The following is a 55,888-nucleotide window of genomic DNA, read 5'->3' as shown; positions in this document are numbered from 1 at the left end:
CTCGAAATCCTCACGCTCGCCGGCTCGGTCGCGCCGGACGGCGCGCATCTGCACATGTCGGTATCCGATGCGCAAGGCCGCGTGTCCGGCGGCCATGTCGCGAACGGCTGCGTCGTGCGGACGACCGCCGAGATCCTGCTCGTGCTGTTGCCCGCGCATCGCTTCTCGCGCGAGCCGGACGCGGGCACCGGCTTCAACGAACTGGTGATCCGCCCGGCCACGGATTGACGTGTGCGGGCCGCTCGCGACGCACGACCGGCGTGTTCATCGCAATAGCGAGCGACCAACGGCGACGATTCAGCGAACCGTCTTGCCGTGCGTGTTGCGTTGCGTCGACCATCTGCGCGGCGTGCGCTTGGCCGGCCGCCCGAGCGAGATGGCGCGGCTTCGACAGCACCGGCCTCCGACAGCCGCGCGGCTTCCCGCTTCAGCCGAGCCGGCGATGCGATGCCGCCGCGCGCCCGCCCGCGCTCAACCCGGCACGAACACGCCCATCGCGGCGATTGCCATCGCGGCCGTCGCGATCCAGCCGCCCCAAGCCAGGATGCCCTTGACGGCGAACTCGCCCATGATGCGTGTGCTTCCGGCCATCAGCATCATCACGACCATGATCGGCACGGCCGTCAGGCCGTTGATGACTGCGCTCCAGTAGAGCGCGCGGATCGGGTCGAAATGCATGAACGTGATTGCCACGCCGCCGACGATCGCGAGCGCGATGACCGCATAGAACTCGGGCGCGACGCCGAGCCGCAGCGCGAGACTGTTGCGCCAGCGGAACGTGCCCGCGGCCGCGTAGGCCGCTGATCCCGCGAGCACCGGCAACGCGAGCAGGCCGGTGCCGACGATCCCGAGCGCGAACAGCACGTACGCAAAATGCCCGGCGACGGGTTCGAGCGCGCGCGCGGCATCCGCCGACGTTTTCACGTCGATGTGATGCCGGTTGAGCGTGGCCGCCGCCGTCAGCGTGATGAAGAACGCAATCACGTTCGAGACACCCATGCCGACCCACGTGTCGAAATTGATCCGCTGCAATTGCGCGGGCGCCTGATGCGGCATGCGCCGCAGCGGCTGCTGATTTGGCGCCGCGCGCAGTTCCTCGACTTCCTGCGACGCCTGCCAGAAGAACAGGTAAGGGCTGATCGTCGTGCCGAGCACGGCGACGATCGTGGTCAGGTAAGCGGCGCTCGGTTGCGCATGCGGCAGCACGATCGCGCGGCCGACGTCGCCCCAATCGACCGGCACGACGAGCGCCACCGCGACATAGGCGAGCAGGGCCAGCGCCGTCCATTTGAGCAGGCGGGCGTAGCGTTCGTACGGCACGAAAATCTGCAGCACGGCCGATATCCCGCCCAGGGCCACGACGTAGAGCTGCTGCGGACCGTGCAGCAGCAGGTTGACCGCTGCGCCCATCGCCGACAGGTCGGCCGCGATGTTGATCACGTTCGCGACAATCAGCAGCACGACGGTGACGTAGAGCAGCCACGGTGGATAGTGCGTGCGCATGTTGGACGCGAGGCCCTTGCCGGTCACGCGGCCGATGCGCGCGCTGACCAGCTGGATCGCCGTCATCAGCGGATAGGTCAGCAGCAGCGACCACAGCAGTTCGAGCCCGAATTGGGCGCCCGCCTGCGAGTACGTGCCGATTCCGGACGGGTCGTCGTCGGCGGCCCCGGTGATCAGGCCCGGCCCCAGGCGCCGGAGCCACGCTGCAGCGCGCGGCCGAGCCGGCGCGGGATCGAGAGACTCGTCGTCGTTCATGATCGCGGCTCGTAGGGGGGAGCAATCGAGCCGCAATTCGCGTGCCCGGGCCGTCGCGCGTGGCGGAGAGCCGTTGATGGCGGGCTGCCGACCGGTGTTCGGAGCGGTGCGGAAGTCGCGCAGTGCCGAAGCGCGGGAACCCGACGATTCCCGGCGGCGCGCGACGGCCGCTTCGGAAAAGGGCGTGCCGGGACGGGAGCGGCGATGGAGGCTGCCGGACGATCGAGGCCGGCTGCTACCGCGACGACGTACCGAATACGCCGCAGCGGCTGGTCATCGCTTTCGCCGCGTGCCGGATCGAGCGCGCATGCGCGTTACCCGCAACGCCAGCGCCGACGGCGCAGCGCGCAGAAGCGGGATGCGCCGATTGCGCCCGCTGTCGGCAGAGCGGTGCGGCGTCCGGGCAACATGCGCGGGCCGTCCGACGATCAACGTGCCGCCATCGCGACGTCCGGGGTGCCGCGTCCGGTCACGAGACAGCCTGACATGAACGCTTCGCCTTGGCTGTCGGCGGCCGCGCTGCCGAAACCTCGGCTGAGCGCGTCGTATTTCACCTGTTCGGCGGCCTGCGAACACGCGCTTGCGCTCGCGTCTCGGCCTTGCGCATGCAGCAGCGCGCGATCGCCGATCAGGTAGGCCAGCAACGCGAAAAAAGCGATGTGTACGGCTCGTCTCATGATTCGTCTCCTCGTCGCTCGAGCGTAACGCGGAGTCGTTCGTCGAATCACTTGGGGCTTCCCCCGGTAAACGTCTGCTGAATGGCGACGGCGCGGGCTGATCGCGTCCTGTTTTGTCGGTGCGAAGGGGCGCAGGCGTGGGGGGCGGTCGCCGATCGCGGCGCAATTGGATCGATGCGAGTTTGACGAATGTCAGGATGCGCGCAGGGCGGGACGGTCGCTCGGCCGGTCAAGGCGATAGCATGAATGCACGTTTCGACGGAACGGTTGTGCGGCAGGCGATGCGCGCAGCGGTTCCGAATGCAGCAGATACGTGTTGAACATCGCTATCGAATTAATGAGGAATCCAGATGCTTGACGTCTCTTCCGTGCTGATCAGCATGGCGCCGTTGTGGGTGATTTTGCTGGGCGCGTCGTCGCTGGCGACTTACCTCGTGTTCTGGCGCAAGGTCATCAAGTAAGCGCTGCATCTCGCGCAACCATCGCGTGTCTCCGGGAAGGACACGCGTCGACACCGCAGCGCTCCCATGCCGACGGGATCGGGCACGCGCGCATCGCCGGTCGCGCAGCGATCGAGCGTAACGCGCGCCGCAGGCGACCTTGCCAATGGCAAGACAGGCGCGGCGCTTATTGCACCGCCGTCACCGGCACGTTGGAAATACGCAGGAGCCGGCTCATCACGCTGCGCCGGAACATCGACAGCACCCCATGCAACGCGCCGTGTCTCGGCCCGACGACGACGATTTCGTCGCAGCCCGTCTCCGCCGCGACGGCCGCGATCGTGTCGGCCACCGGCCCGACCTTCTTCACGACGCTGTACCGCACACCGGCTTCCCGCAGAATTCGTTCGGCCATCGCCAGATCGGCGCACGCGAACTTGTCCTCGATCGCGCGCAACCGCGACAGCGGATGAAATGCCTCGAGCCGCGTCGCCTCGAGCGGCACCTGTACGTTGACCAGCACGACCTCCGACACGCAGCGCTCGCTGTACAGGAACGTCACATGACGGACCGCCTGAAGTGAGCGCGGCGAATGGCCGACCGGCACCAGCAGCTTGAGCATCGATAACACCCCGGAGTCGAGATGGTTTCAGCGTAGCGCTCCGCGGGACCGCGCGAGCTAAAGAGATCGGGCGAGCGCGTAAAAATGTCGTCAACGACAATCGTCTTGCCGCGCTTGTTGGAAATATAAGAAATTTAAGTTTATGCGCATAAACGTTTTCGCCGACGGCCGACGCGGGCGCGCAAGCCGGTGCCGCGCGACGCCGATTTAGTCGGTTCCTCAATGAATCGCGGCGGAAAATATCGGAGGTCGGCGGTCCGGCGTCGCGTAGAGTAGAGCATCGGCCGCGGCGCGGCCCCGCCCAGCGGCCCCGCCGGCCGCCGCGGACGGCTCGCCGCCATCACGCGGCCCGCCATTCCATACCGATTCCAGGAGACTCCGCATGCCGCACGGCGCCCCGCAGCTTCTCGCTCCCGCTTCCATCACCGTCGACCCGATCGTGCGCCTGTCGGCCGGCGAACTCGCGTCGGCGATCCGCGGCAAGGCGGTGTCGTGCGTCGAGACGATGCGCGCGTATCTCGATCACATCGAGCGCGTGAACGGCGCGGTGAACGCGATCATCTCGCTGCGCGATCGCGACACGCTGCTCGCCGAAGCCGCTGAAAAGGACGCCGCGCTCGCCCGCGGCGAGTATCACGGCTGGCTGCACGGGGTGCCGCAGGCGCCGAAGGATCTGGCGATGACGAAAGGGTTGCGGACTACGTACGGCTCGCCGATCTTCCGCGATAACGTGCCGCAGGCCGATTCGGTCGGCGCGGCGCGGATGCGGGCGGCGGGCGCGATCTTCATCGGCAAGACGAATACGCCCGAGTTCGGCCTGGGCTCGCACACGTTCAACGAACTGCATGGCGCGACGCGCAATCCGTACGATCTGACGAAGAGCGCGGGCGGCAGCAGCGGCGGCACGGCCGCGGCGCTCGCATCGCGGATGCTGCCTGTGGCCGACGGCAGCGACTTCGGCGGCTCGCTGCGCAATCCGGCGGCGTTCTGCAACATCTTCGGCTTCCGCCCGTCGCAGGGGCGCGTGCCGCGCTGGCCGGGCGTCGACGTGTACATGCAGCAGCTCGGCACCGAAGGGCCGATGGGCCGCACGGTCGGCGACGTCGCGCAGCTGCTCGCGATCCAGGCCGGCTACGACCCGAACGATCCGCTGTCGCTCGCCGAAGATCCGGCCGTGTTCGCGAACTCGCTCGACAAGGATCTGCGCGGCGAGCGCATCGCGTGGGTGGGCGACTGGAACGGCTATCTGGCGATCGAGCCGGGCGTGCTCGCGCAGTGCGAAAACGGCCTCGCGACGCTGCGCGAGATCGGCTGCGACGTCGATGCGGCGCTGCCGGCGTTCGCGCCCGAGCGGATCTGGCGGCTGTGGCTCGCGCACCGGCATCTGCTGTCGGGCGGCGGGCTGCTCGCGCATTATCGCGACCCGGCGCGGCGCGCGCTGCTGAAGCCGGAGGCGATCTACGAGGTCGAAGGGCTGCTCGCGATGCAGGCGGCCGACGCGTTCGACGCGAGCATCGAGCGCACCGCGTGGCATCAGGCGGTGCTGAGCTTCTTCGATCGCTACGACTTCATCGCGGCCCCGACCGCGCAGGTGTTCCCGTTCGACGTCGAGCAGCGCTGGCCGAAGACGATCGCGGGCCGCGCGATGGACACGTACCACCGCTGGATGGAAACGGTCGTCCCGTGGACGCTGGCCGGCTGCCCGGTAATCAGCGTGCCGGTCGGCTTCAACGATGCGGGGCTGCCGATGGGGATGCAGCTGATCGGACGGCCGCGCGCGGATCTCGCGGTGCTGCAACTCGCGCGCGGCTACGAGCAGGCGGCCGACTGGGTCGGGCGGCGGCTGCCGGACTGGATGGCGGCCTGACGCGCTACGACGGCGTTCCCGAAACCGGAAGGAACGATATTCACGCGCAACGCGAACGAATGTCGGCGCGTGCCTGATATCGCCCGGCAAACACGGAGGAATGCGCGCGGCCGCATGACGCGCAGGCGGAATTGCAAGCGGCCGCCGCACGCGATTTCGTTTCGATGTGTTTCAGTCGTTGCGGCGGCGCGCGACGCGCTTCGACAATATCGGCCTCGACATTTCAGGCACGAGGGAACACAGATGAAGCACATTCGCGCCACGGGCAAGCACTTCGCATCCGCGGGCATCGCATTCGGCATCCTGCTCGGCGTGAACGGCGCCGCGTATGCACAGCTCGACCTGCAGTCGATCGGATCGGCGCTGCTCGGCGGCGGCCAGCAACAGGCCGCGCCGTCGCAGGGCGGCGTCGCGCAACTGCTGCAGGCGTACGTCGGCGCGAACCAGCAGGTGCTGGCCGGCCAGTCGTCGCTCGCGTCGGCGATGGGGCTCACCGGCGCGGCCGGTCAGGCGCAGCAGGCCGCAAGCCTGCTCGGCGGCGGCAACGCGCTGACGCCGGCCGCGCTGTCGCAGATGGGCGGCGCGCAGCAGTCGGTGTCGCAGGCGCTCGGCCAGGCGTTCGCGAGCGGCGCCGCGACGCACGGCCCGATCGACAAGCAGGCGTTCAGCAACGGGCTCGCGTCGCTCGGACAGGGCCTCACGCAGTACTCGCAGCTGCAATCGGGCCTCGGCAGCCTCGGTTCGACGAGCGCCGCGTCGCTGCTGCAGGCCGGGCTGAATCCGCAGAGCATGCAGGCCGCGTCGTATATCGCGCAAAGCGCGCCGGGCCAGCTGCAGTCGCTGGCGTCGACGCTCAGCCAGGCCGTGCAGTTCGCGACGAGCCAGGGTATTGCGGTGCCGTCGGTCGCGTCGTCCGCGCTGAAGCTGCTGCCGTAACGCTGGCCAACCCGCGCGCGTTTGCGGTGCCGGCGGCGCGCGCGGCGTTCCGGGAGGGTCAGCAGGCGTCCAGCGCACGCCCGTTATCCGCACGTACAGACCCCAGGCAACATGGGGATTTCGCTCGATGCTATCGTGGCGTGTTTCCATCCCCGGTGCCGGTTCATGACTGATTCGCTCGACCTCCCGCGCTACTTCGCCCGCATCGGCTACGACGGCCCGGCCGAGCCGACGCTCGACGTGCTGCGCCGGCTGCATCTGCTGCACCCGCAGGCGATCCCGTTCGAAAACCTCACTCCGCTGACCGGCGCGCGCGTCGCGCTCGACCTGCCCGCGATCGTCGACAAGGTGATCGCGCACCGCCGCGGCGGCTACTGCTTCGAACTGAACAAGCTCTTCTACACCGCACTGACCACGATCGGCTTTCGCGTGACGCCGCTGATCGCACGCGTGCGCTGGATGCGCCCGCCCGAGGTCGTCACCGCGCAGACGCACATGCTGCTGCGCATCGACCTCGACGGCGCGGCGTGGCTCGCGGACATCGGCTTCGGCAGCGCGACGCTCACCGCGCCGCTGCGCTTCGTGCCGGGCGAGCGGCAACTGACGCCGCATGGCGCGTTTCGCGTCGTCGACGCGCCGGTCGACGGCGAGTTCGACATGCAGTTCGAGATCCCCGACGGCTGGCAGACGACTTACCGGTTTTCGCTGAAACCGGCCGAATGGATCGATTACGAAGCGGCGAACTGGTTCACGTCGACGTATCCGGAATCGATCTTCGTGAACGACCTGATCGCATGCCGCGTGCTGCCGGAAGGCCGCGCGGCGCTGTTCAACACCGTGCTGACGCTGCGCGATGCGGCGGGCGCCGGGCGCACCGTCGCGTTCGACGACGCGGCCGCGTGGGGCGCGTGCCTGCGCGACACGATCGGCATCGACACGACCGGCTTCGATCTCGACGCGCTGTTCGCACGGGTGGCCGCGCGGGCGAACACGATGTGACTGCGCGGTAAGCGGTGGTATGGCGGTGCGGCGCATGAACCGGCACCGCACGCCGCATGGCCGCTTCCGGTTCCTCAGTTGACTTTTACTATTTTGCTAGCATACTAGCCTCCATGACCGATGAAGAAGTGAAACAGTTCAACGTGTACCTGCCGCTGAGCCTGATCCGGCAGGTCAAGCATCGCGCGATCGAGACGGAGCAGTCGCTGTCCGCGCTCGTGGCCGACGCATTGCGCGCGTATCTGGCCGCTCCGCCACCCGCGGCCGGCCCGTCCACCAAGGAGGATTGACATGTCATCCGAGCGAATCGAAGCCGTGTACCTGACGACGCACAACTGGGGCAAGTCGGCGAAGTTCTTCCAGGCGCTGGGTTTCACGCTGGAATTCGAAACCGGTCACAACTCGGGCCAGTTGCGCAACGGCGACGGTCCGTTCCTGTTCATCGCCGAAGTGCCGGCGAGCGAGACGCCCGACATGCAGGTCGTGCTGAAGGTGCCCGACGAGCATGCGGTGCGGCCGCAGCCGATCGTCGACGTCGTCACGCCGTTCGAGGATACGCACTGGGGCACGCGCGACATGACCGTGCGCGATCCCGACGGCCGCGTGTGGCGCCTGCAGGCGCCGGGCAGGCCAGCCGCGTGAGGGCACGGCGATGACCGGCCAGCATCAGGATCAGGACGCGCCGGACAGCACCGCCGCGCGCGTCGCGCTGTGGCGCGCGCTGCACGTCGAACGCGATGCGCCGCCGCACGTGCTCGCCGACGAGGTCGGCCTGCGCCTGCTCGCGCCGGCACCCGGCTGGCAGCAGCGCGGCGACATGGATCCGCAGTTCACGCGGCCGTTTCGCGCGTCGATCGTCGCGCGGGGGCGCTTCATCGAGGATCTCGTCGTCGAGCAGGCCGCGCGCGGCGTGAGCCAGTACGTGATCCTCGGCGCGGGTCTCGACAGCTTCGTGCAGCGCCGGCCGGAGATGGCGTCGCGCGTGACCGTCTTCGAGGTCGACCAGCCGGCGCCGCAGGCGTGGAAACGCCGCCGGCTGACCGAACTCGGCTTCGGCGTGCCGGACTGGCTGCGGTTCGTGCCGGTCGATTTCGAAGCGAAGCAGTCGTGGCGCGATGCGCTCGTGCGCGCGGGCTTCGATGCGGGCAAGCCGGCAGTCGTCGTGTCGACCGGCGTCAGCATGTACCTGACGCGCGAAGCGAACGCGGCCACCTTGCGCGAAGTCGCGTCGCTCGCGCCGGGCTCGACGTTCGCGATGACGTTCCTGCTGCCGCTCGACCAGGCGGATCCGGACGTGCGCCCAGGGCTCGACATGGCCGCGAAGGGCGCGCGCGCGAGCGGCACGCCGTTCATCAGCTTCTTCATGCCGGCCGAGATCCGCGCGCTCGCGACGGAAGCGGGCTTCGCGCGGGCCGAGCACGTGTCGGCCGCGGATCTCACGCGCCGCTACTTCGCCGGCCGGACCGACGGCCTGCGGCCGCCGAACAATGCGGAAGAGCTGCTGGTCGCGACGGTGTGACGCCGCAGGCTGCCTGCACGCCCGTTGCGCCCGCCGCGACCGTTGACGTCGATCACGCGCGTTCGAGCACGGCCATTTCGCGTACGACGACGAGCAGCACCGCGAGGCTCGCGCCACCCGACGCGCGCAGATCCGCGAGCAGGTGCTCGTAACGTTGCAACGCCGCGTCGCGGCGCTCGCGCCACGCACCGACGATCGCATCGGGCGACGTCGAACCGGCCGATTCCGCAAGCGCGCTGGTCGCGAGCGTGCGCTTGAGCCGCGCGACTTCCGCGAGCGCGGCCGCGCGCGCCAGCATGTCCCAGTGCGTCGGCGTCGGCAGTGACGCCGCGCGTTCGCCGATCCAGCCGTAGTTCAGCAGCGTGCCGAGCGAGAAGTAGACGCCCGCGACCAGTTCGAGACTGCGGTCGCAGGTCGCCGCCACTTCCGCGATGTCGAGCAGCGCGGCCGAGATGTCGCCGCTCGCGACGCGCGCCGCGAGCGCGCCGTCGACGCCGGCGTCGGTCAGCACGCGCTGCCGCTCGGACAATGCGTCGAGATCGCTCGCCGGCAGCAGCGACGGCAATTGCGGCGCGATGCGCTCGACCGCGTCGCGGCAGCGCGCGATCAGGCCGGCGACGCCGCCGTCGGCTACCGCGCCCGACTGCAGATGACGCAGGAACCACAGCGCCGCGCGCTCCAGCAGCCGCGCGACGTCGACGAACATGCGCGCCTGCACGTCGTCGGCGACACGGTTGTCGAGCGCGTCGATGTCGCGCCACACCGCATCGAGATCGAACACGTCGCGCGCCATGATGCATGCGCGCACGATGTCGCCCGGTTTCGCGTCGGTTTCCTCCATCAGCCGGTGCACGAAAGCGCAGCCGACCCGGTTCACGAGCGCATTGGTCAGATGCGTCGCGAGAATCTCGCGGCGCAGCGGGTGGCGCTGCATCGGTTCGCTGAAGCGCTGTTGCAGCGGCTTCGGGAAATAGTCGACCAGCATCGCGGCGACGAGCGGATCCTCGGGGACGTCGGATTCGAGCAGCGCGTCGTACAGCCACATCTTGCTGTACGCGAGCAGCACCGCGCGTTCCGGCGACGTGAGGCCCTGTTTCGCGGCTTGCCGTTCGGCGATCTCGTCATCGGTCGGCAGGAACTCGATCACGCGGTTCAGCCGGCCCGCGCGTTCGAGCCAGCGCATCAGGCGCGCCTCCGCGTCGAGCAGCTCGACGCTGTAGCGGCCCGCGATCGACAGCGCCTGCGTCTGGTAGTAGTTGTCGCGCAGCACGAGCAGCCCGACTTCGTCGGTCATTTCCGCGAGCAGTGCATTGCGCTGCTTCTCGGTCATCTCGCCGTCGCCGACGACGAGCCCGAGCAGGATCTTGATGTTGACTTCGTGATCCGAACAATCGACGCCCGCCGAGTTGTCGATCGCATCGGTGTTGATGCGCCCGCCGCGCTGCGCGAACTCGATGCGGCCGAATTGCGTGCAGCCGAGGTTGCCGCCTTCGCCGACGACCTTGCAACGCAGGTCCGCGCCGTTCACGCGTACCGCGTCGTTCGCGCGGTCGCCGACTTGCTGGTGGGTTTCGTGCGTCGCTTTCACGTAGGTGCCGATCCCGCCGTTGTACAGCAGGTCGACCGGCGCCTGCAGGATCGCGCGGATCAGCTCGGTCGGCGGCAGCGCATGCGCGTCGATGCCGAGTGCGGCCTGCACGGCCGGCGACAGCGGGATCGTTTTCGCGGTGCGCGGGTAGACGCCGCCGCCTGCCGAGATCACCGACGTATCGTAGTCGGCCCAGCTCGAGCGTTCGAGCGCGAACATCCGCTGGCGCTCCGCGAAGCTCGCCGCCGGGTCGGGGTTCGGATCGAGGAACACGTGCCGGTGATCGAACGCGGCGACGAGCCGGATATGCGGCGACAGCAGCATCCCGTTGCCGAACACGTCGCCCGACATGTCGCCGATGCCGACCACGGTGAAGTCGGTCGTCTGCGTATCGACGCCCATCTCGCGGAAGTGCCGCTTCACCGATTCCCATGCGCCGCGCGCGGTGATCGCCATCTTCTTGTGGTCGTAGCCGACCGAGCCGCCGGACGCGAACGCGTCGTCGAGCCAGAAGCCGTATTCGTGCGAGATCGCGTTCGCGTAGTCGGAGAAGGTGGCCGTGCCCTTGTCGGCCGCGACGACGAGATACGGATCGTCGGCGTCGTGCCGTACCACGTCCGGCGGCGGCACGATCGCGTTGCCGGCGAGATTGTCGGTCAGGTCGAGCAGCCCGCGCAGGAACGTCTGGTAGCACGCGACGCCTTCGCGCATCCACGCTTCGCGATCGCTCGGCGGCGGTGGGTTCTTCACGACGAAGCCGCCTTTCGAGCCGACGGGCACGATCACGACGTTCTTCACCATCTGCGCCTTCATCAGCCCGAGCACCTCGGTGCGGAAATCCTCGCGGCGGTCGGACCAGCGCAGCCCGCCGCGCGCGACGCGTCCGCCGCGCAAATGCACGCCCTCGACGCGCGGCGAGTACACCCAGATCTCGAACATCGGTTTCGGTTCGGGCAGGCCGGGCACCTTCGCCGGATTGAACTTGAACGACAGGTACGGCTTCGATTCGCCGCTCGCATCGTGCAGGAAGTAGTTGGTGCGCACGGTCGCGTTGATCACGCCGAGGAACTGGCGCAGGATCCGGTCCTCGTCGAGATTCGGCACCTGGTCGAGCGCCGTCTCGATCGCCTTCAGCAGGCGTTCGGCCTGCACGTCGCGCGTGCCGCCCGAGCCGCCCGCGGCGGGGTCGAAGCGCAGCAGGAACAGTTCGACGAGCTGCCGCGCGATTGCCGGGTTGCCGGTCAGCGCGCGCTCGATGTACGCGTCGCTGAACGTCGAGCCGACCTGCCGAAGGTATTTCGCATACGCGCGCAGGATCGTCACTTCGCGTGCGCTCAGCTGTGCGCGCAGCACGAGGCGGTTGAAATCGTCGTTCTCGATGCGCCCGCTCCAGATCCGGTCGAACGCATCCTCGAACAGCCCCTTCACGCGCTCGATGTCGAATTCGGCGTCGTCGGCGAGCTCGAGGCCGAAGTCGTGCACCCACGCGGGCAGCGCATCCTGGGTCTGGATCCGGTACGGCCGCTCCTCGTCGACGCGCACGCCGAGATGTTCGAGCATCGGCAAGCTGCGCGACAGCGCGATCGGCTCGCCCGCGCGATACACCTTGAAGCGGAACGCGCGCGGCCCGGCCTCGATCGGGCGGTACAGGTTCATCGCGAGCTGGCCCGACGCCTTCACGCGCTCGATCAGCTCGATGTCGCGCACGGCCGTGCGCGCCGGATAGTCGTCTCGGTAGCCGGCCGGGAAGGAGTCCGCATAGCGCTGCAGCAGGCGGTTGCCTTGCTCTTCGCCGAACGCGTCGAGCAGCGCGTCGGCGAGATCGTCCTGCCAGCGGCGCGTGACCTGCACGAGCCGCGTTTCCAGTTCGCGCGTGTCGACGTCGGGCATCGTGCCCGGTTCCGCATGGACGACGAAATGAATCCGCGCGATCGCCGATTCCGACAGCAGCGGCGTGAATTCGACGTTCACGCCGTTGTACGCATCGACGAGCAGCTTCGCGATGCGGCGGCGCAGGTCGGTGTTGTACTTGTCGCGGGGCACGAACACGAGGCACGACACGAAGCGGTCGAAGCGGTCGCGCCGCACGAACAGGCGCGTGCGCTGGTGTTCCTGCAGGCGCAGGATGCCGAGCGCGATGTCGTAGAGCTGGTCTTCGTCGGCCTGGAACAGTTCGTCGCGCGGATAGGTTTCGAGCACCGTCACGAGCGACTTGCCGAGATGCCCCTTCGGCAGGAAGCCCGCCCGCCGCACAATGTTCGCGCACTTGCGCCGCACGATCGGGATCTCGGCGCTCGACACCATATACGCGGTGGACGTGTAGAGCCCGATGAAGCGGCGCTCGCCGATCACCTTGCCGTCCGCGCCGACGAGCTTCACGCCGACGTAGTCGAGATAGCCCGGCCTATGCACGGTCGCGCGCGAGTTCGCCTTGGTGAGGAAGATCGGCCAGGGGCCGGTGATGATCTCGGCCGCGGCTGGCGGTAGCGGCGTCACGTCCGGCGCGCCGGGCGGGCGCAGCGCTTCGCGCAGCAGCCCGCAGCCGGAGCCTTCGACGCCGCGCAGCGCGAAGCCGGCGCCGTCCGATACCAGCGAGTAGTCGCGCTGGCCGAGGAACGTGAAGTGATCGGCGACCATCCATTCGAGGAACGCGCGCGCCTCGAGGTCTTCCGCGGTCGATTCGCGGGCTTTCATGTCCTTGATCGTCGCGCGTGCGATGTCGACGATCTTCGGCCAGTCCTCGACCGATGCGCGCACGTCGCGCAGCACGCGGGCGATGTCGTCGCGCAGCGTGTCGAGCAGCGCGGCGTCGCCGCAGCGGTCGACTTCGAAATGGATGAACGACGCGAGCTGCGACTGGCCGTCGCCGGGCGTCGCGCCGCCGGCGTCGACGCGTTCGATCCCGCCGTTGCCGCCGCGCCAGATGCGGAACACCGGGTGCAGCGCCGAGTGCAGCGCGAGCCCGAGGCGGTTCACCGCCATCGTCACCGAGTCGACGAGGAACGGCATGTCGTCGTTGACGATCTCGATCACCGTGTGGTCCGAGTGCCAGCCGTGCTGTTCGAGGATCGGGTTGTACACGCGCAGCCGCTCGCTGCCGGGCACGAACTTCTGCGCGGTCTGCCAGTGCGCCATCGCGGCGCCGTACAGATCGGCGATGCTGCGGTTCTGCAGATCGTCGGCGTTGACGAAATCGTAGTAATGATGCAGGAACGGTTCGACGATCCGGAACGTGGCTTCGGGCAGGCGGGCACGTGCGAATTCGACGACATCGGAGAGCAGGTGTGCGACGACTTCCTCGTTCTTCGCTTCCATGGCGGTCTCCTGGGCGGGTGGCCATTGGCTGCTGCGGCGTGTGTCCGGCATTATGCGCCGAATGATGCGCCGATTGCGTAACCGCGCGATGTGCGGGCGCACAACGGCGCGGTGCGAAGCGGAAGCGTGCAACGGGCGTGCGCAACGGGTTTTCCCGGCGTTGTGCGCGGGTCAAGCGAGGTCGGGCGGCCTCAGGTCGGGATGCCGCGCGTAGAGCGGATTCATGAAGTCGAGCAGCATCGTGGTCAGCAGTTGCGACACGAATTCGCGATACGCGAGGAATTCAGAATCGGGACACGATGCTTTGACTGTCGGCAGCGAGCGATCCAATTCGGCTCCCATTTTCAGGATCATGTCGTTCAGCATACTCGCGATTCCGGTGGGCAAAGTCATTGCAGAGCATTTCGCCCGGCACATTGCTCGCCATTGGGCACACGCGGAGGAGCGTCGGGGCTCTGGCCTCGTGTTAAGTGCGCTTGATCTGGCTTCGGAGTCGATAAAAATGAAGTTCGTCTACTGCGGACCATTTTCCCGGACGGATTGCGTTTCGTACCTGATGGCTAGGTCGGTAGGGTTTCGCAACATTTCGGGGTACGTTTTTTACGGCCGGATAGGCCCACTGGTCGTTGACGATGAGCTCCCGAAACTGGCGTTCGAGAGGGAAATCAATGAGAGCAACAGCGCAGCGAAATAAGATTCGAGCGTCATGGTTTTCATGGCGTCCACCTGCAATGACGAGTTGAAGATCGGCATGGACTCGATTGCCGGGAGTCGTTGCTGGCGTTCGCACCACTAGTGGCGATCAGCTGGCTGGATATTTCAAAATCTGATGTAGGGAATTGGGTTGGCCATACAGTTTATGTTCAGAAAAATCCGAATGTTCCTGTGAGTGGAGAAGCTCATCGACGCCAGGTTGATTGGCAGCAGCAATATATCGGGATAGTTGTTCTCATTAGCGAATTCGATTTGCCGCTGCCGATTTTTGAGAGAAAAAGCTGATATCCGGCAGCGTGCGTCCGCCGGCTGAACGCACGCAGAACCCGGGGCGTTCGTCAGCGCGACGCCAGGTTGATTGGCAGCAGCAATATATCGGGATAGTTGTTCTCATTAGCGAATTCGATTTGCCGCTGCCGATTTTTGAGAGAAAAAGCTGATATCCGGCAGCGTGCGTCCGCCGGCTGAACGCACGCAGAACCCGGGGCGTTCGTCAGCGTTCGTCGCTCCACAGCTTGCCGGCCGTCGCCCAGTTCTCCTTCTTCACGTCGGCGAGAATAATGTCGACCGAGCCCGGTTCGCAGCCGAGCGTCTCGCACGTGACACGCGTGATGGCTTCGACGAACGCGCGCTTCTGTTCGACCGTGCGGCCTTCGAACAACTGGATATTGAAAGTCGGCATGACTGGATGCTCCGATGGTTGAGTGACGGAAATTCGTACGGATGTGCGAGCGGCGTCAGTCGCGATACGTCGGATCGATCCGGTCGAGGCGGCGCAGCAGCGCCGGCCATTCCAGTTCGCCCTCGATCGCGCCGCCGTCGCGCAATTGTTCGGCGGTACGGTCTGCAACGGCCGGATCGGGCAGCACGAGCGGCCCGCCGCCTGCTTGCGCGCGCACCTGGATGTCGCACGCCTTGATCAGCGTATCCATCAGCACATACGCTTCGGCGACCGTCCGGCCGACCGTCAGCGTGCCGTGGTTGCGCAGCAGCATCGCCGATCTCGCGCCGAGGCTTGCGGTCAGGCGCGCGCCTTCGGCCGGCGAGAACGCGAGCGCCTCGTAGTCGTGATACGCGAGATCGCCGTGAAACCGCAACGCGTGCTGCGACGCGGGCAGCAGCCCATCGCGCTGGATCGATACGGCGATGCCGGCCGTATTGTGCAGATGCATCACGCAGACGGCGTCCGGCCGCGCGGCATGTACGGCCGCATGCAGCGCGAAGCCGGTCACGTTGACGGCGTGTACGCTGTCGCCGATCCGGTTGCCGGCGAGATCGATCTTCACGAGATTCGATGCACGAACCTCGTCGAACGTGAGGCCGAACGGATTGATCAGGAAATGGCCGGGCTCGCCGGGCACCGTCGCGGACAGATGCGTGTAGATCAGGTCGTCCCAGCCATTCAGCGCGACGAGGCGATAGGCGGCGGCGAGATCGACGCGCAGGCGGCGCTCGGCGTCCGAGATCGGGCCGCCGGGCTTCGCGGTGTCAGGACGGTGTGCGAATGACGACATCGGGTTCTCCGAGGGTGAGGCGGCGCGCGACGGCCACCGTGATCCACGACGCGAGTGCGAATGGCGCGGTGAAGGCGACGATGCCCGCCTCCATCGCGAGCCACTGGATCAGCGCGGCCAGTGCGGCGGCCGCAAGCGCGGCACGCGCGCCGCGCGACATCAGCGCGAGCGCGGCGAGTGCGCCGTTGAAGCCGAGCAGGCCGTTGGCGAATGCGGTGCCGCTCGCGCCGAGCGCGATCAGCAATATGGTCGACACGATCGCGCCGCCGAGCGCGAATGCGGCCGCGCGGCGGGATGAGATCGCGATGCCGGCGACGATCAGCACGCCGGCCCACGCGCCTTGCGCGAAGGCGGTTTGGGCGACGCCCGATAGTAGCGCCGCGGCGAACGTTTCGGCCGAGAACGTTGCGCCCGGCGCGGTGCCATTTGCGTGCTGCATCGCGACAAACGGCAGCCACGATGCGGTGGCTGCGACGCACGGGCTCGAATACGGGCACTGGCGCCATTTTGCGAGCGGGGCGCGCATCGCGCGCTGCACGAGGGCGGCGGCGGTCGCGGCGAGCGGCACCAGCAAGAGCGCGGCCGGCGGGGTGGGGGCAAACAGCACGGCCACCAGCGCGGCGAGCGCGCCGTTGAAACCGTGCAGCCCTTGCTCGACGTCGCGGCGCTGCGCGCCGGTCAGCACCGCGGTCAGGTTGGCGGCGGCCGCGCCGACGAGCGCCGCGCACGCGAGCCGCATGTCCGTCAGCGCGAGAGCCGCCACCAGCATCGCGCCGGTGAACGCGTTCGCCTGCAGCACGATCTGTCCGATGCTGCGCAGCAGGATGCGCAGATCGATCGACGGCGAGGTGGGGCGGGCGTCAGGCATGGCGGTGGCGGAACAGGTTGAGCCGCGAGCATAGGACACTCCGCGATGCACCGGGATAGGGAATTCTGGATAGTCGGAATTTGTGGCGGATGCCCCAACTTGAGGCGCGGAGAGGCCGAATGCGCGTATTCGGGATGTTTTCTTGGCGTTTTCGCGAGGTTTTGGCGATTCGTTGCCCCATTCGCATCGTCGCTATTGTTTTTCGCGTGCCCGCCGCCTGGCCGACGGTGGCATTCCGGATCGTCAGGATTTGTGTGACGATGCCCCGACGTACGGTAAAGGAGACGGGACGATGCACGAACTGCGCTGGACGTCGCTCGAGGGCGACGGAATCGAACATCTGACGTTCGACCGGAGCGAATCCGGCATCGTCGTCGAAAGCGCCGTGGTGGGTCAGCGGTACGGCCGCGCGTACGGACTCGCATACCGGGTCGAGTGCGACCCGCAGTGGCGGGTGAAGTACGCGGTGCTCAAGGTGATGGGCGGCGGCACGCTCGAACTGCACGGCGACCGAGCCGGGCACTGGCGCGACGGCTCAGGCCGCGCACTGCGCGAACTGGACGGCTGCGTCGACATCGACATCGCGGCGACGCCGTTCACGAATTCGCTGCCGATCGGCCGCCTCGGCCTCGCGCGCGGCGAGCGCCGGCCGATCGACGTCGCGTACATCTCGACGCCCGACCTCACCGTCACGCCGGTCAAGCAGGCGTATGCGTGCATCGAGCCCGGCCGCCGCTATCGCTACGAAGGCATCTTCCGGAATTTCACGGCGGAGATGGACATCGACGCGGATGGCCTCGTGATCGACTACGAAACGCTGTTCAAGCGCCTGCCGCCGCTGCGCTGAACGGCCGCTCGCGTTCCCGCGAGCGCCAGCGTCGCAGGAGCCGCCGGCGCGGCTGCGCCCGCGAGCCTTTCATGCGCGGCCGCGAACCGGTCGATCCGCGCCGCGATCAGCTCCGGATTCCGCATCACGACCCAGTGCGCGCCATCGATTTCCTCGCGCACGTGCTCGCCGAGCCAGCGGTCGAGTCCGACCGACATCTCGGGCGTCACGTAGCGATCGCGCACCGGCACCAGGATCTGCACCGGCGCCTGCGCATACCGTTCGCGCGGCTTGCTCGCCCGCGCGATGAAATTCGCGCGGTAAAGCTGCAGCCCGTTCAGCGCGTTCTTCAGCTGTGCGGGGTCGCGCTCGGGCCGCACGCGTTCGGTCAGTTGCAGCCAGCGCGGCCACAGCGCGGCGGCGCCGAGCCGCCAGACCAGCGACGGCACGACCGGCAAATGGAAGAACGCGATGTACCACGACTTCAGGCTCTGCCTGAGCCGCATCTTCGCGCGGAACACGTGATCGAGGCACGGTCCCGAGATCGACGTATACGACGCGATGCGGCCGCGGAATGCGGGATCGGTCACGGCTTCCCAGCACTGGATCGATCCCCAGTCGTGGCCGACCAGATGAAACGGACGGTGGCCGCAGGTGGCGTCGGCGACGGCCTTCAGGTCGCCAGCGAGCCGTTCGAGCGTGTAGTCGGCGCGGCGGCGCGGCGCATCGGACGCGCCGGCGCCGCGCACGTCATACGCGATCACGCGGTAGCGCTTCGCGAGCCGCGCGCGCACCGGCGCCCACACGGCGGCCGAATCGGGATAGCCATGCACGAGAATCAGCGGCGGCGCGCGCCGCGGGCCGCTGACATAAACGGCGAGTTTCACGTCGCCGGAGCGGACGGTCAGCATCTCGTGTGCGCCCGCCATCGCGTCACGCTTGCGCAACCGGATGCAGCGGCACGCGGCGCGGAGCGGCCTGCGCCGCGTAACGCGCGTTGGTCGCGTCGATGTTCGCGAGCAGCGTGTCGAGCCCCTGCAGGTACTGATGGTTGTCGTGGTCCCACGGATGGAAGCCCGGCCGGAAATAGTCGAGCCATTCGCGCGCGATGCTCGGAAACACGCCGGTCCTCGGGCTGTACAGATACTTCACGAGGCGCCACATGCCGCCGAACCGGCCGTGCTTGCGACGGTGCGCCAGCATCAGCCGCACGTGGAAGTCGAACACGATCGTCCAGAACATCGCAGTCGTCAGCAGCATCGTGCCGGTGCGCAACAGGTAGCTGCCGAGGCCGGGCTTCATCACGACGTTCCATACGTCGTACGACACCGCCTTGTGCTCGGTTTCCTCCATCGCATGCCACATCCACATCTGCTGATAGCCTTCGACCGACCCGTCGATCCGGTGCTCGTGGCCCGACAGCAGCTGGTTCGCGAGGATTGCCGTGTAGTGCTCGAGCGCGATCGTGATCGCGAGCTGCATCGAATGCGGCAGCGTCTTCTTGAAGAAGCCCAGGATCGTCCACAGCCGCTTGTCCAGCTTGTGCGCGGGCAGGCCGGCCGATTGCAGCAGGTCGTTGTACTCGATGTGCTCGCGCGTGTGCATCGCTTCCTGGCCGATGAAGCCGAGCACCTGCTTCTTCAGTTCCGGATCCTCGATGCGGTCGCGATAGTTGCGCACCGAATCCATGAAGAAGCGCTCGCCGGCCGGAAACAGCAGCGAAAGCGCGTTCATGAAGTGCGTGACCGGCACGCCCTGCACGTGCCAGTCCTTCGCGCGTTCGGGCGGCAGCGCGAAACGGATGTCGCGCCGCACGGGCATCATGTGCGGTGTCGTCATGATTGTTCTCCCTGATTGCCTGCGTTGTTGTACGTTGCGTGCAGCGGCGCCGCGGCCGGCGCGCCGTGGCGGGCGGCCGCGCGGCGGGCCTTCGCGGCCTCGCGGCGCGTCGCGAGCACGACGAGCGCCTGGTACGCGGCCGGCAGCACGCGCGCCATCCAGTCGAGGGCCTTCGCGTCGCGGCCGATCAGCACGCGGCGCCTGTTCTTGCGCACGCCGGCGAGGATCGTGCGCGCGGCGTCGTCGGCGGTCGTGATGAAGAACTTCTCGAAGCTGTCCTTGCCTTGCTGTTCGCTCTCGCAGATGAAGCCGATCACGTTCTTCGCGACACGGCTCGACTGCGCGATGTTCGTGCGGATGCCGCCCGGATGCACGCAGGTGGCCGATACGCCGCACTTCATCATGTCGAGTTCCTGGCGCAGCGATTCGGTGAAGCCGCGCACCGCGAACTTGGTCGCGTTGTAGCCGCTCATGCCCGGCTGCGCGAAGATCCCGAAGATGCTCGACGTGTTGATCACGTGGCCGTCGCCCGATGCCTTCAGGTGCGGCAGGAACGCCTTCGTCCCGTGCACGACGCCCCAGAAGTTGATGTTCACGATCCACTCGAGATCGTCGTAGTCCATTCCTTCGATCGTGCTCGACAGCGCGACGCCCGCGTTGTTGAAGATCAGGTTGACCTTGCCGTGCTCCGTCGCCGTGTCGTCGGCCCACGCGAACATCGCGTCCCGGTTGCCGACGTCGAGCACGCGCGTCGTGACGCGCACCTTCGGCGCGAGCGCGCGCACGATGCGTTCGGTTTCGGCGAGGCCGACGCCGTTCTTGTCGGCGAGCGACACGTGGCAGCCGGCCTGCGCGAGCTGCACCGCGAGCGAGCGGCCCATGCCCGAGCCTGCGCCCGTGATCGCGGCGACCTTGTTGGCGAAATCTCTCATGTCGATGGCTCCTTGTCTGGCTCAGGCCGCTTCGGCCGAACGCGTCGGGGATGCGGCAGCAGTGGGCGCGGCGACGGGCCGAGCGCTGGCGTCGTGGTGCGGCGCGCGATACGCGTGGTAGTCGACGATCGAGAAGTGCGCGGTGGCCTGGCGGAAGCGCCACGTGAAGCCCGGCCACAGCGTCGTGTTCTTGCCGGTGCGCGGATCGAGATACCAGCTCTTGCAGCCGCCCGTCGACCAGATCGCCTTCTTGAGCTTGCGCTGCAGGTCGTTGTTGTACTGCGCCTCGACGAGCGGGCGCACCTCGATCGCATCCGCGCGTTCGCGGCGCATCGCCTGCAGCGCGCCGAGGATGTATTCGATCTGCGACTCGATCATGAACACCATCGAGTTGTGGCCGAGGCCCGTGTTCGGACCGACGATCATGAAGAAATTCGGGTAGCCGGGCAGCGTCGTGCCGAGATACGCGTGCGCGCCGTCGCGCCACGCATCGACGATGTCGAGCCCGCCGCGGCCGATGATCGCGCCGCGCGGATACGGATCGGCGACCTGGAAGCCCGTGCCGTAGATCACGCAGTCGACTTCGTGGCGGCGGCCGTCGGTCGTCACGACCGCGTCGGCTTCGATATGGTCGATGCCGGCCGTGATCACGTCGACGTTCTTGCGCGACAGCGCCGGGTAGTAGTCGTTCGAGATCAGCACGCGCTTGCAGCCGAGCGTGTAGTTCGGCGTGACGACCTCGCGCAGCGCCGGATCGGGAACCTGCTTGCGGATATGACGCAGTGCGAGCTTCTGCACGTTCTTCATCAGCGACGGGTGGATCGCGAAGCCGAGTACGCGCGATTCGAGCATCCAGTAGATGCCGCTGCGCACCGCTTTCTGCGTGAACGGCAGCGTGCGGAACAGCCATTTCTCGAAGCGCGTGAGGTTGCGGTCGGGCTTCGGCATGATCCACGGCGGCGTGCGCTGGAACAGCGCGAGCGACTTCACGCGCGGCGCGATCTGCGGCACGAACTGGATCGCGCTCGCGCCGGTGCCGATCACCGCGACGCGCTTGCCGTCGAGCGGGTAGTCGTGATCCCACTGCTGCGAATGGAACGCACGGCCCTTGAAGGTCTCGACGCCGGGGATCGCAGGCAACGCGGCGCGCGACAGGCCGCCCATCCCCGACACCAGCACGCGCGCCGACAGCCGCTTGCCGTTCGCGAACGTGAGCCGCCAGCGTTGCGCGGCGTCGTCGTATTCGGCGCGCTGCAGTTCGTGGTTCAGGCGCAGATGCGGCCCGACGCCGAAGCGCTGCACGCAGTCTTCCAGATACGCACGGATTTCCGGTTGCGGCGCGAACATGCGCGTCCAGCGCGGGTTCGGCGCGAACGAGAACGAATAGACGTGCGATTGCACGTCGCATGCACACCCGGGGTAATGGTTGTCGCGCCACGTGCCGCCGACCGACGCGGCCTTCTCGAGGACGACGAAGTCGGTGACGCCGGTCTGCAGCAGGCGGATGGCCATCCCGAGCCCGGCGAAGCCGGTGCCGATGATGGCGATGTCGATGATTTCGTCCGGGCCGTCATCGCCGGGCGGGCCGAAAGGCAACGTGCGAGCATTCATCCGGGTGTCTCCGATTTGGCTCATTTTTGAATGTTACATTGACTGATGTAACGATAGAGGGTGAGCCGGGAAACCGCAAGCGCCTAGAAGCGGTGCTCTAACGGCTGGAAGCCGCGCCGGAAAAGGCTGAGCGGGGTTTGGAACGCCACTCTTTCCGCATTGCGGGATGCGCTGAAACGGCCGCCGGAAGGGCGTGGGACGAAGGCGATCGGTCCGCCGGCGCGCGACGGTCCGTTTGAAACACCATCAACGACCGATGCAGCGGGCCGCCGTCTCATGGAAAACCCCGGCGACGATCGTGACCTGCGCGAGCGCGTAGAGGCTCCAGATCAGATAGTCGATGCCGGGAAAGCCGCCGAGAAAGCGGCCGACGCCGATCAGCGTGTCGGAGCCGACGAAGATCAGGCTGCCGGCGGCGATGAGCGGGCCGCGCGTGCGGGCCGCGAGCGCGAAGCTCGCCATCGCGCATAGCACGAGCATGTAGACGGCGACGGGCACGAGCAACTCGCCGAGGTGCGGAAGGAACGCCGCATAGAACGCCGGTGCGGCGAGCCACAGCCCGATCAGCGCGACGATGCGCCAGCCATGCGGCCGCGAGCGCCAGCGGAAGAAGATCGCGCAATAGCACAGGTGCGTGAGCAGGAATGCACCGAGACCGAGCACGAACGATAGCGGCCAGTCGGGCAGCGCGAGCAGCACGTCGCCGAGCACGGCCGTCGTGAGCGCCGCGCACAGCCACGCGCGTTCGCGCGGCGCCGCGCAAGTGCTGCCGGCCGCGAGCAGCAGAACGCCCATCGCGGCCTTCGCGGCAGCCTGGCCGGGATAGGGCGCGGCGGCGAGCGACAGTCCATACAGCAGCGCGGCGGCGGCGGCGAGCGGCCAGAGCCGGCGGTAGGTGGCGGGAAGCGTGACGGTCAACGCGGGTCTCCGGATCGTTGTTGTCTGCGGTGGACGGTGCGCCGGCGGGGCGCGGCGTGCAGGCCCTTGTCCGGCAGAGCAGGGCGGGAAAAGCGACGTCGCGCGTCCGCCCGCGCGACGCCTGCGCGGCGAAGCTACGCTCAACCGTGCGGGGGGGCGGCCTCGGGATCCATCCACATCACTTCCCAGATGTGTCCGTCCGGATCCTCGAAGCTGCGGCCGTACATGAAGCCGAAGTCCTGTACGGGCGTCGGATCTGCGCGGCCGCCGGCACCGCTCGCGCTGTCGACCAGACTCGATACCTCGTCGCGGCTTTCGGCCGACAGGCACAGCAGCACCTGCGCGCCCGCATGCGCATCGACGATCGGCTTGCTGGTGAACTGACGCCACTTGTCGTGCGTGAGCAGCATCGCGAAGATCGTATCGGAGAACACCATGCACGCCGCGGTGTCATCGCTGAATCCGGGATTGTTGACTGCTCCGACTGCCTCGTAGAACGCCTTCGAACGCTTCAGGTCGGTCACCGGCAGGTTGACGAAGATCTTCTTGCTCATCGTTTTGTCCTTTGCGTGTCGCGGCGGCACGATTGCCGCCACTATCCCTGTCGACGGGCGGGGACCGACGAAATCGACACGCGCCGCAAAAATTTTTCGGCGAGCCGCTCGCAGCGCAAATCAGGCCGCGAGCGTCCGCACGATTTCGTCGAAGCGGCATGCCGCCAGCGTGCGGGGGTTACGTTCCGGCCAAACGCTGCCGGTCCGCTTCACGTTGCCCGTGATCCCCGCAAGAACGCAAAAAGGCCGACGGGGCGCTGCCCGCCGGCCTTGTCGAACGAGTGCGACCGCGCGTTACTTCGCCGCGAGCGCGTTCGCGACACGCTTGTCGATCCACGCGTTCTCGGCCACGTTCAGCTTTCGCGGAATCAGGTTCGCGGTGTAAAACGCATCGGCCACCCGTTGCTGAACCGCGACGATCTGCTCGTCGACCGGCACCGCGCCGAACGGCACGCGCTTGATCCACGTTTCGACGAGCGGCAGCGGCAGACCGACCTTCGGTGCGATCAGCGCGGCCGTTTCGGTCGGATGCCCGTTGACCCACAGGCCCGTCTCGCGCAACTGCTTCACGATCGCGCCGACCACGTCGGCGTGCTGCTCGGCGAACCCGCGGGTCGCCTCGTAGAAATTGTTCGCGGGCGTGAGGCCCGAGTAGTCGGACAGCGTGCGGATCTTCAGCGAATTCTGCGCGGCCGCGTAATACGGATCCCAGACGGCCCACGCGTCGACGTTGCCGCTCTCGAACGCGGCGCGCGCGTCCGCTGGCGGCAGGTAGACGGGGCGGATTTCGTCGTAGCGCACGCCCGCTTTCTTCAGCGCTTCGAGCAGCAGGTAGTTCGCGCTCGAGCCCTTCTGCAGCGCGACCTTCTTGCCGCGCAGGTCGGACAGCGAGCGGATCGGCGAATCGGCCTTCACGAAGATCGCTTCGTTGTGCGGCGACGGCGGTTCCGCGGCGACGTACACGAATCGTACGCCGGCCGCCTGCGCGAAGACCGGCGGCGGCGCGCCCGTGTAGCCGAAGTCGATGCTGTTCGCGTTCAGCGCCTCGAGCAGTTGCGGGCCCGCCGGGAATTCGAACCACTGGACGTCGTAGCCGAGCGGCTTGAGCCGCGCCTCGAGCGCTCCTTGTGTCTTGAGCACCGCCAGCAGGCCGGCTTTCTGGTAGCCGATGCGTACGAGCTTGTCCGGGCTGCTCTGCGCGAAGGCCGAGGTGGCGGCGACGGCGACGAGCGCCGTCGCGGCAACGCGGGTGATCCAGCGGGGAAAACGAATCATCGAACGGACTCCATGCGAAATGTCTTCGGAGAGCGGCCGGCGCCGCTCGGTTGGAAGAATCGTCGCATGGGCGCTCAGGCCCGCAAACGAAGCATTGCCGATATGAATATGACGGCCGCGATCCTATGGTTTGTCGCCGTTGCCCGGTGTATCGGGCGCACCGGTCTGGCGCGCGGCTTCGTCACTGAGTTTCTTGTCGAGGATCGTCGCGACGCGGCCGCCGAGATACGCGCTCGCCGCATTCTCGAGCGCGCGGTTCGTCTCGCCTTCGACGAACACGGCCGCGAGCGGGCGCAGCCGCCAGATCGCATCGACGAGCGCGGGCACGTCGGTAACGGGCGGCAGCGAGCCTTCGTCGTAACGGTCAAGCCGCTTCACGACGAGATCGACGAGCAGCCGCGCGATCGCGTCGAAGTGCGGCCGCGCGAGGCTGATCACGTCGAGCAGTTCGCGCGGCGGAATGCCTTCCTTCGTCATCGCGGCCGCCGCTTCGAGCAGCGCGGGGCTTTTCGCGACGAACGACAGCCCGTGCCGCTCCAGCAGCCCGAGTTCGGTCACGCGCGACAGTTGCGACGCCGTCTGCGGGCCGAACATCTGCGCGAGCGCGGCGAGCGAATAGGTCTTCGGCCGTTCGTGCGACCAGCGGCCGCCGATCGCGGTTTCCAGCCCGAGGATCGAGCGCAGGTCATGGCCTTCGTCGATCGCCTTGATCAAATCCTGGATGTTCGACAGCGTGTAGCCGCGCGCGAGCAGGTGATTGATCAGCTTCAGGCGTGCGACGTGCGTGTCGTCGTAGATGCCGACGCGTCCGCGCTTCTCGGGCGGCGCGAGGAGCCCGCGATCCTGGTATGCGCGGACGTTGCGTACGGTCGTGTCGGACACGCGCGCGAGCTCGTCGACCGTGTACTCGTTGCGGGATTCCGCTGCGGCCTCGTCTGGCATGGTTCGAGTCTGTTTTGACATGCGGGCATTCTAGCGCGACGCGACAGGCGGGGGCGACGCGGGGAGCGTGCGCGCGCCGTCGCCGAGTGCGCGCTGCATCAGCGCGGTATCGATCCAGCGGCCGTGCTTGAAACCGACCGCTTTCAGCACGCCGGCCGGCTCGAATCCGAACGCGGCGTGCAGCGACGTCGACCCGCCGGTGCCGCCGTCGGCGATCACCGCGATCATCTGCCGCCACGGGCCGGCCTCGCACCGTGCGATCAGCGCCGCGAGCAGCGCGCGGCCGATGCCGCGGCCGCGCTGCGCATCGTCGATGTAGATCGAATCCTCGACCGTGTGGCGGTACGCGCTGCGCGTGCGATACGCCGTGGCATACGCGTACCCGGCCACGCGGCCGTCGCACTCGGCGACGAGATACGGGAGTCCGTCGCGCAGCACCGCGGCGCGGCGGGCGCGCAGTTCGTCGACGTCGGGCGGTATCTCCTCGAATGACGCGACGCTGTGGCGCACGTGGTGCGCGTAGATCGCGTGAATGGCGTCGAGGTCGGCATCGGTCGCGTCGCGGACGACGCAGTCGGAAGCGGCAGGCATGGCGGCAGGCATGGCGGCGGAGCGGGCGGATGAAATCGCTACTATGCCGGGCGCGGGGCGGTGCGGTAAAGACATCGGTGGCGCGGTACCGCTACAGATGGCCGTCCGCGTCGCGCACTGCGTCGGCGATCGCATCCGCGACGCGCTGCACGCGCGGCGAGCGGCGCACGTCCGGGTGGACGACGAGCCAGATCTCGCGCTCGACGTCGCAACGCGGCGCGGACGTCAGTTCGACGAGGCCGGTCGACGTGGCTGCCGGCGGACCGGCCGAAGCGGGCGTGTCCGTGTCCGCGGACGTTCCCGGATCGCCGAGGAGAAAGCGCGGCAGCAACGCGATCCCCGCACCGGCGACGCATGCGCGATGCAGCGCGGCGAGATCGTTCGCGATGAACGCGAAGCGGCGCCCGGCCGCGAAGCGCTCGAGCCACTGCTGTTGCGGTATTTGCGCGAGCGCGTCGTCGTAGCCGATGAACGCCCACGTGTCGGGCGGCGCGGCGGCCCAGTCGGGCGACGCGCACAGCGCGAAGCGCATCGTGCCGAGCCGGCGCGCGGCCAGCCCCGGTTCGCTCGGCCGCGACAGCCGCACCGCGAGGTCGGCTTCGCGTGCGTACAGGTTGGCCGCGTGCATCTCGCCCATCAGGTCGATCCGCAGGTTGGGCCACGCGCGTTGCGCGCGGGCGAGCCGCGGCGCGAGGAAGTGGCTCGCGAACACCGGCGACGCCGACACGCGCACGACGCCGTCGAGCGCCGCCGCCCCTTGCGCGGCGCGCGCGAACGCATGCACGTCCGCTTCGACGCGGCCCGCGTGCTCGGCCAGATGCTGCCCTTCGTCGGTCGGCGGCCAGCCGCGCGGCAGCCGGTCGAACAACCGGATGCCGAGCGCGGACTCCAGCGCGTCGATGCGCCGCGCGACCGTCGAATGCTGAACCTGCAGCTCGCGTGCAGCCGCCGACAGGCTGCCGCCGCGCATCACGGCGAGGAAATAGCGGAGGTCGTCCCAGTTCATCGGCAGGCCGGATGCCGGCGTCGGATCGGTCGAATTTTGCACAGTCAGTGCGCGCGTAGCGGGAATTCCGATCGATTATGCACGATGGGATGATCGTGTCACTTCATTCGATTGCGAGGAACCGTGATGACCCAAACCGCCACCGCCGTCCGGATCGGGATCGACCGTTATGGCGATGCCGGCGTGCTGCGCCGTGTCGATGCCCCCGTCGTGCCGCCCGGTGCCGGCGAAGTGCGAATTCGCCAGACCGCCGTCGGCGTGAATTTCGTCGACATCTATTTCCGCACCGGCGCGCATCCGCTGCCGGCGTTGCCCGACGCGCTCGGTGTCGAGGCGGTCGGCGTGGTCGACGCGGTCGGGCCCGGCGTGACGGCGCTCGTGCCCGGCCAGCGCGTCGCGTATGCGGGGCTGCCGACCGGCAGCTACGCGAGCATCCGCACGCTGCCCGCCGAGCGCGCGGTGCCCGTGCCCGACGGTCTCAGCGACGACACGGTCGCCGCTGGGCTGCTCAAAGGGATCACCGTCTACATGCTGATGCACCGCGTGCGGCAGGTCGGCGCCGGCGATACCGTGCTCGTGCATGCGGCGGCCGGCGGCGTTGGGCTGCTGGCGACGCAGTGGGCGCGCGCGCTCGGCGCGCGGGTGATCGGCACGGTCGGCTCCGCCGCGAAGGCCGCGCTGGTGCGGACGCATGGCGCGGAAGCGGTGGTCGATTACCGGGACGCGGATTTCGTCGCGGCGACCCGCGCGTTCGGCGGCGGCGCCGGTGTCGACTATGCGATCGACGGGATCGGCGGCGACGTGCTGACGCGCACGCTGGGCGCGGTCCGGCCGTTCGGGATGGTCGCGAGCATCGGCCAGGTGGCCGCGATCGGCGCGCGGCAGACGATCGATCTCGACGAACTGGGGCCCGCGCGCTCGATCGCGCTGGCGCGGCCGAGCGTGCTCGGCTTCATCGCGCGCGACGTCGGCGGGTATCGGGAAGCGGCGCGCGCGACGCTCGAACGGCTGGCGGGCGGAATGCACGTGGAGATCGGCGCGCGGCTGCCGCTCGAACAGGCGGCCGACGCGCATCGGCTGCTGGAGTCGAGGCAGACGACGGGCGCGGTGGTGCTGGTGCCGTGACGACTAGACGGGTGCCGATGCCGTGCGCATGCAAGCGCGGCGCGCCTGCGGAGGACACGCGGGCGCTGCCGCGCATCGATCTGCGGGAAGCGGTTCGCCGCGCGCGGCGGCCGCAACGCGTGACGGCGGTCGCCGCACAGTACCGAGCGGCGAGCCGCAGGCGGCGGCACGATTCTACCGATGTCGGCCGCCGATCAATGCTGCTTGCGCAGCGGCGTACTCTCGACGAACCACGCGAGCACGAACGCGATTGCGATCACGCCGGCCGCCGCGAGATACACCGCATGCAGCGACCCGGCGAACGCATGCAGATACGCGTCGCGCACCGCCTCCGGTAACAGGTGTACGGCGGCCGGGCCCAGCGCCGGCGGCAGGTCCGTGCCCGCCGGCAGCGCCTGCGCGAGCCGCGACTGCAGCCCGTGCGAGAACAGTGCGCCGAACGCGGCGACGCCGAGCGAGCCGCCGATCGAGCGGAACAGCGTCGCGCCCGACGTCGCGACGCCCATGTGCCGGAATTCGACCGTGTTCTGCACCGCCAGCGTCAGCACCGGCATCACCATGCCGAGCCCGGTCCCGAGCAGCGCCATGCAGGCGTACATCGTACGCAGCGGCGTGTCGACCGACAGTGTCGACAGCAGCGCCATCGCGACGCCGCCGATTGCCGTGCCCGCGATCGGGAACGGCCGATACGTGCCGAGCCGCGAGATCAGCCGGCCGCTCGCGACCGACATCGCGAGCATCCCGCCCATCATCGGCAGCAGTTGCAATCCGGCCTGCGACGGCGTCGAGCCTTTCACGACCTGCAGGTAGAGCGGAATGAACGTGACCGACCCGAACAGTGCGATGCCGACGACGAAGCCGATCAGGCTCATCAGCACGAACGTGCGCTGGCGGAACAGCGCCAGCGGCATGATCGGTTCGGCCGCGAGCCGCTCCTCGTAGACGAAGCCGCCCGCCGCGACCACGCCGAGCACGAGCGTCATCCACAGCTGCGGCGACGACCACGGCAACAGCGAGCCGCCTTCGCTCGTGAACAGGATCACGCAGGTGAGGGCGGTCGCGAGGAACGCGGCGCCCATGTAGTCGATCCGGTGCTTCACGTGCGCGACATGCGGCCGGAACGCGATGCCGATCACCGCGAGCGCGACGAAACCGAGCGGCAGGTTGATCGTGAAGATCCAGCGCCACGACAGGTGTTCGACCAGGAAGCCGCCGAGCAGCGGGCCGACGATCGTCGCGAGGCCGTACACGCCGCCGAACATCCCTTGATAGCGCGCCCGGCGGTCGGGCGGCACGAGGTCGCCGATCGCGGCCATCGTGACGACCATCAGCCCGCCGCCACCGAGCCCTTGCAGCGCGCGCAGCACGATCAGCTGCGTCATGTCCTGCGCGATGCCGCACAGCGCGGAGCCGGCGAGAAACAGCACGATCGCGGCCTGCAGCACGATCTTGCGCCCGTACAGGTCGCCGAGCTTGCCGTATAGCGGCAGCACGACCGTCGACGACAGCAGGTACGCGGTGACGACCCACGACAGCCGGTCGATCCCGCCGAGCTCGCCGACGATCGTCGGCAGCGCCGTCGACACGATCGTCTGGTCGAGCGCGGACAGCAGCATCACGAGGAGCAGCGCGGCGACGATCAGGCCGGTCGGCGCGTCGCGGCGGGCCGCGTCGGCGGCCGGTGGAGCGGCAAGGGTATCGGTTCTCATCGAAATATCTGCCATGGCAGGAAATTGCACGAAATATAGAACCAATTGATTGCCTGGTCAATTTCTGTCTGGCCTTGAATTGTTGCAGCGGTAACGGAAGATTGCCGGCGGGAAAATTTGATCGCGATCAGCCTGAACGCGGGAAAGGCTCAAGTTTTTTGCAGGCAAACCGTAATCCAGAATGCCGCTGATCGATTGCCGCGGCGCTTTTCATCGCTCACGTGCCGTCATGAACCTGAACGCCCTGTTTTCCCGTTTCTCGATCCGTACGCGGATCTTCTCCACGCTCGGTCTCGTCGCCGCATTGCTCGTCGTGTCGGGCCTGATCGGCCTCGCCGGCATGCAGAGCTCGAACCGCGCGCTCGACGAGGCCTATACGCGCCAGCTGGCCGCGAAGACGGCGCTGTCCGCCGCGAGCCTGAACCTGACGATCGTGCGGACGACGCTCGATCGCGCGCTGCTGCATCCGGAGGCGCCGGAGGTGCCGGATCTCGTCAAGAAGGCCGAGGGCTATCTCGCGAAGGCGGACACCGCGTGGCGGACCTACGCGGCGATGCCGCACGATGGCGACGAAGGCCCGCTCGCGACGCGCCTCGACGCGGCGCGTCAGGCGCTGATCGGACAGGCGCTGAAGCCGATGATCGACGCGATCCGCGAGGGCCGCCGCGACGATGCGGACCGATTGCTGATGACGGTCGCGCCGCCGCTGTCGGTCGCGCTCACGCAGGCGACCGACGCACTCGACGCATACCAGGCGGCGCGCGGCAAGGACGTCTACGACACCGCGCAGACGTATTACAGCTGGATGCGCACGGGCGCGATTGCCGGCATCGCGTTCGGACTGGCCGCGTGTCTCGGCTGCGCGGTCGGCCTGCATTTCGCGATCACGCAGCCGGTGAACCGGCTGCTGTCGCATTTTCGCCGGCTGTCGGACGGCGACCTGACGTCGGAAGTGCACTGGTCATCGCGCGACGAGATGGCCGAACTGGTCAAGGGCGTGACCGGCATGCAGCGCAGCCTCGCCGATACGGTGCGCCAGGTCAGCCACGGCTCCGAAGCGATTTCGACCGCGACGCACCAGATCGCGGCCGGCAACACGGACCTGTCGCAGCGCACCGAGGAGCAGGCGGCCGCGTTGCAGCAGACCGCCGCGAGCATGGAGCAGTTGACGGCGACCGTGAAGCAGAACGCCGATCACGCGGTCGAGGCGCAGGCGTGCGCGGACACCGCGAGCGAGATCGCGACGCGCGGCGCGACGGTCGTCGGCGAAGTGATCGGCACGATGAACGAGATCGACCAGAGTTCGCAGAAGGTGGCCGACATCATCGGCACGATCGAAGGCATCGCATTCCAGACCAACATCCTCGCGCTGAATGCGGCGGTCGAGGCCGCGCGCGCGGGCGAGCAGGGCCGCGGTTTCGCGGTGGTCGCGGGCGAGGTGCGCACGCTCGCGCAGCGTTCGGCATCGGCCGCGAAGGAAATCCGCACGCTGATCGGCGAGTCGGTCGAACGTGTCGCGACGGGCTCGCGGCTCGTCGGCGTGGCCGGCGCGACGATGCAGGACATCCAGCAGGCGATCGGCCGCGTGACCGGCATCATGACCGAGATCGCGGCCGCGTCGAACGAGCAGCGCGACGGGATCGAGCAGGTGAACCGCGCGGTGTCGCAGATGGACCAGGTGTCGCAGCAGAACGCGGCGCTGGTCGAGCAGGCGGCGGCCGCTGCCGCGTCGCTCGAGGAGCAGGCGGAAGGGTTGCGTCGCGCGGTGGGGGCGTTTCGGGTGGCTTGACGCCGCGTGACGTGTGCGGCCGGCCACGGCGCACGCGTCACGCCGATCCGGCGCTGCGGCCATTGCCAGCCTAGCTCCGCGTCAGCCGGCCGTGAGCTGCGCGGCCGCACGCGCCGACGCGACGAGCAGCAACTTCATCGTCGCGCGCGTCGCGCCGACGAACAGCTTGCGGGCCGCGCGCGCATCGAGCGTGTCGAAGTCGATTTCGGTGAGGATCACGCACGGCGCCGATTGCCCCTTGAACCGGTAGATCGAATCGAGCAGCACGTCGCCTTCCCGATATTCAGGGTTGCCGAACAGGTCGTACTTGCCGGTGAAGCGCTTGACGCGATGCGGCCCGAGTTGGTCGAGCTGCGCGAGCACCGAGTTTTCACGGCCGCGATACGACAGCACCGCGATGTCCTGCTTGCGAAAGCCGAGCGACAACGCATGCGTGATCGCGCGCTTGGTCGCGTCGACGCACGCTTCGGCGAGCGCGTCGCCCGACGCGCCATCTTCCCCGTATGACGACACCGACGGATCGGAACCGTCGAACGGGCTGCCCGAGCGCAGTTCGGCCGCGAGCGGCTCGACGCGGCCGACGACGTCGCGCACGAATTCGAGCAGGTCGCGCGGGCTGCGATAGTTCGTCAGCGCCTTCAGCGTGACCCAGCCGGGCAGCGCGACGGGCTCGCGCAGATAGAGGTTCTGCAGCGGATCCTCGAGCCACCACCATGCGCCGTCCGGCGCGAGCAGGCGCTCCAGTGCGGCCGCCCATGGCGCGTGAAAATCCTGGCCTTCGTCGACGATCAGCACGTCGAAGCGCCAGCGTTCCGTGACCGGCGTTTCCGCGAAGCGCGCCTCGAGCCGCTCGAATGCGCCGGGCGCATCGAAGTCGGGCGTATAGCCGCCGTCGCGGGCCACCCAGTCGCACAGCTGGTGGTAGTTCGCGATCTTCGCGCCGGGCGGCGCGATCCGCGCGATGTAGTCGGCGAGCGGACGGTTGAAACACACGTACAGCACGCGCTTGCCGGCCGCGACCGCATCGCGCATCGCCTGCACTGCGAGCTGCGTCTTGCCCGATCCGGCGGTGCCCGTCACGCGCAGCCGGAACGGCGTGAACTCGAGCTGGCGCGCCCATGCGGCGAGGCCGCCCGACAGCCGCGTGACGAGCGTGCCGGCCTGCCCGACGAGTGCGCTTGTGTCCGGCGTCAGCGCAAGCTCGTCGGCGAGAAAGTGATGCAGCTTCGCCGCGTTCGGCAGCGGTTCGTCGTGCTCGGGCAGGATCTGCTGGATCACCTGCGCGAGCTGCGCCTTGCGTGACGCATCGACGATGCGATCGGCCGCGACGCCGGCGATCGCGGTGTCGCGGATCGAATAGTCGGGGCAGTACAACAGCGCGTCGACGCCGTAGACGCCGGCGCCGAGCGCGGCGGTCAGGCGCCGGTGCAGCGTTTCCTGCGTGCGCGCGAGCTGGATTGGGACGTTGCGTTCCTTTTGCAGGTAGACCTTCACGAGCCCCTTCGGCGTTTCGCGCAGGAAGCCGGCCTTCTGCTCGATCAGCAGCACGCGGCCCGCTGCGCTCACGACGACGAACGCCGCTTCGCCGAACACCGAGTAGCCTTCGCCGGCGCGCGTCCAGTGCACGCCGTGATAGACGGTGTAGCTGTCCGGCAGCGCGTGTTCGAGTGCGGCGAGCGTTTCGCGCTCGCGTTCGGCCGCACCGGTGGCGGCAAGGCTTTTCCAGTCGTCGGGAATCAGGCGGGCCATGAAGTCGGGCGGCGGATGCCGGTCGTGAACGGGTCCGGCTATTGTACTGAGGAACCCATGCACGACCGCCGTGCGGCGCGGAGACCGGCTATCCGCACCACGGATGCGGGCGGACGCCGCTTACCCGCGCGCGAGCCGTTTCGCGAGATCGGCGCTGAGGATCGCCATGCGCGCGGGCTTTTCGTAGCAGACGACGTCGAACGCGCGGATCACTTCGCTGATGTCCGCTTCGCTCGCGCGGCCGGTGAGCAGGTCGCCGGTCAGCACAAAGATCGGCGCGCCCGGGTTGTCGGACGTGCGCACCGCCTTGATCGCGGTGGCGGCCGTGCCGTCGTCGAACAGCCATTCGGTGACGACCGCGTCGAACGCCTGGCCCTGCAGCGCATCGACGAACGGCGTGAGCCCGTCGAACGCGGCCGTCGCAAAACCCTGCCGTTCGAGATAGCGGCACAGCTCGGTCGCACTCACGCGATCGGGATCGATCACCGCGACGACCAGCTTGTCGCTCTCCGCGCGGCGCGGATAGATCTCGATCTTGTGCACGTCGTACGCGTTCTGATACAGCACGCCGGTGTGGCGCAGCACGCGCCAGCGGCCGTGCTGCTCGTACGCGACGAACTCGGGGCGCGCGCCGGCTTCGAGCGGCGCGCCGATCCATGCGGTGCACGGAATCTCGGCGACGCCCGCATAAAGCACGGCCTCCTGGGAATAGGCGCCGACCATGCCGGGGTCGAGCGTCTGCGCGCCGAACAATTGAGCGGCGGGTTCGCCGTACGCTTCGGCGACTTTCTTGATCTGCGCGAGCGTCCAGGGGCTGCTGCCGCGCAGTTTGCGATGACCCTGCGAAAAGCTCAGGTCGAGGATGCGGCACAGCTCGGTGGTCTGCTGGCGCTTGCCGATGCCGTTGCGGGTCATCAGCTCGCGCACGCGCTCGGCAACCGCGAGTGAATCCGTGGTGATTGCTTCAGTGGTCATGCTGCGGGAACGGATCGTGACGTTCAGAACGACGCCTTGCGGCAGTCTCGGCGGACAGTCTTGACGACGTCCAGGGGCGAGCCGACCGGCCACGCGCGGAAAAGATAACTTTACCGCAAAACCGGTGTCATTCCATGTCGCGAAAGGTGCGTTTCTGTGAAAGGTGTGTCATGACGTTACGTCCGCGGCGCGCTTGCATCCGGTGCCCCTGGCCCGTTCGCAACCTTCAGGCGTTGATCGTCGGGCGGCGCGACACGATTGCCGGCCGGACGGCGCGTAATCGCGTTGCAGGTGCACCAGGGCAGAGCGCGGCGACGGTCTGCACGCCGGTATCGCGATGCCGCGTCGGCGACAAATTTTTACATCGCACCGGGCGCGGGCCGGACGGTGCCGCATCTTATACGCGGATGGGCTGATGGTTTACTCTAATGACGCTCCGACGACGCGCGCCGGCCGCGCGGAAGCGGCTGTGAAAGCGGCGAAGCGCCATGCTACGATTTCGCCGTCTCAAAATTGCGTTGAAGCGATGCAGAAGAAATTTGTGATGCGCGGGTACGAGATGAACTGCGAACCGCGCGTGACCGAGAACGGCAAGTACGCCGCGCAGGTCGAGGTCACGAAACTGGGTTTCAGCCGCGAGGCGGCGTTCCGCAAGCTGGGCGAATTCGATACCGAAGCCGAAGCCGTCGCCTATGCGAAAAAATTCTCCGAAGAGTGGTTGAGCCGCTACGCGTAGCGCGTGGCCTGCCCGCGTCACGCGGGCGCGGGCCGGCGGCTCCATGCACGCCGACGAGACTCCGGGTTCCGCATCGACGGAGCCATTCCAGCCATGCAAGAGAATGCGTCGACGCGCTGCATGCGCGGGCGTCGCGATCGTGCGCCGCTGCGTGGCGCCCCACCTGTATTGATTCTCGACGGTTGTGAATACTGGTGGAAGTTCGTAGATTGGCGTCTCACGTTGTGAGGTATCGTTCGATCTCGATCGAAGGCCACGCAATTGGAGACTGCGAATGTCCACCTTATGCATGCAGACCGTCGTTCACGGTAAAACTGTCCAGGTCGTGTTGTCACCGGAAAGTCGTACCGCCAGGATCGACATCGTCGATGAAGAAGCGGGCCGCCATCCGCCCCGCACGATGAGCATCGAGCAGTATCTGAACGCGGGCATGGCGGGCGACGAGATCGCCCGGCACGTGCTCGAAGTCGTATCGCTATCGATCGAGCAGCTGGCGCGGCTTCGGCCGTTCGATCGCGCGGCCCGCGCGTACACCCGCTATTCCCACTGATTCGGGGCGCGTCGGGACGATCCCGTACCGCGCCCGATGTGTTGCGTAGCGGATTGCAGTCCGGCAGTCCGCAAATCCGTTTTCCCGGGTCCGTGCCGATGCGCGCTCGCCGCGCGCGTCACGTCATGTCGCCAGCATCGCCGCCGCCGTCAGGTTTGCGGCTGCGCGCCCTGCATCGCATCCGCCGCCGCCGCTACCAGCGACGGTGGCGCGGCTTGTGCATCGTCGGAGTCACGGCTGCGCCGGTGCGTGTGCACGCGCGTGCGGCCGTGGCTGCCTGCTCCGAACACGTCGAGCAGCGTGCGCCCTCGCGGCGTCAGATGCACGCGGCGATGTCCGTCGGCACGATGTTCGAGCATGATCAATTGCCGCTCGAGCAGCGCGTCGATTTCGGCACGGGTCGTGTCCAGCTGATCCGGCGCATGACGGATCAGCATCAAGGTCGCGAATTCGTGTGGACTCAGCATGGTCGTCTCTCATGGTCAATGCATCGGGCACACGGCACCACCACGCGCGACGAACCGGTGCGCGATCGTGCCGCAGCCTGCGTGGGCGATAACGCATCGAAACACGCAGCGCGCGAGTCGCGGCTGCGTTGAGCGACACCTAAAATAGGTCAGGCGATGCAAATTTCAAGGGGCCATTCGACACACGACGAATGGAGGTTTCATGGATCTTTTCGACATCGTGAACGAGCAGATGGAGGCCGTTCGGCTGCCGCTCTATGCGGTGACCGTGACGGCCGCCGCCCGCGTCAATACGCCACTGATCGCGATACTGCACTGGCATGGCTTTCTGCGCGAAACGCCGCTCGCGCTGCCAGGCGTCGAGTTGCCGCGGCGTCCGGTGCCCGGCAGCGCGATCCAGTTCGAAGTGCCGTGGCATGCGCTCGAGGCCGTCGACGAAACGCTGCTCGATGCCGCGTGGCGGCTCGGCGCGTGGGAACTCGAGCGCGTCGAGCGGCGCGGCTGCAACACGATCGGCGCGTCGGCCGCCGAAGCGCTCGCGTGCCGCCAGGCATTCGGCGATTACGACGGCGGTCCGTCGGCCGACTGCCATCTTGTCGACGGCGCGCCGGATCGTGACGAACTGATGCAGCTGGCCGCGCGCAACGGCTATGCGAGATGGTTGTTTCGACCGGTCAAGGGCGGACTCTGGCGCGCGCTCGACGAGCCCGACGACACGCTCGATGCGGACGGCGGCCGGCAGCCGCCGTGTCCGGTTCTGCCGCGGCCGGCGCGGCACCGTTCGCGCCGCACGCTGTACCGCCTCGGCGCGGTTCGACGCATCCTGATGCGCTGAAACATTTTGTTACACATGCACGTTGGTCCGCCCCTTGAAGCGTGCATCGGCGCCACTATTTCGCTTTTCGCCAAACGATGGCACGGCAGCGCAGCGTCGCTTCGCACGTGCGTGCGCCGCCGGATTCCCTTATTCAGGTGATCTCATCGCTCAGGAGATGAAAATGCAGATTCGTCCCCTCTACGACCGGGTTATCGTCAAGCGAATCGAACAGCAGCGGACGACAGCCTCCGGCATCGTGATTCCGGATTCCGCCGCTGAAAAGCCCGAACAGGGCGAAGTCATCGCGGTCGGCAGCGGCCGGCTGCTCCAGGACGGCTCGCAGCGCCCGCTGCAGCTCAAGGTCGGCGACCAGGTTCTCTTCGGCAAATATGCAGGCCAGACCGTCAAGGTGGACGGCGAGGAACTGCTCGTCATGCGCGAAGAGGACGTCATGGGCGTGCTCGAACCCGAATCGCAGCCCGCCAGGAAAGCGGCCTGACGCGCGATTCGTCCGCGCGGCGCCGGCGTGGGCCTGGTGTGCGCGGCATTCCGTTCAACGACTTCATCCGGAGCAATCAAAATGGCTGCAAAAGACGTGAAATTCAGCGACGGCGCGCGTAGCCGGATCGTCAAGGGCGTGAACGTCCTGGCCGATGCCGTGAAGGTGACGCTCGGGCCGAAGGGCCGCAACGTGGTGATCGAGCGCAGCTTCGGCGCGCCCGTGATCACCAAGGACGGCGTGTCGGTCGCGAAGGAAATCGAGCTGAAGGAGCGCTTCGAGAACATGGGCGCGCAGATCGTCAAGCAGGTCGCGTCCAAAACCGCCGACGTGGCCGGCGACGGCACGACGACCGCCACCGTGCTCGCGCAGGCGATCGTGCAGGAAGGCATGAAGCATGTCGCGGCCGGCATGAACCCGATGGACCTGAAGCGCGGCATCGACAAGGCCGTCGGCGCGGTGCTCGACGAGCTGCGCAAGCTGTCGCGGCCGATCTCGACGCACAAGGAAATCGCGCAGGTCGGTGCGATTTCCGCGAACTCGGACGACGCGATCGGCAAGATCATCGCCGACGCGATGGAGAAGGTCGGCAAGGAAGGCGTGATCACGGTCGAGGACGGCAAGTCGCTCGACAACGAGCTCGACGTGGTCGAGGGCATGCAGTTCGATCGCGGCTACGTGAGCCCGTACTTCATCAACGATCCTGACAAGCAGGCCGCGTATCTCGACGACGCACTGATCCTGCTGCACGACAAGAAGATCTCGAGCATTCGCGATCTGCTGCCGATTCTCGAGGCGGCGTCGAAGGCCGGCAAGCCGCTGTTGATCATCGCGGAAGACGTGGAGGCCGAAGCGCTTGCAACGCTCGTCGTGAATGCGATGCGCGGCATCCTGAAGGTCGCGGCCGTCAAGGCGCCGGGCTTCGGCGACCGGCGCAAGGCAATGCTCGAGGACATCGCGATCCTGACCGGTGCGACGGTGATCTCCGAGGAAACCGGCAAGCAGCTCGACAAGGCCACGCTCGACGATCTCGGCCGTGCGAAACGCGTCGAGGTGCGCAAGGACGACACGATCATCATCGACGGCGCGGGCGACGCGGCGCGCATCGACGCGCGCGTGAAGTCGATCCGCGTGCAGATCGACGAAGCGACGAGCGACTACGATCGCGAGAAGTTGCAGGAGCGCGTCGCGAAGCTCGCGGGCGGCGTCGCGGTGATCAAGGTCGGCGCCGTCACCGAAGTCGAAATGAAGGAAAAGAAGGACCGTGTCGACGATGCGCTGCATGCGACGCGCGCGGCGGTCGAGGAAGGGATCGTGCCCGGCGGCGGGGTCGCGTTGCTCCGCGCACGCGCGGCGCTGTCGGACCTGAAGGGCGCGAACGCCGACCAGGACGCCGGCATCCGGATCGTGCTGCGCGCACTCGAGGCGCCGCTGCGCGTGATCGTGTCGAACGCCGGTGAAGAGCCGTCGGTCGTGGTCGCGAAGGTGCTCGAGGGCAAAGGCAACTTCGGCTACAACGCGGCGACCGGCGAGTACGGCGATCTCGTCGAGGCCGGCGTGGTCGACCCGACCAAGGTCACGCGTACCGCGCTGCAGAACGCCGCGTCGATCGCGGGCCTCGTGCTGACTACCGATGCGACCATCGCCGAAGCGCCGAAGGAAGAAAGCGCCGCGCCGGCGGCATCGCCGGAGCTCGGCTACTGATCCGCCTCGCAGGCACGCCTGCGACGATCGATCCGCCGCTGGCCGGAGCGGCACGGTTCGGCGCGCGCGACAGTGGGGACGCGCGCGCCGTCTTTTTCGTTGTTGGCGATACCGATCATGAAACTCGAACTGCTGATCGATTCCAGGCCGCTGGAGATCGAGATCGACGACGTGGTGGCCGGGCTGCTCGCTGCACGTCTCGGGCTCGCGCCGGACGGCGATCATCGCGACGCGATCGCGCGCTACCTCGGCGAAGCAGCCGCACCGTGGACGCTCGACGACGACCACATGCGCAAGCGCGTGACGCGCCGGCTGATTCTCGACGTCGCCGATCCGACGCTCGTGATCCAGTACTTGATGGCCGATCACCCCGAGTCCGGCGCAGCGGGCGCCTGACGCCAGCCCGCGTTGCCGAAGGCGCGGCTATCGCTTCGCGGGCGCGTCGGTCTGCGCGCGCGCGAGATAGGTGCGCACCACGCCTGCCATGTTGTGCTCCAGCCATGCGGCCATCGCCTGTTCCTCCGGCAGGATCCGTTCGCAAATCTCCATCGTTTCGCGGTCGCCGACGAACCGCGCGGCCTCGATCAGGTTGCGATACGCGGCGATCTCGAAGTGCTCGAACGTGTAGCCGGCCATTGCACCCTTGACGATCTCGTCGGTTGCGAACATGCCGGCCAGGCCCTGCACCCACGCCATCGTCTTCGCGCCGACGTCCTTGATCGCCGACACCGAGCCGCCGCGCCGCTCGATGCACGTGCGCAGCAGCCTTGCCTGCTCGCGCGTTTCGTCGATGTGCTGCTCGATGCGCCGCTTCAGATCCGGGTAGTGATCGATCCGGCCGGCCATCGACGTGAGCATCGTCTCTGCCTGTTCCTCCATCGCGTGCGCGTCGCGCAGCCAGTCCATCAGATGTTCATCGCCTGCAGTCGTGTCAATGGTCATTGCGTTCTCCGTGCGTTCTCCATTCGGGGACGAACGGGCGCTCGCCTGCTCGCCTTCGCAAGCGGGCGCCCGACGTGAGCGTTCATGCGCCGTCCGGTTTGCCGGCCGTGCCGTCCCGCGGGACCGGTGCGCTGGAGCCAAGCTCGGTGCCGGTCGTCGGATCGCTGTCCGGATCCGATGCGAGCCGCTGCGCCATCGCTTCGATCGCGTCCGCCTGGCTTTGCTCGAGCATGCCTTCCGCAATGCCCGTGCCGCCGTCGACGGCCGGTTCGGCCGGACGGATCTCGAGGTCGCCGCCGTGGTTCCACGGGCCGACCAGCGGTTCCGCGTCCGGCTGCATCCGGAAATACACGCGGTCGTACGGCTCGACCGGCGGCAGCTTGCCCGGCGGGAAGTTCGCGGTGATCGCGTACAGCGCCTTCTCGAACGACTTCTGGTGCGACACCTCGCGCGTCATCAGGAAGCCGAGCGCGTCGCGGATGCCCGGATCGTCGGTCACGTTGATCAGCCGCTCGTAGATGATCTTCGCGCGCGCTTCGGCCGCGATGTTCGAGCGTAGGTCGGCCGTCGGTTCGCCGATCGTGTCGATGTACGCGGCCGACCACGGCACGCCGCCCGAGTTCGTCAGCGGCGAGCCCGCGCCGTACAGCAGTTGCGTCACGTGACTGTCGTTGCCTGCGCCGTGCAGCTTGCGGTACAGCTCGGCCTGTTCGTCGACGGCTTCCGCGAGTTCGCCTTTCGCCCCGCGGTTCAGCATCGCAACCAGCGAGCCGATCACCTCGAGATGGCTCAATTCCTCGGTCGCGATGTCGAACAGCATGTCCTTGCGGCCCGGATCTTCCTCGGTGATCGCCTGCGTGAAATAGCGCATCGCGGCGGCGAGTTCGCCCTGTGGCCCGCCGAACTGCTCGAGCAGCAGGTTTGCGAGCCCGGGGTTCGGTGCGTCGACACGCACCGTGTACTGAAGTCGTGTGTTGTGAATGAACATGGAATCTCCATAGAAGAGGTTGCGCGACATTCGCCGCGTCGAAACAGCACGAAGCGATCCCGCGCGCGGCGAACGGCGTCGAGTGCGATCCGCTACCGCGGGCACGCGCGATGCTCGGCGCTTCGGGCGGCACGTGCGGGCGGCACGCAGGTGTTTGCGCCGCCCGGCCACGCAAGAAGCGTGCGTCGGCCCACCACGGGCGCCGCGGCGACTTTCGATTCCGGAGACGACATGCAAATGGACAACGATTCACGCGGCGAGGCGCCGGACCGGCGTGGCGCCGGTGCAGCGAAAGGGCAACCGGCCGGGCATCCGGTCACGCGCGCATTCGAGCGTTTCGCGTCGGGCGTGACCGCATGGGCCGGCTCGCCCGTCGCGTTCGGCTCGGCGGTGGGCATCACGGTCGTGTGGCTCGCATGCGGGCCGATCTTTCACTACTCGGATGCGTGGCAGCTCGTGATCAATACCGGCACGACGATCGTCACGTTCCTGATGGTGTTCCTGCTGCAGCGGAACCAGAACCGCGACAGCGTCGCGCTGCATCTGAAGCTCGACGAACTCGTCGCGGCGACGCGCTCCGCGAGCGATCAGCTGATCGGAATCGAGGATGCGTCGGAGGAGGAGCTGCGCCGTCTTGCGAAGGCGTATCTCGCGCTGGCGAAGCGGGCCGCCGTCGACGGCCGTGCGGCGGCATGCGACGAACCCGATGCGGCGGACGAGCCGAGCGGCGTGTCGTGACCGGCGGCGCACGCTGCCGGGCTTACAAGCGGTTGTCATTTGGACTGCATCGGCCGTGCCGCGCGCGCCGCCGATTGCTCGACGGAGAGGGGATGGCGACACTCGACAGGAATGCGCTGACCGAACGTACCGCGACCGGCATGCGCGAGGTGTTCGCGGGCAGACGACGCGGGCCGAAGGCGGCGCTGCTGTTCGCGGGGCCCGCGATCATCGCGTCGGTCGCGTACATGGATCCCGGCAATTTCGCGACCAACATCCGGGCCGGTGCGCAGTTCGGTTACACGCTGCTGTGGGTCGTGTTGCTGGCGAACGTCATCGCGATGCTGTTCCAGGCGCTGTCGGCGAAACTCGGCATCGCGACCGGCCGCAACCTCGCGGAACTCTGCCGCGCGCATTTCCCGCCGCCGGTGGTCGTCGGCATGTGGGTCGCGAGCGAGCTGGCCGCGATGGCGACCGAGCTCGCGGAATTTCTCGGCGGCGCGATTGCGCTGGCGCTGCTGTTCAAGCTGCCGACGTTCGCCGGAATGGGCGTGATGGCCGTCGTGACCTACGGCATCCTGCTCGCCGACCGCAACGGCTTCCGGCCGATGGAGATCGCGGTCGGCGTGCTCGTCGGCGTAATCGGCCTGTGCTATCTCGCCGAGATGTTCATCGCGCCGGTCGCATGGGCGGACGTCGGGCTGCATGCGATCGTGCCGGAATGGCCGCGCGGCGAGGCGCTGACGCTCTCCGTCGGCATCGTCGGCGCGACGATCATGCCGCATGCGCTGTATCTGCATTCCGGGCTCACGCAGCGGCGTGTGGCCGGGTTCGACACGGAACAGCGCCGGATGATGGTGCGTTTTTCCAATTGGGAAGTCATCGTTGCGTTGTCCGTTGCGGGTGCCGTGAACATGGCGATGGTCGTGATGGCGAGTGCGGCGTTTCACGCCGGCTATCGCGACGTCGCGGAAATAGGGACCGCGTACCGGACGCTGACGCCATTGCTCGGAGCGGCCGCGGCCACGTGCTTCCTCGTGTCGCTGATGAGCTCCGGCATATCGAGTTCCGTCGTCGGCACGATGGCCGGGCAGATGATCATGCAGGGCTTCGTTCGCTTCCGGATTCCGGTGTGGGTGCGCCGGCTCGTCACGATGGCGCCGGCCTTCGTGGTCGTAGGGCTTGGCGTCGACTCGACGCAGGCGCTCGTGATCAGCCAGGTCGTGTTGTCTTTCGTATTGCCGGTGCCGATGCTTGCGCTGGTTTACTTCACCGGACGCCGGGACATCATGGGCGCGTTCGCGAACGGCCGAGCGACACATTGGGCCGCAATTGGCGCAACGCTCGTTATTTGTATGTTGAATATCCTTTTACTCGTGCGGGAGTTTTCGCAGTGATGTCGTATTGCGGTGATAACTGAATAATGCTCCGCCAAGGGTTTTGAATGATTTTAATAAGCGGGGCGGAAAATATTGCGTGCCGGCATCGGCTCAATATGTCTTTTTTACCGCTGCATACGTAAAAGAAGGAAGCAGGCCCGCGGGCCGGCGGGCCTGCTCTTTTTATCGCGCTTTCAACATTTCGTCGGCGAGGCGATACGCGCTGAGCGCGCGCTTGGATTCGTAGTCGGCAATCGCCGATACGTTGCGGCCGGCGTCGCGCGACAGCAGCCCTTGCAGCGCGGCCGCCGCGAAGAAATCGCGCAGGCCGGGTGTCGGCTCCTCCGATTCCGGCGGGGCCGCGACGACGGGCCCCGGTCGCCAGAAAGCCGGCGACGGGGGGAGAGGGGCTTTGGGTAAGGAGGCGGCTTTTTTGGCGCTCACATCGTGGGACAACGACATCGTTTCTTCCCCTTCGATCAGGTTCAGTTCGCGAAGTAACAGAAGGTCCTCGTTTACATGGCGAGCAACTTTATTTTTTTGTTTTGACAGATAGCAACGACAGATCGACGCGAATATTCGCCGGTAATCCTGAATTCGTCAAAGGAAAAAAATTGAATTCGCCGATGTGTAATCGGAGCACGAATTGTTCCCGGACGGATGAAAGCGCGGCGCGCCCCGCGTAAATCGATATCGATGGTATGTCGGCGCAAGTGACGATGCGGTGACACGCGCAAATGTGCGATGGCGCACTGAACGCTTGCCGGTTTTTTATGTTGGCGAGCATTGGCTAGTGGATCGCGCGCCTTTGTATTACGCCGTATTACCGCGGCCATTCATTCATCGCGCCGCGCTCGCCTGCGTTACGCCGGCCTGTACGTGAACGGTTCGCCGTCCTCACGCTCGACGGACAGCAGGCGCTTCAGCTGATCGAGCGCGAACAACTGCTTGCCGTCGGCCGCCGCTTCGGCGATCGCGGCATCGACGAGTTTCCGCGCTCGCGCGAGGATTACCGAGCGTTGACGCGCGATTTCGAGCACCATGCGTTGCTCGATGTTCTGCCGGCTCGATTGCCTGTCGCTCAGATGACGCCAGCGATCGCGAAGCTCGGCCCACGTCACGCGCTGAAATTCCGGAATCGTGCGCGGCAGCGTGCCGGCGTCGGCCGGTTCGGGCTCTGCGCGCAACGCACAGCGCAGCGCCATGCGCGCGCGCCATTCATCGGAAAACGGTGCATAGACGTCGCGCGGACGGCCGATCGGATTCGCGCGTTCGATTTCCTTTTCAAGCAGGTAGTTGAGCCGCCGAAGCGCGGAGCCGTGCGCGAGCATGTCGGGATCGAGCACGCGGATCCGCCGCGAAGCATCGGCGACGTGCGCCCTCAGCTCCCACAGCGTCAGGCGCAGGTGCTGCACTTCGAGGATCAGGCGCTGCACGTCGGCATAGGTGCACTTCGTCCACCATTCGGTGAGGTCGTTCAGCTTCGGGGGATCGAATGGGGGGAGGATCATTTCTACTGCAGCGATACTGTATGGATATACAGTTTAGCGCGCGGTAACATAGCGCCGTCAAGCCGAAAAAATGGGGACGGCCGGCACGCGCGCCCGACCGGTGGCCGGGCCGTGCTTCGGCCGCTCCGTGCGCATTCGGCCCTATCCGGAAGCCGACAGCCTGATCCGGCGCCCGTCATCCCGAACGCCGATGGCGGCGCCCGACGTATCGACGCCAACAGAGAACAATGACGACAACCTATCCGCTGCATGATGCATTGACCGACGCCGCCATGGCGTTCCCGGCCGAAGCCGACATCGTGATCGCCGGCGCCGGCATCATGGGCTGCGCGGCCGCGTACTACCTCGGCCTGCGCGGCTTGAAGGCCGTCGTGCTCGACAAGTCGCGCATTGCCGGCCAGCAGTCCACGCGCGCGTGGGGCTTCGTGCGGCAGCAGGGCCGCGAATCCGCCGAAGTGCCGCTGATGATGGCCGGCATGCGGATCTGGGAAGGGCTCGAGCAGGCGCTCGGGTTCGATCTCGAATGGCGGCAGGGCGGCTGCCTCTACATGGCGGACAACGAAGACGACTGGGCGTCGTTCCAGGCGTGGCTCGCCGTCGCGCGCGAACACGGGCTCGACACGCGCACGCTGTCGCGCGCCGAGATCGACGAGCGCGTGCGCGGCTTGTCCACGAACGCGCGTACGCTCGGCGGGCTGTACACCGCGACCGACGGGCAGGCAGAGCCGCGCCGCGTGGCCGCCGCGTTTGCCGCGCGCGCGGTCGAAGCGGGCGCGCGTTTCTTCGAAGGCTGCGGCGTGACCGCGATCGAGACGGCCGGCGGCTCGGTCGTCGGCGTCGCGACCGAGCGCGGCACGATCCGCACGCGGCGCGTAATCTGCGCGGCCGGCGCGACCAGCTTCCGGCTGCTCGACGGCGTCGGCATCCGGCTGCCGCAACAGGCCGTGCGCGGCACCTGCATGCGTACCAACGTGCTGCCCGAGGTGTCCGCGTCGACGATCTGGGGGCATGGCCTCGGCATCCGGCAACGCAGGAACGGCGCGATCAATCTGGCCGACGACATGCAGGTCGACGTCGAACTGACGCTCGGCCATCTGCGCGGCCTGAGCCTGTTCTGGCCGGAGTTCTGGTCGCAGCGCGAGAAGTTCCGGCTGCATTTGAATGCGGCCGCGTGGCGCGATGCGTGCATGCGCATCGGCCGCGGGATCGGGCCGATCGAGCCGCGCGATCCTCAGCCGCAGCCGAACCGCGCGCATGCGCCGCGCGCGCTCGCGAAGCTCAAGGCGATCTTTCCGGCGCTGAAGGACGCGCAGATCGTCGAGGCGTGGGCCGGCCTGATCGACGTGCTGCCGGACGGGATCCCGGTGATCGACACGCCGGGCACGCCGTCAGGGCTCGCGATCGCGACCGGGTTCTGCGGACACGGCTTCGCGATGGGGCCGATCGTCGGCCGGCTGCTGGCCGAGTGGGTCGATACGGGCGCGCCGTCGCTCGATCTGTCGGCGTTCCGCGCGCGGCGGTTCGTCGACGGGACGATGGTCCGGCCGCGCAGCATGCTGTAGCGCACGCGCGGTTGCGTTCGCGTCGTAGAATCGAGCCCGCATTTCTCAGGAGAATGTCCGTTGGCCACGCCTTCCGCCAAGCGCCGCTCGTTGCGCTCCCGACTGCGGCGCGCCCGCGATCCGTGGCGGCCGCCGCGTGCGCGCACGCTGTTCACGCGGCCCGCGTCATCGCCGCGGCGCACGCTGCTGTTTCGCCTTGGCGCGGTCGTGCTGCTGTGCATGCTCGCGTTTCTCGTGCTGTATCTCGATCGCGACGGCCTGCGCGATTCGACCAAGAGCACGCCGATGAGCGTCGCCGATCTCGTGTACTTCACGATGGTCACGGTCGCGACGGTCGGCTATGGCGACATCGTGCCGGTCACCGCGCGTGCGCGGCTGATCGATGCGTTCTTCATCGTGCCGATCCGCATCGGCATCTGGTTCATCTTCCTGGGCACGGCGTATCAGTTCGTGATCCAGCGCGTCATCGAGGAATTCCGCATGAAACGCCTGCAGAAGCAACTGTCCGATCACATCGTCGTGTGCGGCTACGGCCTGTCGGGATCGATCGCCGTGCGCGAGCTGCTCGAGAGCGGCGTCGATCCATCGACGATCATCGTGATCGATGCGCAGCAGCAGGCGCTCGAGGCCGCGACGTCGCTCGGCGTGACGGGCTTGCTCGGCGATCCCGCGCACGAGGACTTGCTGCAGCAGGCGCAGGTGCGTGCGGCGAAGGCCGTGATCATCTCGGTGACCGACGATCCGACCGCGATCCTGCTGACGCTGTCGGTGCGCAGCATCGCGCCCGAGACGAAGATCGTCGTGCGGATCCAGGAGAACCTGTATCAGCGGCAATTGCGGCAGGCGGGCGCGGACGTGATCGTGTCGTCGACGAAGATCGGCGCGCTGTTGCTGGCCGATGCGGTGCATAGCCGCTACATCGTGCCGTTCGTGAACGACATGTTGTCGACGCGGGGGCGCGCGACGCTGCTCGAGCGTGAGGCGCTACCGCACGAGATCGGCTGCATGACGAACGTCGTGCCGGGCGCGATCGTCGTCGGGCTCGATCGCTGCGGGAAGATTCATTCGTTTTATGAGGATCCGCCGTGCAGGATCGAGGCGGGGGATACGCTCGTCGTGATTCAGTCGGCGAGGATTCCGGATCCGGATGTGTGACGGCGGTTGCCGCTCTGCCCGCGGCGTGCCCGACGAGCGGCGGGCGTGACGTGCTCCGCGCAGTGTTCCGCGGCGTGGTTCGGCCGTGCGTCAGGCGCTGAACCGAAGTGACGCCGAGCGCGAACACATGACTTACGCCGGCCGCTCGCTACCCGCTCGCTACCCGCTCGCTCCTCGGTCGATCAAGCGCTCTCGACGTACGCGCCGTTTCGCAGCAGGCTGCCGAACGCATCCGGTTCAAGCGGATGGCCGAGCAGGAAGCCCTGTACCTCGTCGCACATCAATATCTTGAGCTGGGCCAGCTGCGACGCCGTTTCAACGCCTTCCGCGACCACGTCCATTTTCAGCGTGTGCGCCAGCGCGATGATCGCGCGAACGATCGCGCTCCCTTCAGGGTTGTGCTTGTCGAGCCCGTGGGTGAAAAAGCGGTCGATCTTCAGCTGCTTCGCGCGAAACCGTTGCAGGTAGCTCAGGCTCGAATAACCGGTGCCGAAGTCGTCGATCGCGACTTCGAAGCCATTGGTCTGGAACTCGTGAATCATTGCCGTCGTGTGCGCGGCATCCTGCATCGCCACGCTTTCCGTTATCTCGAACATGAGTTGCGCGGGCTTCACGCCCTCGGCGCTCAGGATCTCGAGAAAATTCGAAACGAGGCCCGACTCCGCTATCTGCCGAGGCGACAGATTGATCGCGACCTGGAGCGCCGGCAACCCATCGGCTCGCCAGCGATTCAACTGGCGGCACGTTTCCCGGACGACCCAGTAGCCGATTTGCACGATCTGCCCCGTGCGCTCGGCGATGGGGATGAACTCCGCCGGCATCAACGTGCCGAGCTCCGGATGGTTCAGCCGCAACAGCGCTTCCGCACCGGTAATCGCGCCGCTGCGGCCGTGGAATTTCGGCTGAAAATGCAGTTCGAAGTAGCCGGCAACCACGGCTTCGTGCAACGCGCGCTGGACCTGCAGCGTGCGTTGCACCGCCACGTTCATGTCGCCCTGGAAGAACCGGTAGGTGCTGCGTCCGGCGCGCTTTGCCTCGTACATCGCCACGTCGGCATGCTTGAGCAGCACTTCGACGGTGTCGCCGTCACGCGGGTATAGCGCAATGCCGATGCTCGGCGTGACCTGCAGCGGCTGAGCGTCGTTCCACAGGCCATCGCGCATCCGGTTCAGCACGTGTTCCGCCGCACGCTCGACGTCGTCGATGGACGAAACGTTTTCCAGCAGAACCACGAACTCGTCGCCGCCAAGACGCGCCACGGTGTCGCTGGCGCGCACGCATTGCTGCAAGCGACGCGCGAACGCCTTCAGCACTTCATCGCCCGCGGTGTGTCCGAGCGAGTCGTTAATCGTCTTGAAACCGTCGAGGTCCATGAACAGCACGGCGAACGTCGTGTTGGATTGACGCTCTGTCTGGATCGCGGCCTCGATTCGCTCCATCAACGTGCGGCGGTTCGGGAGGTCGGTCAGTTCGTCGAATTGCGCCATGCGGACGATCTCGCCGTTCAGCCGCGATACGACGCTCGCGAGAAACGACGTCCGTGCGCCGGAGCGGCTGAGCACGAGCGTCACGATCAGGATCGCGAGCGTGGACAGCGTCACCGCTGTCGCGAGCAGCGGCGTCGCGATTTGCTGGGTCGCGCCGCAGATCGAACCCGGCAGGAACGTGGCGGCGGCATTCGCCGTGTAGTGCATCCCGGTGATCGCGATGCCCATCACGCACGCGCCCGCGACTCGCTTGGCGTTCGACTGGCGTTGATTTGCGGCGTTGAGAAACTGCGAAATCCACAGCGCGGCACCGGACGCGCCGATGGCGATACCGATCGAGCCCGCGACCAGCGCGGCGTCGTACGCGATGGCCGGCTGCATTTTCATGGCGGCGTCGCCGGTGTAGTGCATGCCGGCAATGCCTAGCCCCATCAGGATCGCGCTGGCGACGAGATGACCGGGCGACAGGGACGCGCGCGAGATGACGTACAGCGCAAACCACGACACGACGATCGCGATGGCGAGCGACGCGCCGGTAATCGCGAAGTCGTAGCCGAGCGGAATGGGCAGCGAAAACGACATCACGCCGATGAAGTGCATCGACCAGATGCCGATACCCATCGCCATGCCGCCGCCGGCTATCCACGCGTGACGCCGCCGCCCATGACTCAGCAGCGCGATCCGGCCGGAGAGGTCGAGTGCGGTGTAGGCCGCGAGTGTCGCGACGGCCAGAGACAACGCAACAAGCCATGGGTTATAGGTGCCATGCACGATGAATTTTCCTGTTTTCCGCTACGGATGACATGCACGCTGCTCGAGCTGGATTTTGAATCGCCACGCATTATACGGGCCGTTGATTCGCGTTATCCCACCCGCTTTACTTCCTTTCAATTGCGCAGGGTGCGGGATTTCTTCAGACTTTTTCGTGCGATTCGCTGCCAGCCGATCGCAACGCAGGCGGCGATGCGGCGGCGCACCGATGCGCGTGCCCGCCGTGCCGCGCGACGCACGATCGCGACGCACGCGCGGCGCGTTCGACGGCGAAAAAGATGACCCGCTGCGCATCGATATCGTCTGACATAATCGCATTCGACACGGCATGTCGCGTCGCGGCCGATACGGCTTTCACTGGCCGAGCCGCCGCGCTTTCCATGACGTCATCGAGGAGACACATGAATTCCAGATCGGCGGCTCCCTATACCATCGTCGTGATCGGCATCGTCGTCGCGTGCGCGCTGATGGGTCTGTGCGTGTTGCAGCTGTTTCAGAGCCGCCATGACGCGCTGGAGCGGGCGAGCGAAACGTCGCGCAATCTCGGCCTGATCGCCGAGCGCGACATCGGACGCAACTTCGAACTCTACGATTTGTCGCTGAAGGCGGTCATCGACGGCCTCAACCGTCAGGACGTGATGAATGCGCCGCCGAGCCTGCGGCGCGCGGTGCTGTTCGACAACGCGATGACCGCACAATTCCTCGGCTCGATGCTGGTGCTCGATGCCGGCGGCAACATCGTCCTCGACTCGGCGAACGACGTGCCGCGCCACGGCAATTTCGCCGATCGCAAGTACTTCACGATCCACCGCGACAACCCGGACGTCGGGCTCTACATCAGCGATCCGTTCGCGTCGCGCCTGCGCGGCGGCGCGCCGAGCATCGGGCTTTCGCGGCGGATCTCGAACCCGGACGGTTCGTTCGCCGGCGTCGCGCTCATCGCCGTCAATCTCGAGTATTTTCACCAGCTGTTCGCGGGCCTGTCGCTCGGGCAGCACGGTTCGATCTCGCTGATCGGCAACGACGGCGTGATGGTGATGCGTCAGCCGTACGACGTGCACACGATCGGCCGCGACATCAGCCACGCCGCGACCTTCAAGCGCTTCCAGGCCGCGAAAGAGGGCGTGTTCTCGGAAATCTCGTCGCTCGACGGCGTGCGCCGTCTTTACTATTTCAGGCATTTGCCGAAGCTGCCGCTGATCATCATGGTCGCGGAAGCGGAAAAGGACATCTATGCGGCGTGGCGGCATCGCGCCACGACGATCGGCGCGCTCGTGGCGACGTTCGGCGTTGCGTTCATCGCGGTGTCGGTAATGCTGGGCACGCAGCTGCGGCGCCGGATGCGCGCCGAGTCGGAGCTCGTGTTGCTCGCGCGCACCGACGGTCTCACGGGACTGAACAATCGCCGCAGCTTCGCGGAAGTGCTCGACCGCGAATGGCGGCGCGCACGGCGCGCGCGATCGGTGTTCTCGTTGCTGTTCGTCGACGTCGATCGCTTCAAGGCGTACAACGACACCTACGGCCACCAGGCGGGGGACGACGCGCTCGCGGCGGTCGCGCGGTGTATCGGCGAGAACATTCGCCGGCCGCTCGATACCGCCGCGCGCTACGGCGGGGAGGAATTCATCGTGCTGCTGCCCGATACGCCGGAGACGGGCGCCGCGCAGATCGCCGAGCGCATTCGCGCGGCGATCGATCAGCTGGCGCTCGAGCACGCGGGCAGTGAATACGGGCACGTGACTGCGAGCATCGGCCTCGCCAGTTGGATGCCGAAGGACGACGAAGAGGCCGGCACCGTGATCAAGGCCGCGGACGAGGCGCTGTATTACGCGAAAGCGACGGGCCGGAACAAGGTTGCCGCCTTTCAGGCGCAGACGTGACGCGGGCCGCGCAACGCGCTTGCGCCGCTGCATGAGCAGCGAGCCGTCCGTCGTCGCAGCGTCGCTTGCACGCGGCCGTCACGCACGCTCGCGGCCCGTCAAGTTTATGACGTACACCGAATAATTTATCGCGTTATATCGGTTGGGATTACAGGATCGAGCGAACAGAATCGTCGCTTCCAGAACCAGAATGTCGTCGCCGCACAGCCGGCGTAACAAGGGAATGCGATGAGTTCGATCGATCTGAATGCCGCTATCGCGCCGGTTTCCGCGCCCATCCGCTCCGTGAGCGACGTGGCGCGCCTCATCAACACGACGGGCAGCGCCGTCAGCCACGCGCGGATGATCGTGCTGCTCGCGCTCGGCGGCGTGTTTCTCGACGCGTACGATCTGACGACGTTGTCTTACGGCATCGACGACGTCGCGCGCGAATTCGGCCTGACGCCCGCGCTGACCGGGCTGGTCGGCTCGGCGATCATGATCGGCACGATCTTCGGCAGCCTGATCGGCGGCTGGCTGACCGACCGGATCGGCCGCTATCAGGTGTTCATGGCCGACATGCTGTTCTTCGTGATCGCGGCGGTCGCGGCCGGGCTGGCGCCGAACGTGTGGGTGCTGATCGCCGCGCGCTTCGTGATGGGGCTCGGCGTCGGCATCGACCTGCCCGTCGCGATGGCGTTTCTCGCGGAATTCTCGAAGTTCAGCGGCCGCGGCAACAAGGCATCGCGGCTCGCCGCATGGTGCCCGATGTGGTACGTGGCGTCGTCGGTCTGCTTCCTGCTGATCTTCGGGCTGTATTTCCTGTTGCCGGCCGAGCATGCGGGCTGGCTGTGGCGCGCGTCGCTGATCTTCGGCGCGGTGCCCGCGCTCGTCATCATCCTGGTGCGAAACCGCTTCATGAACGAGTCGCCGCTGTGGGCCGCGAACCAGGGCGACCTCGCCAATGCGGCGCGCATTCTTCGCGAGTCGTACGGTATTCACGCGCACGAAGCGGAGGACGCGCCGCGCACGCCGAGCCAGCCGCCCGTGCGGATTCGCGTGCTGTTCCAGCGGCCGTATCTGGGCCGGACGATCGTCGCCAGCGTGATGAACCTGTGCATTCCGTTCGAATACACGGCGATCGCGTTCTTCCTGCCGTCGATCCTGTCGCAGTTTCTCGGCGCGGGCGTGTTCGAGACGATCGCGGCGTCGCTCGCATTGAACGTGCTGTTCGCATTTACCGGCGGCTTGCTGGGCATGCGGCTCGCGCATCGCTATCCGTCGCGCCACGTCGCGATCGCGGGGTTCGCGCTGCAGTTCGTCGCGCTCGTCGCGCTCGCGCTGGCCGGGCATCCGCACGGCGCGCTCGCGGTCGGCCTCGTGCTGCTGATGCTCGGCACGTGGCTGTTCGCGGAAGGCTTCGGGCCCGGTGCGCAGATGATGATCTATCCGACGCTGTCGTATCCGGCGTCGATCCGTGGCACCGGCGTCGGCTTCGGGCGCTCGCTGTGCGGGATCGGCCAGGCGCTCGCGCTGTTCGTGCTGCCGATCCTGCAGGCGCGGCTCGGCACGGACATGTTCTGGGTCGTCGCGATCAGCGCGGTCACGCCGATCGTGTTCCTGCTGATCGTGCGTCATGAGCCGACGGCGCGCGACATCGACGACGAGCCGGCCGCCGCGTGAGCGCGGGGCTTGCAGGGACCGGCAAACCCGGTCGCCGCAATGACGATCTTCGCGCTACAGTGGACGTCGATCGCCTTCGACCGAAGGCGGACGCGAGGGTCGAACCATGCAACTGCAAACCGGCAACCTGTTCAATGTCGAACGCACACGCGGCCGCGACGAGCGGATCGACGTGCTCGTCACGGGCGCGCGTCTGAACGTCGAGCGGATCGTATCGATGGGGCACACGAGCCCCGACGGCTTCTGGTATGACGATCCGCGGGCCGAATGGGTCGCGCTGCTGTCGGGCGCGGCCGTGCTCGAGTTCGAAGCGGATGCGACGCTGCACGACATGCGCCCGGGCGACTACGTGCTGATCGAACCGCATTGCCGGCATCGCGTCGCGTGGACGCATCCTGACGAGCCGTCCGTCTGGCTCGCGATCTACCACGATGCCGAATCGCGCGGTTGACCGGCCTTATCCGCGTCCGACGAACGGCATCGTGGTCGCCATGATCGTCATGTTAAGGATGTTCGTATCCAGCGGAAGGCTCGCCATCTGAACGACCGCGTTCGCGACGTGCGCGACGTCAATCCGTGCCTCGGGCGCCATGCGCCCGTCGGCCTGCAATACGCCTTCCGTCATCCGGTCGGTGAGCGACGTCGCCGCGTTGCCGATATCGATCTGGCTGCAAGCGATGTTGTACGCGCGGCCGTCGAGCGCGAGCGACTTCGTGATGCCGGCCACCGCATGCTTGGTGGCCGTGTACGCGATCGTGTTCGGGCGCGGCGTATACGCGGAGATCGAGCCGTTGTTGATGATCCGGCCGCCCTGCGGCGTTTGCGCCTTCATCAGGCGCCACGCGGCGCGCGCACACAGAAAGACGCCCGTCAGGTTCGTCGCGACCACGTCGTTCCACACGTCGAGCTCGTATTCGTCGAGCGGCACGGCCGGCGCGTTGCGGCCGGCGTTGTTGAAGAGCACGTCGAGCCGGCCGAACTGCCGTGCGATCTGCGCGAACGCATGGTCGACGGACGCTTCGTCGGTGACGTCGGCCGGAAGCACGTGTGCCTCGCCGCCGGCGGCCGCGATCGCGTCCTTCGTTTCTCGCAGCGATGCTTCGTGGCGCCCGATCAGCGCGACGGTGAAACCGGCGTGCGCGAGTGCGACTGCCGCGGCGCGACCGATGCCGGATCCGGCGCCCGTGACCGCGGCGAAGTTCTTCGTGACTGACATGGCTTGATTTCCTGCTGATGGAAGTGAGGAAAGCGGCGACGATCGCCGGCGCTACGCGACGTGCACGTGGCGAAGCGCCATGCTACCGCGTACGCCGGCATTCGCGACGAAAGCGCCTACTTCCTGCGCGCAGGCACGGCCTTCCGGCCGCGTGTGCCGGTATCCGAAAACAGCGCGACCACGACATCGCGCAGCCACCGGTTCCGTTCGTCCTGGTTCACACGCGTATGCCACAGCATGTGGATCGGCGCGCCCGGCAGCGTGACCGGCAGCGCCCGCCAGCCGAGCGAGAACGGCGCGGCGAGCTGCAGCGCGAAATGTTCGGGCACGCTCGCGATCAGGTCGGTGCGCTGCAGGAGGTAGCCGACGCTCATGAAGTGCGGCACCGTCAGCCGCACGCGGCGCTTCACACGGTGCCGCTTCAGCCATTCGTCCACCTGCCCGTGGCCGGTGCCGGCCGACACGACGACCCGATGCTCGGCGTCGCGCCATGCGTCGACGGTCAGCGGCGCGTCCTCGAGCGGATGGCCGCGCCGGAACAGGCATGCAGCGTCGACAGCGCGTGCGCGACGGGCTCGGCCAGGCGCAGCGCGAACGGCGTCGGCACCACGCCGCCGGCCCGCACACGAGCCGGCCAGCCGCAGCGCCGTCACGCGTAGTCGGCCACCCGTTGCGCGTCGCGCTTGAGCTGCTCGATGTCGCGAAACCGTGCGGCAGGATGCGTGTCCGGCAACTTCGCCGAGCCGCCGAACAGCTTCTCGCGCAGCGTGCCGGCCGCGTATTCGGTCGGATACACGCCGCGCCGCTGCAACTCGGGCACGAGGTAGCGCACGATGTCCTCGAAGGTTTCGTGCGCGACGGCATACGCGAGATTGAAGCCGTCGACGTCGGTCGCGGCGACCCATTCCTGCAGGATGTCGGCGACGATTTGCGCGGAGCCGACGAACACCGGCCCCATCCCGCCGATGCCGCCCCACGCGGCCAGCTCCTCGATCGTCCACGCGGTATCGCCGCCGGCCAGATGCTCGACGGCCGACACGATCGCATTCGTCTCGACGCGCCTGACGGGGTCGGTCGGCGCGTACTGGCCGAAATCGATGCCGGTCCAGCCGGACATGAAGACGAGCGACCCGTCGTACGACACGTAGCGGCGGTACTCGTCGAACTTCGCGTGCGCCTTCTCGTCG

General features: G+C 67.4%; 53 protein-coding genes and 1 pseudogene (2 of these 54 running past the window's edge). 24 read left to right on the top strand and 30 right to left on the bottom strand.

The features are described 5' to 3' along the window. Positions 1–228, top strand: partial view of a PPC domain-containing DNA-binding protein gene (locus tag BSE24067_RS02070; RefSeq protein WP_151063630.1) — the 3' portion only. Its footprint begins 174 nt before the window's first position; the window shows 228 of its 402 coding nt (coding positions 175–402); its start codon lies off the left edge, out of view; its stop codon occupies positions 226–228. Positions 229–471: 243 nt separating this feature from the next. On the opposite strand, the gene BSE24067_RS02065 is transcribed toward BSE24067_RS02070, so the two are convergent. The 3 genes from BSE24067_RS02065 to BSE24067_RS02055 form a co-directional block, all read right to left on the bottom strand. Next, positions 472–1,758, bottom strand: a complete 1,287-nt coding sequence (locus BSE24067_RS02065; protein ID WP_151063631.1) for an Nramp family divalent metal transporter — start codon at positions 1,756–1,758, stop codon at positions 472–474. 428 nt (positions 1,759–2,186) lie between these two features. Continuing rightward, positions 2,187–2,435, bottom strand: a complete 249-nt coding sequence (locus BSE24067_RS02060) for an adhesin (protein WP_151063632.1) — start codon at positions 2,433–2,435, stop codon at positions 2,187–2,189. Between the two features lie 627 nt (positions 2,436–3,062). After that, positions 3,063–3,497: a universal stress protein gene (locus tag BSE24067_RS02055; RefSeq protein ID WP_151063633.1), complete on the bottom strand. Its 435-nt coding sequence runs from the start codon at positions 3,495–3,497 to the stop codon at positions 3,063–3,065. 382 nt (positions 3,498–3,879) lie between these two features. On the opposite strand from BSE24067_RS02055, the gene BSE24067_RS02050 reads away from it, so the two are divergent. The 6 genes from BSE24067_RS02050 to BSE24067_RS02025 all read left to right on the top strand — a co-directional run bounded on the left by BSE24067_RS02050 (position 3,880) and on the right by BSE24067_RS02025 (position 8,818). Next, a complete protein-coding gene (locus tag BSE24067_RS02050; protein ID WP_151063634.1) occupies positions 3,880–5,364 on the top strand; it encodes an amidase in 1,485 nt (494 codons plus the stop codon). Positions 5,365–5,607: 243 nt separating this feature from the next. Continuing rightward, positions 5,608–6,300, top strand: a complete 693-nt coding sequence (locus BSE24067_RS02045; protein WP_151063650.1) for a hypothetical protein — start codon at positions 5,608–5,610, stop codon at positions 6,298–6,300. Between the two features lie 165 nt (positions 6,301–6,465). After that, entirely contained in the window at positions 6,466–7,299 is an 834-nt protein-coding gene (locus BSE24067_RS02040; protein WP_151063635.1) for an arylamine N-acetyltransferase family protein, read from the top strand. A gap of 113 nt (positions 7,300–7,412) precedes the next feature. Further along, on the top strand, positions 7,413–7,589 hold the full coding sequence (locus tag BSE24067_RS02035) for a ribbon-helix-helix protein, CopG family (protein ID WP_151063636.1): 177 nt from the start codon (positions 7,413–7,415) through the stop codon (positions 7,587–7,589). Between the two features lies 1 nt (position 7,590). Beyond that, positions 7,591–7,941: a VOC family protein gene (locus tag BSE24067_RS02030; protein WP_151063637.1), complete on the top strand. Its 351-nt coding sequence runs from the start codon at positions 7,591–7,593 to the stop codon at positions 7,939–7,941. A 10-nt stretch (positions 7,942–7,951) separates the two neighbouring features. Next, positions 7,952–8,818 carry a class I SAM-dependent methyltransferase gene (locus BSE24067_RS02025; protein WP_151063638.1) on the top strand — a complete coding sequence of 289 codons (867 nt, stop codon included), beginning with the start codon at positions 7,952–7,954 and terminating at the stop codon, positions 8,816–8,818. Positions 8,819–8,870: 52 nt separating this feature from the next. On the opposite strand, the gene BSE24067_RS02020 is transcribed toward BSE24067_RS02025, so the two are convergent. Then, positions 8,871–13,721 (bottom strand): NAD-glutamate dehydrogenase, encoded by a 4,851-nt coding sequence (locus BSE24067_RS02020; protein ID WP_151063639.1) that lies wholly within the window; start codon positions 13,719–13,721, stop codon positions 8,871–8,873. Between the two features lie 171 nt (positions 13,722–13,892). Beyond that, on the bottom strand, positions 13,893–14,114 hold the full coding sequence (locus BSE24067_RS02015) for a hypothetical protein (protein WP_151063640.1): 222 nt from the start codon (positions 14,112–14,114) through the stop codon (positions 13,893–13,895). Between the two features lie 381 nt (positions 14,115–14,495). Here BSE24067_RS02015 and BSE24067_RS02010 point away from each other — a divergent pair, with 381 nt between their 5' ends. Further along, positions 14,496–14,720 carry a hypothetical protein gene (locus BSE24067_RS02010; RefSeq protein ID WP_151063641.1) on the top strand — a complete coding sequence of 75 codons (225 nt, stop codon included), beginning with the start codon at positions 14,496–14,498 and terminating at the stop codon, positions 14,718–14,720. A 208-nt stretch (positions 14,721–14,928) separates the two neighbouring features. On the opposite strand, the gene BSE24067_RS02005 is transcribed toward BSE24067_RS02010, so the two are convergent. The 3 genes from BSE24067_RS02005 to BSE24067_RS01995 are packed head-to-tail and all read right to left on the bottom strand — an operon-like array spanning position 14,929 to position 16,817. Next, on the bottom strand, positions 14,929–15,117 hold the full coding sequence (locus BSE24067_RS02005; RefSeq protein WP_151063642.1) for a 4-oxalocrotonate tautomerase: 189 nt from the start codon (positions 15,115–15,117) through the stop codon (positions 14,929–14,931). Between the two features lie 55 nt (positions 15,118–15,172). After that, a complete protein-coding gene (locus BSE24067_RS02000) occupies positions 15,173–15,949 on the bottom strand; it encodes a class II aldolase/adducin family protein (RefSeq protein ID WP_151063643.1) in 777 nt (258 codons plus the stop codon). Further along, positions 15,924–16,817 (bottom strand): urea transporter, encoded by an 894-nt coding sequence (locus BSE24067_RS01995; protein ID WP_151063644.1) that lies wholly within the window; start codon positions 16,815–16,817, stop codon positions 15,924–15,926. The genes BSE24067_RS02000 and BSE24067_RS01995 overlap by 26 nt, the downstream gene beginning before the upstream one ends. Before the next feature lie 292 nt (positions 16,818–17,109). Here BSE24067_RS01995 and BSE24067_RS01990 point away from each other — a divergent pair, with 292 nt between their 5' ends. After that, on the top strand, positions 17,110–17,664 hold the full coding sequence (locus BSE24067_RS01990) for a putative glycolipid-binding domain-containing protein (protein WP_151063645.1): 555 nt from the start codon (positions 17,110–17,112) through the stop codon (positions 17,662–17,664). Here the strand turns inward: BSE24067_RS01990 and BSE24067_RS01985 are convergent. The 10 genes from BSE24067_RS01985 to BSE24067_RS01940 form a co-directional block, all read right to left on the bottom strand. Continuing rightward, positions 17,625–18,572 carry an alpha/beta fold hydrolase gene (locus BSE24067_RS01985; RefSeq protein WP_151063646.1) on the bottom strand — a complete coding sequence of 316 codons (948 nt, stop codon included), beginning with the start codon at positions 18,570–18,572 and terminating at the stop codon, positions 17,625–17,627. The two genes, BSE24067_RS01990 and BSE24067_RS01985, sit on opposite strands and share 40 nt — an antisense overlap. 4 nt (positions 18,573–18,576) lie before the next feature. Next, positions 18,577–19,482 (bottom strand): metal-dependent hydrolase, encoded by a 906-nt coding sequence (locus BSE24067_RS01980; protein ID WP_151063647.1) that lies wholly within the window; start codon positions 19,480–19,482, stop codon positions 18,577–18,579. Beyond that, on the bottom strand, positions 19,479–20,414 hold the full coding sequence (locus BSE24067_RS01975) for an SDR family NAD(P)-dependent oxidoreductase (protein ID WP_174904681.1): 936 nt from the start codon (positions 20,412–20,414) through the stop codon (positions 19,479–19,481). Before BSE24067_RS01975 ends, BSE24067_RS01980 begins: the two co-directional genes overlap by 4 nt. Before the next feature lie 21 nt (positions 20,415–20,435). Further along, a complete protein-coding gene (locus BSE24067_RS01970) occupies positions 20,436–22,025 on the bottom strand; it encodes a flavin-containing monooxygenase (protein ID WP_151065312.1) in 1,590 nt (529 codons plus the stop codon). 246 nt (positions 22,026–22,271) lie between these two features. Then, the gene (locus tag BSE24067_RS01965; RefSeq protein ID WP_151065311.1) at positions 22,272–22,943 is read right to left on the bottom strand and encodes a lysoplasmalogenase; all 672 of its coding nucleotides are present in this window, start codon (positions 22,941–22,943) and stop codon (positions 22,272–22,274) included. A gap of 140 nt (positions 22,944–23,083) precedes the next feature. Beyond that, the gene (locus BSE24067_RS01960) at positions 23,084–23,497 is read right to left on the bottom strand and encodes a VOC family protein (RefSeq protein ID WP_151065310.1); all 414 of its coding nucleotides are present in this window, start codon (positions 23,495–23,497) and stop codon (positions 23,084–23,086) included. 294 nt (positions 23,498–23,791) lie between these two features. Next, positions 23,792–24,772 carry a sulfonate ABC transporter substrate-binding protein gene (locus BSE24067_RS01955; RefSeq protein ID WP_151065309.1) on the bottom strand — a complete coding sequence of 327 codons (981 nt, stop codon included), beginning with the start codon at positions 24,770–24,772 and terminating at the stop codon, positions 23,792–23,794. Positions 24,773–24,895: 123 nt separating this feature from the next. Next, on the bottom strand, positions 24,896–25,735 hold the full coding sequence (locus BSE24067_RS01950; RefSeq protein ID WP_151065308.1) for a MerR family transcriptional regulator: 840 nt from the start codon (positions 25,733–25,735) through the stop codon (positions 24,896–24,898). 9 nt (positions 25,736–25,744) lie between these two features. After that, entirely contained in the window at positions 25,745–26,305 is a 561-nt protein-coding gene (locus BSE24067_RS01945; protein ID WP_151065307.1) for a GNAT family N-acetyltransferase, read from the bottom strand. A gap of 91 nt (positions 26,306–26,396) precedes the next feature. Then, entirely contained in the window at positions 26,397–27,311 is a 915-nt protein-coding gene (locus BSE24067_RS01940) for a LysR family transcriptional regulator (protein WP_151065315.1), read from the bottom strand. A gap of 126 nt (positions 27,312–27,437) precedes the next feature. On the opposite strand from BSE24067_RS01940, the gene BSE24067_RS01935 reads away from it, so the two are divergent. Further along, a complete protein-coding gene (locus BSE24067_RS01935) occupies positions 27,438–28,436 on the top strand; it encodes a quinone oxidoreductase family protein (RefSeq protein ID WP_151065306.1) in 999 nt (332 codons plus the stop codon). A gap of 194 nt (positions 28,437–28,630) precedes the next feature. Here the strand turns inward: BSE24067_RS01935 and BSE24067_RS01930 are convergent, their stop codons facing one another. Then, complete coding sequence (locus BSE24067_RS01930) at positions 28,631–30,145, bottom strand: MDR family MFS transporter (RefSeq protein ID WP_151065305.1); 1,515 nt, start codon at positions 30,143–30,145, stop codon at positions 28,631–28,633. 229 nt (positions 30,146–30,374) lie between these two features. Between BSE24067_RS01930 and BSE24067_RS01925 the strand changes: the two genes are divergently transcribed. After that, a complete protein-coding gene (locus BSE24067_RS01925; protein ID WP_151065304.1) occupies positions 30,375–31,934 on the top strand; it encodes a methyl-accepting chemotaxis protein in 1,560 nt (519 codons plus the stop codon). Positions 31,935–32,015: 81 nt separating this feature from the next. Here the strand turns inward: BSE24067_RS01925 and BSE24067_RS01920 are convergent, their stop codons facing one another. Further along, on the bottom strand, positions 32,016–33,683 hold the full coding sequence (locus BSE24067_RS01920; RefSeq protein ID WP_151065303.1) for an ATP-binding domain-containing protein: 1,668 nt from the start codon (positions 33,681–33,683) through the stop codon (positions 32,016–32,018). Between the two features lie 120 nt (positions 33,684–33,803). Beyond that, positions 33,804–34,658: a helix-turn-helix domain-containing protein gene (locus tag BSE24067_RS01915; protein ID WP_151065302.1), complete on the bottom strand. Its 855-nt coding sequence runs from the start codon at positions 34,656–34,658 to the stop codon at positions 33,804–33,806. Positions 34,659–35,184: 526 nt separating this feature from the next. Between BSE24067_RS01915 and BSE24067_RS01910 the strand changes: the two genes are divergently transcribed. Next, entirely contained in the window at positions 35,185–35,394 is a 210-nt protein-coding gene (locus BSE24067_RS01910; protein WP_034195215.1) for a hypothetical protein, read from the top strand. Between the two features lie 274 nt (positions 35,395–35,668). Beyond that, positions 35,669–35,944 (top strand): hypothetical protein, encoded by a 276-nt coding sequence (locus tag BSE24067_RS01905; RefSeq protein WP_151065301.1) that lies wholly within the window; start codon positions 35,669–35,671, stop codon positions 35,942–35,944. Positions 35,945–36,093: 149 nt separating this feature from the next. On the opposite strand, the gene BSE24067_RS32225 is transcribed toward BSE24067_RS01905, so the two are convergent. Beyond that, on the bottom strand, positions 36,094–36,411 hold the full coding sequence (locus BSE24067_RS32225; RefSeq protein WP_244122113.1) for a hypothetical protein: 318 nt from the start codon (positions 36,409–36,411) through the stop codon (positions 36,094–36,096). Between the two features lie 202 nt (positions 36,412–36,613). Here BSE24067_RS32225 and BSE24067_RS01895 point away from each other — a divergent pair, with 202 nt between their 5' ends. The 4 genes from BSE24067_RS01895 (at position 36,614) to BSE24067_RS01880 (ending at position 39,827) form a co-directional block, all read left to right on the top strand. Further along, on the top strand, positions 36,614–37,246 hold the full coding sequence (locus BSE24067_RS01895; RefSeq protein WP_151065300.1) for a diguanylate cyclase: 633 nt from the start codon (positions 36,614–36,616) through the stop codon (positions 37,244–37,246). A gap of 163 nt (positions 37,247–37,409) precedes the next feature. Further along, positions 37,410–37,727, top strand: a complete 318-nt coding sequence (locus BSE24067_RS01890; RefSeq protein WP_059451108.1) for a co-chaperone GroES — start codon at positions 37,410–37,412, stop codon at positions 37,725–37,727. 81 nt (positions 37,728–37,808) lie between these two features. Further along, the gene (groL, locus tag BSE24067_RS01885; RefSeq protein ID WP_151065299.1) at positions 37,809–39,431 is read left to right on the top strand and encodes a chaperonin GroEL; all 1,623 of its coding nucleotides are present in this window, start codon (positions 37,809–37,811) and stop codon (positions 39,429–39,431) included. Between the two features lie 117 nt (positions 39,432–39,548). Further along, complete coding sequence (locus tag BSE24067_RS01880) at positions 39,549–39,827, top strand: hypothetical protein (protein WP_151065298.1); 279 nt, start codon at positions 39,549–39,551, stop codon at positions 39,825–39,827. Positions 39,828–39,854: 27 nt separating this feature from the next. Here the strand turns inward: BSE24067_RS01880 and BSE24067_RS01875 are convergent, their stop codons facing one another. Further along, the gene (locus tag BSE24067_RS01875) at positions 39,855–40,373 is read right to left on the bottom strand and encodes a ferritin-like domain-containing protein (RefSeq protein ID WP_151065297.1); all 519 of its coding nucleotides are present in this window, start codon (positions 40,371–40,373) and stop codon (positions 39,855–39,857) included. 82 nt (positions 40,374–40,455) lie between these two features. Next, positions 40,456–41,361, bottom strand: coding sequence for a manganese catalase family protein (locus tag BSE24067_RS01870; protein WP_151065296.1), 906 nt, complete (start codon positions 41,359–41,361; stop codon positions 40,456–40,458). Positions 41,362–41,592: 231 nt separating this feature from the next. Here BSE24067_RS01870 and BSE24067_RS01865 point away from each other — a divergent pair, with 231 nt between their 5' ends. Both BSE24067_RS01865 and BSE24067_RS01860 read left to right on the top strand, forming a co-directional pair. Further along, positions 41,593–42,099 carry a low affinity iron permease family protein gene (locus BSE24067_RS01865; protein ID WP_151065295.1) on the top strand — a complete coding sequence of 169 codons (507 nt, stop codon included), beginning with the start codon at positions 41,593–41,595 and terminating at the stop codon, positions 42,097–42,099. 92 nt (positions 42,100–42,191) lie between these two features. Next, positions 42,192–43,475: an Nramp family divalent metal transporter gene (locus tag BSE24067_RS01860; protein WP_151065294.1), complete on the top strand. Its 1,284-nt coding sequence runs from the start codon at positions 42,192–42,194 to the stop codon at positions 43,473–43,475. Positions 43,476–43,640: 165 nt separating this feature from the next. Here BSE24067_RS01860 and BSE24067_RS01855 read toward each other — a convergent pair whose 3' ends face one another. Together BSE24067_RS01855 and BSE24067_RS01850 are read right to left on the bottom strand one after the other, a co-directional pair. Beyond that, positions 43,641–43,919: a hypothetical protein gene (locus tag BSE24067_RS01855; RefSeq protein WP_174904680.1), complete on the bottom strand. Its 279-nt coding sequence runs from the start codon at positions 43,917–43,919 to the stop codon at positions 43,641–43,643. Positions 43,920–44,320: 401 nt separating this feature from the next. After that, positions 44,321–44,968, bottom strand: coding sequence for a hypothetical protein (locus BSE24067_RS01850; protein ID WP_151065293.1), 648 nt, complete (start codon positions 44,966–44,968; stop codon positions 44,321–44,323). A 227-nt stretch (positions 44,969–45,195) separates the two neighbouring features. On the opposite strand from BSE24067_RS01850, the gene BSE24067_RS01845 reads away from it, so the two are divergent. Both BSE24067_RS01845 and BSE24067_RS01840 read left to right on the top strand, forming a co-directional pair. Then, complete coding sequence (locus BSE24067_RS01845; protein ID WP_151065292.1) at positions 45,196–46,530, top strand: NAD(P)/FAD-dependent oxidoreductase; 1,335 nt, start codon at positions 45,196–45,198, stop codon at positions 46,528–46,530. A gap of 60 nt (positions 46,531–46,590) precedes the next feature. Next, positions 46,591–47,685: a potassium channel family protein gene (locus BSE24067_RS01840; RefSeq protein ID WP_151065291.1), complete on the top strand. Its 1,095-nt coding sequence runs from the start codon at positions 46,591–46,593 to the stop codon at positions 47,683–47,685. Positions 47,686–47,867: 182 nt separating this feature from the next. Here BSE24067_RS01840 and BSE24067_RS01835 read toward each other — a convergent pair whose 3' ends face one another. Next, positions 47,868–49,943 carry a putative bifunctional diguanylate cyclase/phosphodiesterase gene (locus BSE24067_RS01835; protein ID WP_151065290.1) on the bottom strand — a complete coding sequence of 692 codons (2,076 nt, stop codon included), beginning with the start codon at positions 49,941–49,943 and terminating at the stop codon, positions 47,868–47,870. A gap of 401 nt (positions 49,944–50,344) precedes the next feature. On the opposite strand from BSE24067_RS01835, the gene BSE24067_RS01830 reads away from it, so the two are divergent. From BSE24067_RS01830 to BSE24067_RS01820, 3 genes are all read left to right on the top strand, one after another. Beyond that, complete coding sequence (locus BSE24067_RS01830) at positions 50,345–51,823, top strand: sensor domain-containing diguanylate cyclase (protein WP_151065289.1); 1,479 nt, start codon at positions 50,345–50,347, stop codon at positions 51,821–51,823. A gap of 228 nt (positions 51,824–52,051) precedes the next feature. Continuing rightward, positions 52,052–53,485 carry an MFS transporter gene (locus BSE24067_RS01825; RefSeq protein ID WP_151065288.1) on the top strand — a complete coding sequence of 478 codons (1,434 nt, stop codon included), beginning with the start codon at positions 52,052–52,054 and terminating at the stop codon, positions 53,483–53,485. Between the two features lie 106 nt (positions 53,486–53,591). Further along, positions 53,592–53,936: a cupin domain-containing protein gene (locus BSE24067_RS01820; protein WP_060107898.1), complete on the top strand. Its 345-nt coding sequence runs from the start codon at positions 53,592–53,594 to the stop codon at positions 53,934–53,936. A 6-nt stretch (positions 53,937–53,942) separates the two neighbouring features. Here BSE24067_RS01820 and BSE24067_RS01815 read toward each other — a convergent pair whose 3' ends face one another. The 3 genes and pseudogenes from BSE24067_RS01815 to BSE24067_RS01805 form a co-directional block, all read right to left on the bottom strand. After that, positions 53,943–54,701: an SDR family oxidoreductase gene (locus BSE24067_RS01815; RefSeq protein WP_151065287.1), complete on the bottom strand. Its 759-nt coding sequence runs from the start codon at positions 54,699–54,701 to the stop codon at positions 53,943–53,945. Positions 54,702–54,817: 116 nt separating this feature from the next. After that, a pseudogene (locus BSE24067_RS01810) lies at positions 54,818–55,246 on the bottom strand (LysR substrate-binding domain-containing protein); the annotation flags it as partial. Between the two features lie 104 nt (positions 55,247–55,350). After that, on the bottom strand, positions 55,351–55,888 hold the 3' portion of the coding sequence (locus BSE24067_RS01805; RefSeq protein WP_151065286.1) for an LLM class flavin-dependent oxidoreductase. It continues 863 nt past the right edge of the window; the window shows 538 of its 1,401 coding nt (coding positions 864–1,401); the start codon falls outside the window, past its right edge; its stop codon occupies positions 55,351–55,353.

The organism is Burkholderia latens, assembly GCF_902499045.1.
GTDB classification, from domain to species: domain Bacteria; phylum Pseudomonadota; class Gammaproteobacteria; order Burkholderiales; family Burkholderiaceae; genus Burkholderia; species Burkholderia latens.
This window is presented reverse-complemented; position numbering and strand designations above follow the sequence as displayed.

Excerpts from the sequence above, each read along its gene's own strand:
- BSE24067_RS02065 (WP_151063631.1), bottom strand. The coding sequence starts at position 1,758 with ATGAACGACGACGAGTCTCTCGATCCCGCGCCGGCTCGGCCGCGCGCT.
- BSE24067_RS02060 (WP_151063632.1), bottom strand. The coding sequence starts at position 2,435 with ATGAGACGAGCCGTACACATCGCTTTTTTCGCGTTGCTGGCCTACCTG.
- BSE24067_RS02055 (WP_151063633.1), bottom strand. The coding sequence starts at position 3,497 with ATGCTCAAGCTGCTGGTGCCGGTCGGCCATTCGCCGCGCTCACTTCAG.
- BSE24067_RS02050 (WP_151063634.1), top strand. The coding sequence starts at position 3,880 with ATGCCGCACGGCGCCCCGCAGCTTCTCGCTCCCGCTTCCATCACCGTC.
- BSE24067_RS02045 (WP_151063650.1), top strand. The coding sequence starts at position 5,608 with ATGAAGCACATTCGCGCCACGGGCAAGCACTTCGCATCCGCGGGCATC.
- BSE24067_RS02040 (WP_151063635.1), top strand. The coding sequence starts at position 6,466 with ATGACTGATTCGCTCGACCTCCCGCGCTACTTCGCCCGCATCGGCTAC.
- BSE24067_RS02035 (WP_151063636.1), top strand. The coding sequence starts at position 7,413 with ATGACCGATGAAGAAGTGAAACAGTTCAACGTGTACCTGCCGCTGAGC.
- BSE24067_RS02030 (WP_151063637.1), top strand. The coding sequence starts at position 7,591 with ATGTCATCCGAGCGAATCGAAGCCGTGTACCTGACGACGCACAACTGG.
- BSE24067_RS02025 (WP_151063638.1), top strand. The coding sequence starts at position 7,952 with ATGACCGGCCAGCATCAGGATCAGGACGCGCCGGACAGCACCGCCGCG.
- BSE24067_RS02020 (WP_151063639.1), bottom strand. The coding sequence starts at position 13,721 with ATGGAAGCGAAGAACGAGGAAGTCGTCGCACACCTGCTCTCCGATGTC.
- BSE24067_RS02015 (WP_151063640.1), bottom strand. The coding sequence starts at position 14,114 with ATGACTTTGCCCACCGGAATCGCGAGTATGCTGAACGACATGATCCTG.
- BSE24067_RS02005 (WP_151063642.1), bottom strand. The coding sequence starts at position 15,117 with ATGCCGACTTTCAATATCCAGTTGTTCGAAGGCCGCACGGTCGAACAG.
- BSE24067_RS02000 (WP_151063643.1), bottom strand. The coding sequence starts at position 15,949 with ATGTCGTCATTCGCACACCGTCCTGACACCGCGAAGCCCGGCGGCCCG.
- BSE24067_RS01995 (WP_151063644.1), bottom strand. The coding sequence starts at position 16,817 with ATGCCTGACGCCCGCCCCACCTCGCCGTCGATCGATCTGCGCATCCTG.
- BSE24067_RS01990 (WP_151063645.1), top strand. The coding sequence starts at position 17,110 with ATGCACGAACTGCGCTGGACGTCGCTCGAGGGCGACGGAATCGAACAT.
- BSE24067_RS01985 (WP_151063646.1), bottom strand. The coding sequence starts at position 18,572 with ATGGCGGGCGCACACGAGATGCTGACCGTCCGCTCCGGCGACGTGAAA.
- BSE24067_RS01980 (WP_151063647.1), bottom strand. The coding sequence starts at position 19,482 with ATGACGACACCGCACATGATGCCCGTGCGGCGCGACATCCGTTTCGCG.
- BSE24067_RS01975 (WP_174904681.1), bottom strand. The coding sequence starts at position 20,414 with ATGAGAGATTTCGCCAACAAGGTCGCCGCGATCACGGGCGCAGGCTCG.
- BSE24067_RS01970 (WP_151065312.1), bottom strand. The coding sequence starts at position 22,025 with ATGAATGCTCGCACGTTGCCTTTCGGCCCGCCCGGCGATGACGGCCCG.
- BSE24067_RS01960 (WP_151065310.1), bottom strand. The coding sequence starts at position 23,497 with ATGAGCAAGAAGATCTTCGTCAACCTGCCGGTGACCGACCTGAAGCGT.
- BSE24067_RS01955 (WP_151065309.1), bottom strand. The coding sequence starts at position 24,772 with ATGATTCGTTTTCCCCGCTGGATCACCCGCGTTGCCGCGACGGCGCTC.
- BSE24067_RS01950 (WP_151065308.1), bottom strand. The coding sequence starts at position 25,735 with ATGTCAAAACAGACTCGAACCATGCCAGACGAGGCCGCAGCGGAATCC.
- BSE24067_RS01945 (WP_151065307.1), bottom strand. The coding sequence starts at position 26,305 with ATGCCTGCCGCTTCCGACTGCGTCGTCCGCGACGCGACCGATGCCGAC.
- BSE24067_RS01940 (WP_151065315.1), bottom strand. The coding sequence starts at position 27,311 with ATGAACTGGGACGACCTCCGCTATTTCCTCGCCGTGATGCGCGGCGGC.
- BSE24067_RS01935 (WP_151065306.1), top strand. The coding sequence starts at position 27,438 with ATGACCCAAACCGCCACCGCCGTCCGGATCGGGATCGACCGTTATGGC.
- BSE24067_RS01930 (WP_151065305.1), bottom strand. The coding sequence starts at position 30,145 with ATGAGAACCGATACCCTTGCCGCTCCACCGGCCGCCGACGCGGCCCGC.
- BSE24067_RS01925 (WP_151065304.1), top strand. The coding sequence starts at position 30,375 with ATGAACCTGAACGCCCTGTTTTCCCGTTTCTCGATCCGTACGCGGATC.
- BSE24067_RS01920 (WP_151065303.1), bottom strand. The coding sequence starts at position 33,683 with ATGGCCCGCCTGATTCCCGACGACTGGAAAAGCCTTGCCGCCACCGGT.
- BSE24067_RS01915 (WP_151065302.1), bottom strand. The coding sequence starts at position 34,658 with ATGACCACTGAAGCAATCACCACGGATTCACTCGCGGTTGCCGAGCGC.
- BSE24067_RS01910 (WP_034195215.1), top strand. The coding sequence starts at position 35,185 with ATGCAGAAGAAATTTGTGATGCGCGGGTACGAGATGAACTGCGAACCG.
- BSE24067_RS01905 (WP_151065301.1), top strand. The coding sequence starts at position 35,669 with ATGTCCACCTTATGCATGCAGACCGTCGTTCACGGTAAAACTGTCCAG.
- BSE24067_RS32225 (WP_244122113.1), bottom strand. The coding sequence starts at position 36,411 with ATGCTGAGTCCACACGAATTCGCGACCTTGATGCTGATCCGTCATGCG.
- BSE24067_RS01895 (WP_151065300.1), top strand. The coding sequence starts at position 36,614 with ATGGATCTTTTCGACATCGTGAACGAGCAGATGGAGGCCGTTCGGCTG.
- BSE24067_RS01890 (WP_059451108.1), top strand. The coding sequence starts at position 37,410 with ATGCAGATTCGTCCCCTCTACGACCGGGTTATCGTCAAGCGAATCGAA.
- groL (WP_151065299.1), top strand. The coding sequence starts at position 37,809 with ATGGCTGCAAAAGACGTGAAATTCAGCGACGGCGCGCGTAGCCGGATC.
- BSE24067_RS01880 (WP_151065298.1), top strand. The coding sequence starts at position 39,549 with ATGAAACTCGAACTGCTGATCGATTCCAGGCCGCTGGAGATCGAGATC.
- BSE24067_RS01875 (WP_151065297.1), bottom strand. The coding sequence starts at position 40,373 with ATGACCATTGACACGACTGCAGGCGATGAACATCTGATGGACTGGCTG.
- BSE24067_RS01870 (WP_151065296.1), bottom strand. The coding sequence starts at position 41,361 with ATGTTCATTCACAACACACGACTTCAGTACACGGTGCGTGTCGACGCA.
- BSE24067_RS01865 (WP_151065295.1), top strand. The coding sequence starts at position 41,593 with ATGCAAATGGACAACGATTCACGCGGCGAGGCGCCGGACCGGCGTGGC.
- BSE24067_RS01860 (WP_151065294.1), top strand. The coding sequence starts at position 42,192 with ATGGCGACACTCGACAGGAATGCGCTGACCGAACGTACCGCGACCGGC.
- BSE24067_RS01855 (WP_174904680.1), bottom strand. The coding sequence starts at position 43,919 with ATGTCGTTGTCCCACGATGTGAGCGCCAAAAAAGCCGCCTCCTTACCC.
- BSE24067_RS01850 (WP_151065293.1), bottom strand. The coding sequence starts at position 44,968 with ATGATCCTCCCCCCATTCGATCCCCCGAAGCTGAACGACCTCACCGAA.
- BSE24067_RS01845 (WP_151065292.1), top strand. The coding sequence starts at position 45,196 with ATGACGACAACCTATCCGCTGCATGATGCATTGACCGACGCCGCCATG.
- BSE24067_RS01830 (WP_151065289.1), top strand. The coding sequence starts at position 50,345 with ATGAATTCCAGATCGGCGGCTCCCTATACCATCGTCGTGATCGGCATC.
- BSE24067_RS01825 (WP_151065288.1), top strand. The coding sequence starts at position 52,052 with ATGAGTTCGATCGATCTGAATGCCGCTATCGCGCCGGTTTCCGCGCCC.
- BSE24067_RS01820 (WP_060107898.1), top strand. The coding sequence starts at position 53,592 with ATGCAACTGCAAACCGGCAACCTGTTCAATGTCGAACGCACACGCGGC.
- BSE24067_RS01815 (WP_151065287.1), bottom strand. The coding sequence starts at position 54,701 with ATGTCAGTCACGAAGAACTTCGCCGCGGTCACGGGCGCCGGATCCGGC.